This window comes from Pseudosulfitobacter sp. DSM 107133, assembly GCF_022788695.1.
Taxonomy (GTDB): domain Bacteria; phylum Pseudomonadota; class Alphaproteobacteria; order Rhodobacterales; family Rhodobacteraceae; genus Pseudosulfitobacter.
This window is the reverse complement of sequence record NZ_CP085154.1, coordinates 1,759,849-1,814,453: the sequence shown is the minus strand read 5'-3', so window position 1 is coordinate 1,814,453 and position 54,605 is coordinate 1,759,849. Positions and strand designations below refer to the sequence as shown.

At 61.8% G+C, this 54,605-nt stretch carries 59 protein-coding genes and 1 tRNA gene (1 of these 60 running past the window's edge); 30 read left to right on the top strand and 30 right to left on the bottom strand.

Annotated elements, in window-relative coordinates:
- Positions 1 to 2 precede the first annotated feature (2 nt).
- Positions 3 to 845 carry a peptide chain release factor N(5)-glutamine methyltransferase gene (gene prmC / locus DSM107133_RS08915; RefSeq protein WP_114295626.1) on the bottom strand — a complete coding sequence of 281 codons (843 nt, stop codon included), beginning with the start codon at positions 843 to 845 and terminating at the stop codon, positions 3 to 5.
- Complete coding sequence (gene prfA / locus DSM107133_RS08910; RefSeq protein ID WP_114295627.1) at positions 842 to 1,891, bottom strand: peptide chain release factor 1; 1,050 nt, start codon at positions 1,889 to 1,891, stop codon at positions 842 to 844. The genes prmC and prfA overlap by 4 nt, the downstream gene beginning before the upstream one ends.
- A gap of 62 nt (positions 1,892 to 1,953) precedes the next feature.
- Between prfA and DSM107133_RS08905 the strand changes: the two genes are divergently transcribed.
- Positions 1,954 to 2,241: a hypothetical protein gene (locus tag DSM107133_RS08905; protein WP_114295628.1), complete on the top strand. Its 288-nt coding sequence runs from the start codon at positions 1,954 to 1,956 to the stop codon at positions 2,239 to 2,241.
- On the opposite strand, the gene DSM107133_RS08900 is transcribed toward DSM107133_RS08905, so the two are convergent.
- From DSM107133_RS08900 to DSM107133_RS08890, 3 genes are read right to left on the bottom strand one after another with little or no spacing between them, the layout of a single operon-like run.
- Entirely contained in the window at positions 2,182 to 2,589 is a 408-nt protein-coding gene (locus tag DSM107133_RS08900) for a DUF1499 domain-containing protein (RefSeq protein ID WP_114295629.1), read from the bottom strand. The genes DSM107133_RS08905 and DSM107133_RS08900 overlap by 60 nt on opposite strands.
- A 57-nt stretch (positions 2,590 to 2,646) precedes the next feature.
- A complete protein-coding gene (gene speB, locus DSM107133_RS08895) occupies positions 2,647 to 3,594 on the bottom strand; it encodes an agmatinase (RefSeq protein ID WP_114295630.1) in 948 nt (315 codons plus the stop codon).
- 3 nt (positions 3,595 to 3,597) lie between these two features.
- On the bottom strand, positions 3,598 to 4,767 hold the full coding sequence (locus DSM107133_RS08890; protein ID WP_114295631.1) for a M20 aminoacylase family protein: 1,170 nt from the start codon (positions 4,765 to 4,767) through the stop codon (positions 3,598 to 3,600).
- Positions 4,768 to 4,842: 75 nt separating this feature from the next.
- Between DSM107133_RS08890 and mazG the strand changes: the two genes are divergently transcribed.
- Positions 4,843 to 5,667 (top strand): nucleoside triphosphate pyrophosphohydrolase, encoded by an 825-nt coding sequence (gene mazG, locus DSM107133_RS08885; RefSeq protein ID WP_114295744.1) that lies wholly within the window; start codon positions 4,843 to 4,845, stop codon positions 5,665 to 5,667.
- A gap of 11 nt (positions 5,668 to 5,678) precedes the next feature.
- Here the strand turns inward: mazG and DSM107133_RS08880 are convergent, their stop codons facing one another.
- Positions 5,679 to 6,563 carry a hypothetical protein gene (locus DSM107133_RS08880; protein ID WP_114295632.1) on the bottom strand — a complete coding sequence of 295 codons (885 nt, stop codon included), beginning with the start codon at positions 6,561 to 6,563 and terminating at the stop codon, positions 5,679 to 5,681.
- Between the two features lie 127 nt (positions 6,564 to 6,690).
- On the opposite strand from DSM107133_RS08880, the gene DSM107133_RS08875 reads away from it, so the two are divergent.
- Genes DSM107133_RS08875 through DSM107133_RS08865 form a run of 3 tightly spaced genes read left to right on the top strand, consistent with a single transcriptional unit; the run spans position 6,691 to position 9,542 of the window.
- Positions 6,691 to 7,632: a nucleoside hydrolase gene (locus tag DSM107133_RS08875; protein WP_114295633.1), complete on the top strand. Its 942-nt coding sequence runs from the start codon at positions 6,691 to 6,693 to the stop codon at positions 7,630 to 7,632.
- On the top strand, positions 7,629 to 8,078 hold the full coding sequence (locus DSM107133_RS08870; RefSeq protein ID WP_114295634.1) for a GNAT family N-acetyltransferase: 450 nt from the start codon (positions 7,629 to 7,631) through the stop codon (positions 8,076 to 8,078). The genes DSM107133_RS08875 and DSM107133_RS08870 overlap by 4 nt, the downstream gene beginning before the upstream one ends.
- Before the next feature lie 45 nt (positions 8,079 to 8,123).
- The gene (locus DSM107133_RS08865) at positions 8,124 to 9,542 is read left to right on the top strand and encodes a protein adenylyltransferase SelO (protein WP_114295635.1); all 1,419 of its coding nucleotides are present in this window, start codon (positions 8,124 to 8,126) and stop codon (positions 9,540 to 9,542) included.
- 77 nt (positions 9,543 to 9,619) lie between these two features.
- Here the strand turns inward: DSM107133_RS08865 and DSM107133_RS08860 are convergent, their stop codons facing one another.
- From DSM107133_RS08860 to DSM107133_RS08840, 5 genes are all read right to left on the bottom strand, one after another.
- Positions 9,620 to 10,495 carry a DMT family transporter gene (locus DSM107133_RS08860; protein WP_114295636.1) on the bottom strand — a complete coding sequence of 292 codons (876 nt, stop codon included), beginning with the start codon at positions 10,493 to 10,495 and terminating at the stop codon, positions 9,620 to 9,622.
- Between the two features lie 66 nt (positions 10,496 to 10,561).
- A complete protein-coding gene (locus tag DSM107133_RS08855; RefSeq protein WP_114295637.1) occupies positions 10,562 to 11,470 on the bottom strand; it encodes a hypothetical protein in 909 nt (302 codons plus the stop codon).
- A 196-nt stretch (positions 11,471 to 11,666) separates the two neighbouring features.
- A complete protein-coding gene (locus DSM107133_RS08850; protein WP_114295638.1) occupies positions 11,667 to 12,275 on the bottom strand; it encodes a LysE family translocator in 609 nt (202 codons plus the stop codon).
- Positions 12,276 to 12,490: 215 nt separating this feature from the next.
- Positions 12,491 to 12,697, bottom strand: a complete 207-nt coding sequence (locus DSM107133_RS08845; RefSeq protein ID WP_114295639.1) for a hypothetical protein — start codon at positions 12,695 to 12,697, stop codon at positions 12,491 to 12,493.
- Positions 12,698 to 12,858: 161 nt separating this feature from the next.
- Positions 12,859 to 14,175, bottom strand: a complete 1,317-nt coding sequence (locus DSM107133_RS08840) for a DEAD/DEAH box helicase (RefSeq protein ID WP_114295745.1) — start codon at positions 14,173 to 14,175, stop codon at positions 12,859 to 12,861.
- Between the two features lie 365 nt (positions 14,176 to 14,540).
- Here DSM107133_RS08840 and DSM107133_RS08835 point away from each other — a divergent pair, with 365 nt between their 5' ends.
- Positions 14,541 to 14,951 carry a Fur family transcriptional regulator gene (locus DSM107133_RS08835; RefSeq protein ID WP_114295640.1) on the top strand — a complete coding sequence of 137 codons (411 nt, stop codon included), beginning with the start codon at positions 14,541 to 14,543 and terminating at the stop codon, positions 14,949 to 14,951.
- 80 nt (positions 14,952 to 15,031) lie between these two features.
- Positions 15,032 to 15,733, top strand: a complete 702-nt coding sequence (locus tag DSM107133_RS08830; protein ID WP_114295641.1) for an NYN domain-containing protein — start codon at positions 15,032 to 15,034, stop codon at positions 15,731 to 15,733.
- Positions 15,734 to 15,736: 3 nt separating this feature from the next.
- Here DSM107133_RS08830 and DSM107133_RS08825 read toward each other — a convergent pair whose 3' ends face one another.
- Positions 15,737 to 17,089: a potassium transporter TrkG gene (locus DSM107133_RS08825; protein WP_240310703.1), complete on the bottom strand. Its 1,353-nt coding sequence runs from the start codon at positions 17,087 to 17,089 to the stop codon at positions 15,737 to 15,739.
- 136 nt (positions 17,090 to 17,225) lie between these two features.
- Between DSM107133_RS08825 and DSM107133_RS08820 the strand changes: the two genes are divergently transcribed.
- The 3 genes from DSM107133_RS08820 to DSM107133_RS08810 are packed head-to-tail and all read left to right on the top strand — an operon-like array spanning position 17,226 to position 19,963.
- Positions 17,226 to 18,179: a DMT family transporter gene (locus tag DSM107133_RS08820; RefSeq protein ID WP_114295642.1), complete on the top strand. Its 954-nt coding sequence runs from the start codon at positions 17,226 to 17,228 to the stop codon at positions 18,177 to 18,179.
- Positions 18,176 to 19,450 carry a phosphopyruvate hydratase gene (gene eno / locus DSM107133_RS08815; RefSeq protein ID WP_114295643.1) on the top strand — a complete coding sequence of 425 codons (1,275 nt, stop codon included), beginning with the start codon at positions 18,176 to 18,178 and terminating at the stop codon, positions 19,448 to 19,450. Before DSM107133_RS08820 ends, eno begins: the two co-directional genes overlap by 4 nt.
- Positions 19,451 to 19,963, top strand: coding sequence for a GNAT family N-acetyltransferase (locus DSM107133_RS08810; protein WP_114295644.1), 513 nt, complete (start codon positions 19,451 to 19,453; stop codon positions 19,961 to 19,963).
- Between the two features lie 9 nt (positions 19,964 to 19,972).
- On the opposite strand, the gene DSM107133_RS08805 is transcribed toward DSM107133_RS08810, so the two are convergent.
- Positions 19,973 to 21,670, bottom strand: a complete 1,698-nt coding sequence (locus DSM107133_RS08805; protein ID WP_240310714.1) for a histidine kinase N-terminal 7TM domain-containing protein — start codon at positions 21,668 to 21,670, stop codon at positions 19,973 to 19,975.
- Between the two features lie 329 nt (positions 21,671 to 21,999).
- On the bottom strand, positions 22,000 to 23,091 hold the full coding sequence (locus DSM107133_RS08800; protein WP_114295646.1) for an FAD-dependent oxidoreductase: 1,092 nt from the start codon (positions 23,089 to 23,091) through the stop codon (positions 22,000 to 22,002).
- Between the two features lie 45 nt (positions 23,092 to 23,136).
- On the opposite strand from DSM107133_RS08800, the gene DSM107133_RS08795 reads away from it, so the two are divergent.
- Positions 23,137 to 23,559, top strand: a complete 423-nt coding sequence (locus DSM107133_RS08795; protein WP_114295647.1) for a cupin domain-containing protein — start codon at positions 23,137 to 23,139, stop codon at positions 23,557 to 23,559.
- Here the strand turns inward: DSM107133_RS08795 and DSM107133_RS08790 are convergent.
- A complete protein-coding gene (locus tag DSM107133_RS08790) occupies positions 23,556 to 24,662 on the bottom strand; it encodes an anhydro-N-acetylmuramic acid kinase (protein ID WP_114295648.1) in 1,107 nt (368 codons plus the stop codon). The two genes, DSM107133_RS08795 and DSM107133_RS08790, sit on opposite strands and share 4 nt — an antisense overlap.
- A 66-nt stretch (positions 24,663 to 24,728) precedes the next feature.
- Here DSM107133_RS08790 and tyrS point away from each other — a divergent pair, with 66 nt between their 5' ends.
- The gene (gene tyrS / locus DSM107133_RS08785; protein ID WP_114295649.1) at positions 24,729 to 25,982 is read left to right on the top strand and encodes a tyrosine--tRNA ligase; all 1,254 of its coding nucleotides are present in this window, start codon (positions 24,729 to 24,731) and stop codon (positions 25,980 to 25,982) included.
- Here the strand turns inward: tyrS and DSM107133_RS24985 are convergent.
- Positions 25,979 to 26,110, bottom strand: a complete 132-nt coding sequence (locus DSM107133_RS24985; RefSeq protein WP_275890980.1) for a hypothetical protein — start codon at positions 26,108 to 26,110, stop codon at positions 25,979 to 25,981. The two genes, tyrS and DSM107133_RS24985, sit on opposite strands and share 4 nt — an antisense overlap.
- A gap of 84 nt (positions 26,111 to 26,194) precedes the next feature.
- Between DSM107133_RS24985 and DSM107133_RS08780 the strand changes: the two genes are divergently transcribed.
- Positions 26,195 to 27,037: a GNAT family N-acetyltransferase gene (locus tag DSM107133_RS08780; RefSeq protein ID WP_240310704.1), complete on the top strand. Its 843-nt coding sequence runs from the start codon at positions 26,195 to 26,197 to the stop codon at positions 27,035 to 27,037.
- 96 nt (positions 27,038 to 27,133) lie between these two features.
- Here the strand turns inward: DSM107133_RS08780 and DSM107133_RS08775 are convergent, their stop codons facing one another.
- From DSM107133_RS08775 to DSM107133_RS08765, 3 genes are all read right to left on the bottom strand, one after another.
- On the bottom strand, positions 27,134 to 28,951 hold the full coding sequence (locus DSM107133_RS08775; RefSeq protein WP_114295747.1) for an ATP-binding cassette domain-containing protein: 1,818 nt from the start codon (positions 28,949 to 28,951) through the stop codon (positions 27,134 to 27,136).
- A 205-nt stretch (positions 28,952 to 29,156) separates the two neighbouring features.
- The gene (locus DSM107133_RS08770) at positions 29,157 to 29,879 is read right to left on the bottom strand and encodes a GNAT family N-acetyltransferase (RefSeq protein WP_114295651.1); all 723 of its coding nucleotides are present in this window, start codon (positions 29,877 to 29,879) and stop codon (positions 29,157 to 29,159) included.
- A 35-nt stretch (positions 29,880 to 29,914) separates the two neighbouring features.
- The gene (locus tag DSM107133_RS08765; RefSeq protein ID WP_114295652.1) at positions 29,915 to 30,367 is read right to left on the bottom strand and encodes an outer membrane protein assembly factor BamE; all 453 of its coding nucleotides are present in this window, start codon (positions 30,365 to 30,367) and stop codon (positions 29,915 to 29,917) included.
- 91 nt (positions 30,368 to 30,458) lie between these two features.
- Between DSM107133_RS08765 and DSM107133_RS08760 the strand changes: the two genes are divergently transcribed.
- The 8 genes from DSM107133_RS08760 to DSM107133_RS08725 all read left to right on the top strand — a co-directional run bounded on the left by DSM107133_RS08760 (position 30,459) and on the right by DSM107133_RS08725 (position 36,707).
- Complete coding sequence (locus DSM107133_RS08760; protein WP_114295653.1) at positions 30,459 to 31,058, top strand: DUF177 domain-containing protein; 600 nt, start codon at positions 30,459 to 30,461, stop codon at positions 31,056 to 31,058.
- A 176-nt stretch (positions 31,059 to 31,234) separates the two neighbouring features.
- Positions 31,235 to 31,441: a 50S ribosomal protein L32 gene (rpmF, locus tag DSM107133_RS08755; RefSeq protein WP_028956368.1), complete on the top strand. Its 207-nt coding sequence runs from the start codon at positions 31,235 to 31,237 to the stop codon at positions 31,439 to 31,441.
- A gap of 27 nt (positions 31,442 to 31,468) precedes the next feature.
- Positions 31,469 to 32,560 carry a phosphate acyltransferase PlsX gene (plsX, locus tag DSM107133_RS08750; protein ID WP_114295654.1) on the top strand — a complete coding sequence of 364 codons (1,092 nt, stop codon included), beginning with the start codon at positions 31,469 to 31,471 and terminating at the stop codon, positions 32,558 to 32,560.
- Positions 32,557 to 33,528 (top strand): beta-ketoacyl-ACP synthase III, encoded by a 972-nt coding sequence (locus DSM107133_RS08745; protein ID WP_114295655.1) that lies wholly within the window; start codon positions 32,557 to 32,559, stop codon positions 33,526 to 33,528. Before plsX ends, DSM107133_RS08745 begins: the two co-directional genes overlap by 4 nt.
- A 109-nt stretch (positions 33,529 to 33,637) precedes the next feature.
- Positions 33,638 to 33,940 (top strand): integration host factor subunit alpha, encoded by a 303-nt coding sequence (gene ihfA / locus DSM107133_RS08740; RefSeq protein ID WP_114295656.1) that lies wholly within the window; start codon positions 33,638 to 33,640, stop codon positions 33,938 to 33,940.
- Positions 33,941 to 33,943: 3 nt separating this feature from the next.
- Complete coding sequence (locus tag DSM107133_RS08735) at positions 33,944 to 35,428, top strand: MerR family transcriptional regulator (protein WP_240310705.1); 1,485 nt, start codon at positions 33,944 to 33,946, stop codon at positions 35,426 to 35,428.
- Positions 35,429 to 35,491: 63 nt separating this feature from the next.
- Positions 35,492 to 35,568, top strand: a tRNA-Pro gene (locus DSM107133_RS08730).
- Positions 35,569 to 35,630: 62 nt separating this feature from the next.
- Positions 35,631 to 36,707, top strand: a complete 1,077-nt coding sequence (locus tag DSM107133_RS08725) for a 2'-deoxycytidine 5'-triphosphate deaminase (protein ID WP_114295657.1) — start codon at positions 35,631 to 35,633, stop codon at positions 36,705 to 36,707.
- A gap of 10 nt (positions 36,708 to 36,717) precedes the next feature.
- On the opposite strand, the gene DSM107133_RS08720 is transcribed toward DSM107133_RS08725, so the two are convergent.
- The 7 genes from DSM107133_RS08720 to DSM107133_RS08690 all read right to left on the bottom strand — a co-directional run bounded on the left by DSM107133_RS08720 (position 36,718) and on the right by DSM107133_RS08690 (position 43,607).
- The gene (locus DSM107133_RS08720; protein ID WP_114295658.1) at positions 36,718 to 36,987 is read right to left on the bottom strand and encodes a hypothetical protein; all 270 of its coding nucleotides are present in this window, start codon (positions 36,985 to 36,987) and stop codon (positions 36,718 to 36,720) included.
- A 68-nt stretch (positions 36,988 to 37,055) separates the two neighbouring features.
- Positions 37,056 to 37,706: an SMC-Scp complex subunit ScpB gene (scpB, locus tag DSM107133_RS08715; RefSeq protein ID WP_240310706.1), complete on the bottom strand. Its 651-nt coding sequence runs from the start codon at positions 37,704 to 37,706 to the stop codon at positions 37,056 to 37,058.
- A gap of 4 nt (positions 37,707 to 37,710) precedes the next feature.
- On the bottom strand, positions 37,711 to 38,493 hold the full coding sequence (locus DSM107133_RS08710; protein ID WP_114295659.1) for a ScpA family protein: 783 nt from the start codon (positions 38,491 to 38,493) through the stop codon (positions 37,711 to 37,713).
- A 23-nt stretch (positions 38,494 to 38,516) separates the two neighbouring features.
- Positions 38,517 to 39,506: a beta-N-acetylhexosaminidase gene (gene nagZ, locus DSM107133_RS08705; RefSeq protein WP_114295660.1), complete on the bottom strand. Its 990-nt coding sequence runs from the start codon at positions 39,504 to 39,506 to the stop codon at positions 38,517 to 38,519.
- On the bottom strand, positions 39,503 to 40,498 hold the full coding sequence (locus tag DSM107133_RS08700) for an SPOR domain-containing protein (RefSeq protein ID WP_240310707.1): 996 nt from the start codon (positions 40,496 to 40,498) through the stop codon (positions 39,503 to 39,505). Before DSM107133_RS08700 ends, nagZ begins: the two co-directional genes overlap by 4 nt.
- Before the next feature lie 81 nt (positions 40,499 to 40,579).
- On the bottom strand, positions 40,580 to 42,313 hold the full coding sequence (argS, locus tag DSM107133_RS08695; protein ID WP_114295661.1) for an arginine--tRNA ligase: 1,734 nt from the start codon (positions 42,311 to 42,313) through the stop codon (positions 40,580 to 40,582).
- Positions 42,314 to 42,467: 154 nt separating this feature from the next.
- A complete protein-coding gene (locus tag DSM107133_RS08690; RefSeq protein ID WP_114295662.1) occupies positions 42,468 to 43,607 on the bottom strand; it encodes a deoxyguanosinetriphosphate triphosphohydrolase in 1,140 nt (379 codons plus the stop codon).
- 104 nt (positions 43,608 to 43,711) lie between these two features.
- Between DSM107133_RS08690 and DSM107133_RS08685 the strand changes: the two genes are divergently transcribed.
- Together DSM107133_RS08685 and xth are read left to right on the top strand one after the other, a co-directional pair.
- Positions 43,712 to 44,035 (top strand): iron-sulfur cluster assembly accessory protein, encoded by a 324-nt coding sequence (locus tag DSM107133_RS08685; RefSeq protein ID WP_114295663.1) that lies wholly within the window; start codon positions 43,712 to 43,714, stop codon positions 44,033 to 44,035.
- A 68-nt stretch (positions 44,036 to 44,103) separates the two neighbouring features.
- Complete coding sequence (gene xth, locus DSM107133_RS08680) at positions 44,104 to 44,886, top strand: exodeoxyribonuclease III (RefSeq protein WP_114295664.1); 783 nt, start codon at positions 44,104 to 44,106, stop codon at positions 44,884 to 44,886.
- 59 nt (positions 44,887 to 44,945) lie between these two features.
- On the opposite strand, the gene DSM107133_RS08675 is transcribed toward xth, so the two are convergent.
- The gene (locus DSM107133_RS08675) at positions 44,946 to 46,100 is read right to left on the bottom strand and encodes an FAD-dependent monooxygenase (RefSeq protein ID WP_114295665.1); all 1,155 of its coding nucleotides are present in this window, start codon (positions 46,098 to 46,100) and stop codon (positions 44,946 to 44,948) included.
- Positions 46,100 to 46,522: an RNA polymerase-binding protein DksA gene (gene dksA / locus DSM107133_RS08670; protein WP_114295666.1), complete on the bottom strand. Its 423-nt coding sequence runs from the start codon at positions 46,520 to 46,522 to the stop codon at positions 46,100 to 46,102. The genes DSM107133_RS08675 and dksA overlap by 1 nt, the downstream gene beginning before the upstream one ends.
- Positions 46,523 to 46,693: 171 nt before the next feature.
- On the opposite strand from dksA, the gene DSM107133_RS08665 reads away from it, so the two are divergent.
- From DSM107133_RS08665 to DSM107133_RS08635, 7 genes are all read left to right on the top strand, one after another.
- Positions 46,694 to 47,536, top strand: coding sequence for a MoxR family ATPase (locus tag DSM107133_RS08665; RefSeq protein WP_114295667.1), 843 nt, complete (start codon positions 46,694 to 46,696; stop codon positions 47,534 to 47,536).
- Between the two features lie 234 nt (positions 47,537 to 47,770).
- Positions 47,771 to 48,226, top strand: a complete 456-nt coding sequence (locus DSM107133_RS08660; protein WP_114295750.1) for a GNAT family N-acetyltransferase — start codon at positions 47,771 to 47,773, stop codon at positions 48,224 to 48,226.
- Positions 48,226 to 49,581 carry a DUF2927 domain-containing protein gene (locus DSM107133_RS08655; RefSeq protein WP_114295668.1) on the top strand — a complete coding sequence of 452 codons (1,356 nt, stop codon included), beginning with the start codon at positions 48,226 to 48,228 and terminating at the stop codon, positions 49,579 to 49,581. Before DSM107133_RS08660 ends, DSM107133_RS08655 begins: the two co-directional genes overlap by 1 nt.
- Before the next feature lie 13 nt (positions 49,582 to 49,594).
- Entirely contained in the window at positions 49,595 to 49,762 is a 168-nt protein-coding gene (locus tag DSM107133_RS08650; RefSeq protein WP_114295669.1) for an apolipoprotein acyltransferase, read from the top strand.
- Positions 49,762 to 50,949 carry a VWA domain-containing protein gene (locus DSM107133_RS08645; RefSeq protein ID WP_114295670.1) on the top strand — a complete coding sequence of 396 codons (1,188 nt, stop codon included), beginning with the start codon at positions 49,762 to 49,764 and terminating at the stop codon, positions 50,947 to 50,949. Before DSM107133_RS08650 ends, DSM107133_RS08645 begins: the two co-directional genes overlap by 1 nt.
- 169 nt (positions 50,950 to 51,118) lie before the next feature.
- Entirely contained in the window at positions 51,119 to 52,273 is a 1,155-nt protein-coding gene (locus DSM107133_RS08640; RefSeq protein WP_114295671.1) for a cytochrome P450, read from the top strand.
- 38 nt (positions 52,274 to 52,311) lie between these two features.
- Positions 52,312 to 52,998 (top strand): M48 family metalloprotease, encoded by a 687-nt coding sequence (locus DSM107133_RS08635; RefSeq protein ID WP_114295672.1) that lies wholly within the window; start codon positions 52,312 to 52,314, stop codon positions 52,996 to 52,998.
- Here the strand turns inward: DSM107133_RS08635 and DSM107133_RS08630 are convergent.
- Together DSM107133_RS08630 and DSM107133_RS08625 are read right to left on the bottom strand one after the other, a co-directional pair.
- Positions 52,995 to 53,534 carry a PIN domain-containing protein gene (locus DSM107133_RS08630; RefSeq protein ID WP_114295673.1) on the bottom strand — a complete coding sequence of 180 codons (540 nt, stop codon included), beginning with the start codon at positions 53,532 to 53,534 and terminating at the stop codon, positions 52,995 to 52,997. The two genes, DSM107133_RS08635 and DSM107133_RS08630, sit on opposite strands and share 4 nt — an antisense overlap.
- Positions 53,535 to 53,544: 10 nt before the next feature.
- Positions 53,545 to 54,605, bottom strand: partial view of a class I SAM-dependent rRNA methyltransferase gene (locus tag DSM107133_RS08625; protein WP_114295751.1) — the 3' portion only. The gene runs 172 nt beyond the window's last position; the window shows 1,061 of its 1,233 coding nt (coding positions 173–1,233); the start codon falls outside the window, past its right edge — the gene reads right to left on this strand; its stop codon occupies positions 53,545 to 53,547.

Sequence of the window (54,605 nt, the reverse complement as noted above, 5' to 3'; positions counted from 1 at the left end):
CTTCACGCCTGCTTTGGCGGTATTCTGGCGCAAATAACACGGTCGCGCCCGTCCAGATCGGGCATACAGATCACCTGTTGCCAGCCCGCTGTATAGAATATCTCGACCACGTCGGCGGCCTGTGTCCAGCCAATTTCGCAGATCAGCCGCCCGCCAGACGCCAGATGCGCAGGCCCCATCGCCGCCAGAACGCGATAGGCTGTCAGCCCGTCGGCCTCGTCGGTCAGAGCCATGCGCGGTTCATGATCCCGCAATTCAGGAGCCACATCATCCATTTCCTCGGCCGCCAGATAGGGCGGGTTCGACACGATCAGATCATAGTGCCCCCGCACATTGCCAAACCAGTCCGACTGGATCACCTCGGCCCGCGCATTGACCTCGTGCAGCACCGCATTGGCGCTGGCCTGCAAACAGGCGGCTTCGCTCAGGTCGGTGCCGGTGCCAACAGCTGTCGTGCGCTCGGCCAGCAGGGTCACCAGAATACAGCCCGAGCCTGTGCCAATGTCCAAAACGCTGGCAAAGGGCTCGGCCAGCGCCGCCTCGATCAGGGTTTCGGTCTCGGGGCGCGGATCCAGAACATCGCTGCTGACCTTGAAACGGCGGCCATAGAAGGCACGTTCTCCGATCAGATGGCTGACCGGAACCCGCACCGCGCGCAGGCTGACCAGCGCCTCATAGCGTTCGGCGATTTCGGGGGCGATGTCTTCGGGGGCAATCAGGGTGACGCGGGCCGCATCCACCTGTGCTGCATGGGCCAGCAACAGCCGCGCATCGCGCGCGGGGTCAGGCACCCCGGCCGCGCGCAGCCGCGCAGTTGCCGCCGCCATCGCCTGAGCGGCGGTCATTGTCCCATCTCGGCCAGCAAACGGGCCTGATCGTCGGCCCGCAGCGCGTCGATCACCTCATCCAGGTCGCCCTGCATCACCGCGTCCAGCTTGTACAGCGTCAGGTTGATCCGGTGGTCGGTCATACGTCCCTGCGGGAAGTTATAAGTGCGAATACGTTCCGAGCGGTCACCTCCGCCTACCTGCGCCGCACGGTCGGCACTGCGTTCGCTGTCGATCCGGTTGCGTTCCATGTCATACAGCCGTGCGCGCAGCACCTGCATGGCCTTGTCGCGGTTGCGGTGTTGCGATTTTTCGGAACTGGTCACGACGATTCCGGTGGGAATATGGGTGATACGCACGGCAGAGTCGGTGGTGTTGACGTGCTGCCCGCCTGCCCCGGACGAGCGCATGGTGTCGATGCGGATGTCGTTCTGGTCGATGTGAATATCCACATCTTCCGCCTCGGGCAGCACCGCCACGGTCGCCGCCGAAGTGTGAATCCGCCCGCCGCTTTCCGTTGTCGGCACCCGCTGGACGCGGTGCACGCCGCTTTCGTATTTCATCCGCGCAAAGACGTTGTCGCCCTTGATGTGAGCTACAACTTCCTTGATCCCGCCCAGCTCGGTTGCCTGTTCCTCGATAATGTCAAAGCCCCAGCCCCGCGCCTCGGCATAGCGCATGTACATCCGCAACAGATCGCCCGCGAACAGCGCGGCCTCGTCACCGCCCGTACCGGGGCGGATTTCCAGCATCGCAGGTTTCGCATCTGCCGCATCACGCGGCAACAGCGCCAGTTGCAACGCAGCCTCTGCATCGGGCAGCGCCGCCTTCAGGCGCGGCAGCTCCTCGCGCGCCAGATCGGCCATTTCGGGATCATCCAGCATCTCGCGGGCATCATTCATGTCGCTATGCAACTGGCGATACAGCGCAATCTGTTCGACCACAGGGCGCAAATCGGAATATTCCTTGGCCAGCGCCGCAATATCGCCACCCCCCGCAGACATCGCGGCTTCGAGGTATTCAAACCGCTCGGTGATTTGCTGGAGACGTTCTGAGGGGATCATGGGTATTCCATCTGATATTGAATGGCTTTGGTCAAGACCAAGGACTGTGCTAGGCTGGCATTATGATACGTGCAACCGCAGTTGTCCTGCTTATTGCAGCACCTGCCTTTGGAGATGTCAAAACTCCGGGGGGCAAGGTGATTGACTGCTTTTGCACCGACACCTCCGGTACGCGGATCGAGCTGGGCGATACCATCTGCCTGCAGGTCGACGGGCGCATGTTCATGGCACAGTGCCAGATGTCGCTGAACGTGCCGATGTGGCGCGAGGTGCAAAAAGGCTGCCTTAGCTCATCCTTGAACAGTGGCCAGCAACCCCTTCAATCTTTTGGCATTTACCCCCATATCTGACGACCCGAACCGCGACCGCGCCAGTATGCGCACCTGTCCGTCGACCTGTTCGATCGTGGTGTAATCGGGAAAGCCCACCGTGGGCGTGCGCGTCACATAGGTGATGCGCCCCTCGGCCACCGATCCGGCCAGAACTGCGGTGCGCGGCAGCGCCCGCATCGCCGCATCCAGCCGCGCCAGCAGTCCGTCGGTGGCGGGCATCACCCGCACGGCGCCGTTGCCGAAATCCTTGTCCTCGGTCGCCGAAACCGGCTGATTCCACCGTGCCGCATCAGAGGGCGCCAGCCGCACATAGGCCACCGCAGCCCCCGCCAGCACGACCACAAGGGCCACTATCCAGAATAACATGCGCACCCATCCTCTTCTCTGGTTCAAAATATATCCCCCGCGGAGCGTCCCCAAGGCTCAACGATACGCAACGCCCGGCAGGACGCACAACAGCTCGAACAGAATATTCGCCCCGGTCAGCGCCGTATTGCCGGAGGTGTCATAGGGCGGGCTGACCTCGACCAGATCACAGCCCACTATGTTCAGGCCCTTTAACGCACGGATCAGCTGCATCGCCTGTGGTGTGGTCAGCCCGCCAATTTCGGGCGTGCCGGTGCCGGGGGCATAGGCCGGGTCAAGGCTGTCGATGTCATAGGTGACATAAACCGGCGCGTCGCCGATGTCGCGCCGTATTTCCGCACCCAGCGTGTCCAGCGGGCGGTGCCACAGCTCGGACGCCTGCCATTGCTGAAAGCCCCAGCCCTGCGCCTCGGTAAAATCGGTGGCCGCATAGCCGGTGCCGCGCAGGCCGACCTGATAGACCTTTTGCGGAATAATCAGCCCTTCCTCGTAGGCGCGGCGGAACACGGTGCCATGGGTCTCGCGCTCGCCAAACATCTCATCGTTGACATCGGCATGGGCATCCACATGCACCAGCGCCACGGGACCGTGGCGTTTGGCAATCGCGCGCAGGATCGGCAGGGTGATCGAATGATCACCGCCAATGGCCATGGGCATCACATCATACCTGAGAAGTGCGTCGTAACTCTCTGCAATAATACGCAAACTGTCCGACAGGGAAAAGGTGTTGATTGCCAGGTCGCCAATATCCGCGACTTGCAGACTGTCAAAGGGCGCGGCACCTGTTTGCACGTTATAGGGCCGGATCATCGCGCTTTCTGCACGCACCTGTTTGGGACCAAACCGCGTGCCCGACCGCCACGAAGTGCCAATGTCCATCGGCACGCCCAGCACGCAGACATCCAGCCCCTTGAGGTCATTGACCGAGGGCAGACGCATAAAGGTGTTCGGGCCGGAAAAACGGGCCAGATCATTGCCGCTGACGGGTTGGTTTCTGGGGGTCATAGGTTACGCCCCCTTCACTGGCTGCGCCGTCTCGACCAGACGCGCAAAAAACGATGCGCCCACCGGCGCGGCTGCGTCGTTGAAATTGTACTCGGGGTGGTGCAGCCCCGCACCCTCACCAATGCCCATAAAGAAATAGGCGCCGGGGCGGGCCTCCAGCATATAGGCAAAGTCTTCGGCGCCCATGTTGGCGGGGCTGTCCACGTCCACCGCCGCGTCACCCGACACATCGCGCGCGGCACGGGCCGCAACTTCGACACCACGCGCGTGGTTGACCGTGGGGGGATAGCCGCGCACATAATCGACCTTGGCACTCAGCCCGAAACTGGCTGCCTGCCCTGCGACAATCTCGTTCATCCGCCGCTCTGCCAGATCGCGCATTTCGGGCGTGAAGGTGCGCACCGTGCCGTTCAGATAGGCAGTTTCGGGGATCACGTTATCAACCGTACCGGTGTGGATCTGTGTGACCGACACCACAAGCTGTTGCCCAGCCTCGATATTCCGGCTGACGATGGTTTGCAGCGCCTGCGTGATCGACGCCGCACAGACCACCGGATCAACCGAATCTTGCGGCTGCGCCCCGTGGCCACCGCGCCCCGTCAGGTGAATGTGAAACGTGTCCGCCGCCGCCAGCAGCGGGCCGGATCGGGCGTGAAACGTGCCCTCGTCAAAGCCGGGGACGTTGTGGATGCCATAGACCTCGCCGATGTCGAAAGTGTCCATGATCCCCTCTTGCACCATCGCCTCGGCGCCGCCGGTCGCTTCTTCGTCGGGCTGGAAGATCAGCGCCACGCGGCCCGCGAAATTGCGCGTCTCGCACAGATATTTCGCGGCCCCCAGCAGCATGGTGGTGTGGCCATCGTGACCACAGGCGTGCATGCGCCCCGCGTGGGTGCTGGCATAGGGCAGCCCCGTCGCCTCGGTGATCGGCAAGCCGTCCATATCGGCGCGCAGACCAATGGTCGGCCCCGCGCCCTGCCCGTTGATGATCGCCACGATACCTGTTTCGGCAAATCCTTCGTGAATCTCGTCGACACCGAATTCACGCAGCCGCTCGGCCACAAAAGCCGCCGTCTTGTGACAGGCGCGGCCCAGTTCGGGAATGCTGTGCAAATGCTGCCGCCACTGCGCCATTTGCGGTGCGAAATCGGCGATACGGTTGACGACGGCCATTGGGTGGACTCCTTGGGAAATTTGCGGCTTGGTGCATCTGACACCGAAGTGCTGCGGGCTGCAATGGGGGCTGAAATGACCAACGACCTGATCCACGACGAAACAGCGGGGATCGAACGTTTGTTAGAGATCATGCGCCGTCTGCGCGATCCCGAAACCGGCTGCCCGTGGGATATCGAGCAGGATTTCGACAGTATCGCGCCCTATACCATCGAAGAAGCTTACGAGGTCGCCGATGCCATAGAACGCCGCGACTGGTCCGAGTTGGAGGGCGAATTGGGCGATCTGCTGCTGCAATCGGTCTATCACACCGCCATGGGCGAGGAAGCGGGGCATTTCACCTTTCAATCGGTGGTGCGCAACATCAGCAACAAGATGGTGACGCGGCACCCGCATGTGTTCGGTGAAGAAAGCCGCGACAAATCCGCCGAACAGCAAACGGTGGATTGGGAGGCGATCAAGGCGCGCGAGCGCGCGGGCAAGGCACAGCGCGGCACGCTGGACGGGGTGGCCATTGGCCTGCCTGCCCTGATGCGGGCGGTCAAGCTGCAAAAGCGGGCGGCGCGTGTGGGCTTTGACTGGCCCGACACAGGTCAGGTGATCGACAAGATCACCGAAGAGGCCGGCGAACTGGTCGAGGCCCGCGAGACGTTGAGCCACGCCGAGGTCACCGAAGAATACGGCGATCTGTTGTTTGTCATGGCAAATCTGGGCCGCCATCTGGGTGTCGACCCCGAAGAAGCGCTGCGTGCGGCCAATGCCAAGTTTACACGGCGGTTTGAAGGGGTCGAACGGCGTCTGGCGGATATGGGCAAAACGCCGGATCAAAGCGATCTGGCCGAAATGGATTCGCTGTGGGATGCAGAGAAGGCTGCCGAGAAGGCGCAGAAGCCTCAGTAACCAAAACTCTGTTAAGCCAGCGTAACGCCCGCCATTGCATCAATCCGTGCCAGATCATCCGCATAGCGTTGGGTCAGCACTGCCACCTCGGCATCCGAAAACGCCGCAAACCCGTGATCGGTCCGGTCATTGGCATGGTCTGCTATCACTGCCTTCCATTGCGCGCGCGTCAATTCCGCACCCGCACGATACCGTGCCTGCAACGCCAGCAGTGCCGCATCGGTCGCGCTCAGGTTCACCACCTGCTGCGGTTCGACCAGCGGCAGCCCTGCCACCCCCGACACCAACATCTGCAACGCGTCAACGCTGCTGCCGCGCCGCGCGTAGGGCACCACCAGAAACCGGTCGGGTTGCAGGATATCGCGCATGGCCGCAACAATCTCGGGCCAGCCGCGATCCATCGCCATAAACATGGGCCGCAAGGCGTTGAAATCATCCACCTTGTTGTCTTCCGCCCGCTTGCGAAAGCCCGAGACATACAACTGGTCATAGGGCCGCAGCACGAACAAGACCCGCGCAACCCGCCCCCGCAGCCCCGCCTTTAGCGCCATCAACCGCGCCGCACAGGCAGGATAAAAGCGTCCTTGCGAAAAATGCATCATGCGCCCGGGAATATTCTCCTCTGACAGGATCAGCGGGCGCGCAGGATCGGGGCTGTGCGCAGTCACGGCCTCGGCCACACGGTCGGCAAAGCGCTGGGTGCTGCCCGTACCATGTCGCGGAGCGGGCAACCGCAACCCCAGCGTTCCGGTCGGAATGCCGTCGCGCCCCGGATAGGCCAGATCGTAGCCTGCCCCGTGCAGCGCATCCCGATTGTCGTGCAGGCACATCTGGAACGACGACGTGCCCGTCCGGTGGGCGCCCGCATGGAGGAAAAAGGGTTTCTCGTCAGCCATCTCACAGCGATACGCGGCGCAGGCGTCTTTACGCAAGGCTCCGCCGGCCCCTCTGGACATCGCGCCCCCCAATTGCGACTGTCGCGCAACGCCAAAGGGCGGATATTTTCAAGACCAAGGACCCGCCATGCCCCCCCGCAAAATCATCATCGACACCGACCCCGGACAGGACGACGCCGTGGCGATCCTGCTGGCACTCGGCAGCCCTGACGAGATCGACGTGCTGGGCATCACGGCTGTTGCCGGCAACGTGCCGCTGGCGCTGACCGAAAAGAACGCGCGTATCATTTGCGAACTGGCCGGACGGCCCGACCTTCCCGTCTATGCCGGTTGCGACCGCCCGCTGGGCCGTCCACTGGTGACGGCAGAGCACGTGCATGGCAAGACCGGACTGGATGGCCCGTCGCTGCCTGATCCAACCATGCCCCTGCAAGAGCAGCACGCGGTGGATTACATCATCGACACGATCCGCGCCCATGAGGCGGGCACCGTTACCCTGTGCCCGCTGGGGCCGCTGACCAACATCGCCACGGCCCTGCAACGCGCGCCGGATATTGCCGAAAAGATCCAGCAGATCGTGTTGATGGGCGGTGCCTATTTCGAGGTGGGCAACATCACCCCGGCGGCTGAATTCAACATTTACGTTGACCCGCAAGCCGCTGATATTGTGTTTAACTCTGGTATCGACATCGTGGTGATGCCACTGGATGTGACGCACAAGGCACTGGTCACAGCCGAACGCAACGACGCATTCCGTGCCCTTGGCACGCCGGTGGGCATCGCCGTGGCGCAAATGACCGAATTCTTTGAACGGTTCGACAAGGAAAAATACGGCAGCGCCGGTGCGCCCCTGCACGACCCTTGTGTCACCGCCTATCTGATCCGCCCCGACCTGTTCTCGGGGCGTCACGTCAACGTGCAGGTCGAGACCACCTCCGAGCTGACCATGGGCATGACCGTCGCCGACTGGTGGCGCGTCACCGATCGTGCGCCCAATGCCACCTTTATCGGGGATCTGGACGCCGATGGCTTCTTTGCCCTGCTGACAGAACGGATCGCACGACTATGAGCGCCGCACTCACCCTGGCCACCTCGGACCATCTGGATGCTCTGCTGGCGCTGGTTGAACGCTTCCACGACGAGGAAGGTATCGACAGCACGCCCGACAGCCGCCACGCAGGCGTCGCCCCGTTGCTGGACGGCATCCCGCACGGGGCCGCCTATCTGATCGGCCCGCCGCGTGCGCCCATTGGTTATATCATCATCTGTTTCGGCTGGTCGGTCGAATTTGCGGGCATGGACGGGTTTGTTGATGAACTCTACATCCGCCCCGGTGTGCGCGGGCGCGGTGTGGCGACCGAGGTGCTGATGGCCCTGCCCCGTGCGCTGGCCCAGGGTGGCCTGAAAGCACTGCATCTGGAAGTGGATACCACCAACGACACAGCGCGACGCCTGTACAAACGGGCCGGATTCAAAATGCGCGACGGCTATCACCTGATGACACAGATGCTTTAGAAGCCTGCCTCTGGCATCCCGACCGATCCGTCATATGTAAGGGGTATGACTTTGCACATTCCATTCGACAACACCTATGCCGCCCTGCCATCGGGCTTTTACACCGCACAAGCGCCCACAGCGGTCAAGGCGCCCGAGCTTCTGGCCTTTAACGCGCCGCTTGCCGACGAGCTTGGCATCGACGCGCCCGATGCGGCTGAAATCGCGGCCGTCTTTGCCGGCAACACCGTTCCAGATGGCGCGGCCCCGCTGGCGCAGCTTTATGCAGGCCACCAGTTCGGCAGCTTCAACCCGCAACTGGGCGACGGGCGCGCGCTGTTGCTGGGCGAGGTGATCGACCAGAGCGGCACCCGCCGAGACATCCAGCTCAAGGGGGCCGGTCCCACGCCCTATTCGCGCATGGGCGACGGACGCGCCTGGCTGGGGCCGGTGCTGCGTGAATATGTGGTCTCCGAGGCGATGCACGCGCTGGGCATCCCCACCACCCGCGCGCTGGCCGCCGTTGCCACGGGCGAGCCGATCTGGCGCGAGCAAGGCGCGTTGCCGGGTGCCGTACTGACCCGTGTGGCCGCCAGCCACCTGCGCGTCGGCACCTTTCAGGTCTTTGCCCATCGCGGACAGATTGACGAACTGAAAACCCTGACCGACTATGCGATTGCCCGCCATTACCCGCAGGCCGATGGCCCCATGGGTCTGCTTTCCGCCGTCTGTGCCGCTCAGGCCGAGCTGATCGCGGCGTGGATGTCCGTAGGGTTCATCCACGGCGTGATGAACACAGACAACTGCGCCATTTCGGGCGAAACCATAGACTATGGCCCCTGTGCCTTCATGGATGCCTATGACGAGGCGCGCGTGTTCTCCTCGATCGACCAGCAGGGCCGCTATGCCTTTGGCAACCAGCCGCGCATCGCCGTGTGGAACTGCGCGCAACTGGCCACGGCGCTGATCCGCCAGATGGAGGACATGGACGCCGCCGTCGAGACAGCCACAACAATCGTGCACGCCATGCCCGGCCAGCTGCAAGCCGCCTGGCTCAAACGGTTCGGCGCAAAGCTGGGGCTTGAAAACCCCACGCCCGAGGATCAACCGCTGATCGAAGACCTTCTGACCCTCATGCAATCAAACGGCGCGGATTTCACCAACACATTCGCCGCCCTCGGCACTGCAACGGCCCAGGACCAGTTCAGCGACCGCGCCGCCTTCGAAGCATGGAACACCCGATGGCAGACCCGCAAGGCCTCCGAAACCGATGCAAATGGCCTTATGGCCCGCGCCAATCCCCGCATCATCCCGCGCAATCACCGGATGGAACAGATGATCGAAGCGGCCGTTGCAGGCGATATGACCCCGTTCCAGAACGAACTCACCGCACTGGCCACGCCCTTTGATCCCGCCACGAACCCCGACCTGATGCGCCCGCCAACACAACGGGAAATCGTGCCCGCAACCTTCTGCGGCACCTGACCCTTTCTTTTGGCGTCAAATATCCCGGGGGACGGCCAAAGGCCGGGGGGGCAGCGCCCCCGCCCCGACCGCAGAGCCTATTTCCGGTTGATCAGGTAGATCCCCGCAGCCACCAGCAACAAGGCAGCCCAAATCGTCCAGCCCGCATGTTCACCCAGCAGCAACCAGCCCAGAATCACCGCAAACACCGGCGACAGAAAGCTGAACGAAGCCACCGAGGATGCAGGATAAACAGTCAACAACCAGAACCACGACAGATAGCCGAAGCTGGCCACGGCAAAAATCTGGAACGTCAGCCCCCACATATGGATCGGCAGCACATCACGCATCAAGTCGCCAAAGAAAGGCGCCGCAAGCAACAACACTGGTGCCGAGATGATCAGTTGCCACAGCAATTGCTGTTCGGGCGGCACGCGGGTCAACGGCGTTACGCGTACACACAGCGCAATCCCGGCCCAACACAACGCAGCCGCCAGCGCCAGCAGATCACCCACCAGAGATGCCTGCCCGTTGCTGCGGTCCAGCAGCGCCAGCGCCACACCCGCCATCGCCAGCACCATCCCGATCACGCGCACAACACTCAGCCGTTCCGCTGGCAGCAACACATGCGCCGCCAGTGCCAGCCACACCGGCATGGAATAGAAAATGATCGACACGCGCCCCACGGTGGTCAGGTCAAGAGCGATAAAAAGACATAGGAATTCAACGGAAAACAGCACCCCTGAGGCGATACCGCCCGCTATGCTGCTGCGCGGCAGCGCAAACGACACGCCCCGCGCCTTCATCCAGACCAGCAGCACAACCGCGCCACCCACCGAACGCAAAGCGGCCAGAAAAACGGGGCCAAAGCCGCCATTGGACACTTTGATAACAACCTGGTTGAAGCCGAGATTCAGCGCAAACAGGATCAGCGCAACGGCGCCGAAAGTATCTATATGCGTCTTGCGATCCATAGCAGCCAGCAAGCGGTGCGCCTGCCCCAAAGTCAATCGTGCCGCTACGGCGCTTTGCCGGACTTCTTATGATCCGCCGGGGCTGTTCAGGAATATACTGATCTGCCGCACGATCTGCGCGTGGATATGCGCGCGCGTTTCGGGGGCAGTTGCGCACAAAGCAGGATCGCCCCCGTCTTCGGCCAGAATTGTCGCACCCGCCGGCGTACAGACCGCAAAAGCATCAGAAACCTGCGCCCCGGCAAGCAGGGTTTCTTTTACGCGCGGGTTTTCAAGTGGCAGCAAATACGGATCACCCAGCGACACCAGCAGTGTCGGGATGGAAATTGATTCGGCATCGGGTAACAACGCTGTGGCGTATTCGGTGCTGATCGCGACGGCGGATGAGATACGCGCATCGCGCGCGGGCTGGGCAAACGCCTCATGATCGACCTGATCCAGGGCGACGTTCTGCGCGGCAAACCATGCACAATCGGGCACGTCCGCCCGTGTTTCGCTGCACGACTGAACATAACGGCCCATGTCCGGCGTCGCCCCGGCGACGGAAAGGCTTGCCGTACCGCCAAGCGCGAATCCCACGACGGAAATCTGCGCTGTGTCGATGTGTTCCGCCCATTCCGGGCTGGCCAGCATGGTGTCCAGCGCGCGGCTGATATCGCGCGGGCGTTGCCAGATCTCGTCCACCGCAACTGCCGCAGTATTGGGCCGTGGTGCACTGATTTCAACGGTGATGGCCCCCGCCCGCGCCAATGCCGCGCTGAGCCATGCGCCGGAATCGGCAGCCGAGCGCAACCCACCATGAGACACCAGCACCAGCGGGTAAATCCCCGTCGCCAACGGGCCGTCGGACACACCGCGCACGCCTGTAAAAACAGCATTGCCCGCGATTTCCGCGTCCGTGCTGCCAGCAGAGGGATACCAGACCGTCAGCGCAAGCGGGCGTTCCGGGACGGTTTTGTCCAGTATTTGCGACACGCCACGTGCCGTCTGTGCCAGACAGGGGGATGCGCATAGACCGAGAAGGACGAGAACAAGATATTTCACAACAAATCTTACCCGTATGAAGTCATTTCCATTCGGGTGCAGGAAACGCATCAATGCTCTGGTCGTAAAGCAGAAAAATGGTCGCGCCGCGCGGTTGCGACGCTCTTTCTATACTGAAGTGTCTCGTTTAGCCGGCGACAGCCAGCTTTGCGCCCAAAAGCCCGAAGGTGCCCGCAAAGCTGCGCTTGATCCATGTCATCACCGATGGTCTCTGGATCACATAGTCGCGCGCAAAGGCAGCAAAGGCGCCGTAGGCTACGAACACCACGAATGTCATCGCCATGAACACCCCTGCCAGCCCCACAAGCGCGGTGGTGGCATTGGGGGCGTCATGGGCGATGAACTGCGGCAGGAAGGCCAGGAAGAACAGCGACAGCTTGGGGTTCAGGATGTTGAGAAGCACACCCGAGGTCGCTATCCGCGCATAGCTGGCGGGTTCGGCATTCTCGGAAACATCCATGACGGATTTATCGCGCAACAGCTTCCACGCCATGTAGAACAGATAGGCCACGCCCAGATATTTGATCACCTGAAAGGCCAGCGCGCTGGTGTGCAAAAGCGCCGCCAGCCCGATGATGCTGGCCACGGCTGCGGGCACGATACCCACCGTGCACCCCACCGCCGCCGCGACACTGGCCCGAAACCCCCGCCCCAGACCGATGGCCAGCGTGTAGATGACGCCGGTTCCGGGCAGCAGGACCACGACCAGCGAGGTCAGAAAGAATTCAAGTGACATATGGTAACTCCATTTGGGAGCAGCTTTGCGGGATGACAGTGTTGGGTCAATGGTTACTTTGCCAGTGAGGGTTCTGATTGGACATGACTGCATAGTTATCAAAAGAAATTTCACCACAGAGAGGCTGACGGTGCTGCGCACCTTGTTCCGGGCTTTGGTGCTAAGCCCGCAGTTCAATGACCCGGCTACCAATGGGCGCCATGCCACTCGACGCGTCACATACCCAAAAGCTCTACGCAATTTAGCTCATAAGACAGATATGCCCAAAACGCGGCCAACAATAGGCTGGCGCCGACACAAATGATTGCAAAAACAGTTTTGCCAAATCGCCACAGGGCAAACGCTATGAGCATCCCAGAAAGCGCAATTGTCCAGCTTTCCGCGTCAAAATACGAAGCTCGCAAGCATTGGTCAAAGCTCATTCTACATACCGCTCTAGCTTTTCAAAATCCCAACTGGCCCAAGGCCATATCGTTACAGACAAATACCACCTGTTACTAACAACGTTCTTTCACACCCCCACCCTACAAAAAAGGCCCAGACCAAAAGGTCCGGGCCAATCTCATTCCATCATCCGCAGGGATCAGGCCGCTGCGCTGCCGCCCGGTTTGCCGCCGCCGCCACCGCGACGCCGCCGACGCGGGCCGCCGCCCGACGGTGCGCCGCCACCGGGGGCACCGCCGCCGGGACGTCCACCGCCGCCACCGCGACGACGACCGCCACCGGGTTTGCCACCCGGCTTGCCGCCCTTGGCGGGCAGGTCGACAGATTCCCACGCACGACCCGTGGCAATCGGGATCTTCACGCCCATGGTTTTCTGGATGTCACGCAGCTGATCAATCTCGTCCGGTGCGCAGAACGCCACGGCCGCACCGTCCTTGCCCGCGCGCGCGGTCCGGCCAATGCGGTGCACATAGCTGTCGGGCACGTTCGGCAGTTCGTAGTTATAGACGTGTTTCACGTCCGGAATATCCAGACCACGGGCCGCCACATCGGTGGCCACCAGCACCTTGATCTCGCCCGATTTGAACGCGGCGATGGCACGGTCGCGCTGTCCCTGGCTTTTGTTGCCGTGGATCGCGCCGGCGGCAAAGCCTGCCTTGTCCAGCATCCGGCTGAGTTTCTCCATCCCGTGCTTGGTGCGGCCAAAGACCAGCGCGCGCTCGTCGCGGTGCTTGTCCAGCAGTTCCATCAGGAATTTGGATTTCTCGGCCTTGGCGATAAAGTGCACCTCTTGGGTCACCTTGTCGGCGGCCTTGCCCGGAGGGTTCACTTCGATGCGGATCGGGCTGTTGAGATAGCTGTTGGCAATCTCGTTCATCAGCTTCGGCATGGTGGCCGAGAACAGCATGGTCTGGCGTTCCTTGGGCAGCACGGCCGCGATCTTGCGCAGGTCGTGGATAAAGCCCATGTCCAGCATCTGGTCGGCTTCGTCCAGCACCAGGAAAGTGGTTTCGCGCAGGTCCACGGCGCGGCGGTCCATCAGGTCCAGCAGACGGCCCGGCGTGGCGACCAGCAGGTCAACGCCACGTTCCAGACGCTTGATCTGCGGGTTGATCGACATGCCGCCCACAACCATCTGTGCCTTCAAAGGCGTGCCTTCGCAGAACCCCTTGAGGTTTTCCATGATCTGGTTGGCCAGCTCGCGGGTCGGTGCCAGCACCAGACCCCGCACGGTGCGCGGGTTCGGGCGGCCCTTCATTTCCAGCATCTGGGCGACCAGCGGCACGCCAAAGGCGGCTGTCTTGCCGGTGCCTGTCTGGGCCAGCCCCATCACGTCGCGCCCGTTCAGGGCGTGCGGGATGGCTTGGCGTTGGATCGGCGTCGGGTCTTTCAGACCCATTTCCGCCAGTTTCTTGACCAGCTGTTCAGGCAGGTCCATCATATCGAAATCGCTCATGTCATATCCTTGGCCGCACGCAATCGCGCACGGCATCACATTGAGGTGGGCGGCCGGAAAATCCGCAAGCGCAGGCCACATGCCAACGCCCCGTCCGGTCGCGTTGCCCCATGCGTGATATCGGGAACAGATGGGCGTCCGCTGGTCCTGACCTCCCCTTATCCCAAGGGTACGGTCGGCGGGTGTTTTCCCGCTCTTTCCTGTCTCTGCTCACGCGGCAGACGGTAACGCCTGTGGGGCACATGGACTTTTGCGGGGGATAAGTCAACCTTTGCCTCTGGCCCCTTTGGCCAAACAAAGTTAAACCAAGGTCCAGACTGCGCGCCCGAAGGCCGCTCAAGCGCACATCGACAAGGGATGCCCCCATGAGCCTACCGATCATCGCCCGCTGTGAGACAAAAGGCCTGCGCGTGACCGGCCAGCGCCGCGTGATTGCGCAAGTGCTGCAAGACAGCGACGACCACCCCGACGTGGAACAGCTGTATGCCCGTGCCTCGGCCATTGATGCGGGCATTTCCATTGCCACGGTGTACCGCACGGTCAAACTGTTCGAAGAGGCCGGCATTCTGGACAAACTGGAATTCGGTGACGGGCGTGCGCGCTATGAAGATGCCGAACGCGAACACCACGACCACCTGATCGACATGCAGTCGGGCGAAGTGATCGAATTTGTCGATGAAGAGATCGAAGCCCTGCAAGAGCGGATTGCCGCCAAACTGGGTTTTGAGCTGCGCGGTCACCGGCTTGAGCTTTACGGCGTGCCGTTGAAGAAATAGGGCGAAGGGGGCACTGTTGAAGTGCCATTAACTCACGGGATGGTACTGCGGTATCACCCCCTACCCGAATTGGACCCGACATGCCTGTTGATCGCGACCGCCCGCTTCTTGCCGTGTTGATTGACGCCGATAACGTGCCGGCCAAACACGCCGCCGCTATCTTGCGCGAAGTGACCACCATTGGCGAACCGGCCCTGCGCCGCGTGTATGGTGACTGGTCGACGGGGCGTCTGCGCAACTGGTCCGAACATGTTCTGTCTCTGGGGCTGGTGGCGCATCAGGAAACTGCGAACACATCGGGCAAGAACGCCAGCGACATCGGTCTGGTGATCGACGCGATGGACATCCTGCACACGCGTCGCTTTGACGGCTTTGTGCTGGTATCCTCGGACAGCGACTTTACCTCGCTTGCGAACCGTCTGCGCGAGGACGGGCTGACCGTGATCGGCATTGGCGAGAAAAAGACGCCCGAGGCGCTGCGCAACGTGTGCAACCGGTTCATCTTTATCGAAAACCTTGGTCCCAGCGACGAGGGCCCTGCCCCCGCCATGCGCGAAAAGTCACGCGATGCCTTGCCCCTGATCGAGGCTGCGATGGAAAAGATCGAACGCGAGGACGAATGGTATTCGCTGGGCCAGATCGGGCAGACCATCCAGTCGTCGCACCCCGATTTCGATACGCGCACCTATGGGCATTCCAAGCTGAGCGCGCTGGTGCGCGACATCACCGAAATCGAGACTCGCAGGGACGGCAACCAGCTGATGATCCGCCTGCAAGCCTGAGGCTCAGAGCACCAGATTGTCATCCTGCTCTTCGGCGCGGCTTTCGTCATGGGCGGCCAGCGCAATGCCGAAGGTCAGGATGCCAACACGTCCTGCGGTCATCAGCACAATAATGATCAACTTGCCCAGGTCTGTCAGATCGCCGGTGATTCCCGTGCTCAGCCCCACCGTGCCCATGGCCGACACCGCCTCGAACAGCAGCGATTCAAAACTGTGGCCGCTTTCGGTCAGCAACAGCAAGAACAACGCCACTCCGCACATGCCCGAATAATAGGCCAGCGAGGCCGTGGCCATATTCAGCTTTTCATCCGACACGCGGCGCTTGAAAAACCGCACGGCCTCGCGGTTCTTCAGCGTTGAACGGACCAGCCCCAGCAAGGCGGCAAACGACGTGGTTTTCAGCCCGCCCCCGGTGCCTGCGGGCGACGCCCCCACCACCATCAGCCCCATCAGGATCATCAGCACCGCCTGCGACATGCCGCTGATCGACACCGTGTTAAAGCCCACCGTGGTGCTGGCCGACATGGTTTGAAAAAACGACGCCATCAACCGTTCATCCGGCGGCAGGGCACGCAGTTCCGGTTCGGTCACGAACAGGATCAGCGTGCCCAGCGACAGCAACACCAGCGTGATGCGCACGATCACCTTTGACGTAAACCCCAACATCCGCGGCCGCCCCAGAATGGCCCGCCAGCCGTCAACAATAATCAAGAACCCCATGGCCCCGAACAGGCTGAGGATCGAGATCGCCAGATTGATACCCACGTGGTCGTGAAACTGCGTCAGCGAGTCGCCAAACAGGCTGAACCCCGCCGTGCAAAACGCTGAAATACTGTGAAAAACTGCCATCCACATGGCATCGGGAACCCCGGCCTGATGAAACATCAGATATAAGGCAGCCGCGCCGATCCCCTCGCAGATCAGGGTGAACCAGACCACGGAACGCAGGAACATCACCGGCGAAATGCCTTCGGGCAGGTTGAACGCCTGTCGCACGGTGTGGGTGCGCACGCGCCCCAGCCGGTGATAGACCGACAACACCGCGAAGGATCCGATGGTCATATAGCCCAGGCCGCCCGCCTGGATCAGCAGCAGCATCACCAGTTCACCGAACCGGCTGAAGCTGCCACCTATGGCCACTGTCGCCAGCCCCGTCGTTGACACCGCCGACACCGAGGTGAACAGCGTATCTATCGCCCCGACCGGCTGAACCTGTGATACCGGCATCGACAAGAATGCCCAGCCTGCCAACATGTAAGAGACATAGCCAAACAGCAAAAGCCGTGCGGGAGCTGCCTGCATCAGACCGATCCGACCGCGCAAGGCCAGCCGGATCACATTTCGTTTGATACCCACCACAGATGCCTTTTTGCGGTTTCCATCCAGAACGCTGCGTGGCGACGGCAGGTTCAGCTGATCCTGTCTGTTTTGCGCCTTGCAACTGCAACCGATTATCCCCATCCCCACGACAACACAAGAATGGGGTCGGACGTTGGACAATTTACGCGGTGCGTTGATCATGGTTCTGGCCATGCTGGGCTTTGCCATCGAAGACAGTTTTATCAAGCTTTTGTCGCTCGATATACCCGTGGGACAGATACTTGGCCTGCTGGGAATCGGCGGCGCGGCGATCTTTGCCGTCATGGTGCGCGCGCAGGATCAGGCGCTGTTTCCACGCACTGCATTGTCCGGCACGGTGCTGTTGCGCAACGCCGGAGAGCTGTTCGGCACGCTGGGTTTCGTTACCGCAATCGCGCTGATTCCCCTGTCCACGGCCTCGGCCATCTTGCAGGCCACGCCGCTGGTGGTCACGTTGGGGGCCGCCCTGTTTCTGGGGGATCCGGTGGGCTGGCGGCGCTGGACCGCGATCCTTGTCGGCTTTGCCGGCGTACTGTTGGTGATCCGCCCGGGTTTTGACGGCTTTGACATCCTGTCGCTGTTTGCCTTGCAGGGGGTCATAGGTCTGGCCATCCGCGATCTGGCGACACGGCGTGTGCCTGCAACAACTTCGTCCATGCAGTTGAGTTTTCTGGCCTTTCTTACGCTGGTGCCCACCGGGGCCGTTCTGTTGGTGGTCAGCGGCACGCCCCTGGTCCGCCCCGAACCGATGCACTGGTTGTTAATGGGGGGCGCCGTGGCCTTTGGCGTGGTGTCCTATTACGGGATCGTCGCGGCCATGCGCATCGGCGAGATCAGCTTTGTCACCCCGTTCCGCTATTCGCGGCTGGTGTTCGCGCTGTTCATCAGCCTGTTGGCATTTAACGAAAGCGTTGATTTGCTGACCTATGTGGGGGCTGCGATCATCGTGGCCTCGGGTGTTTATACGGTCTGGCGCGAACGCCGCATGGGCCGCAAAACCGCTGCGGGGCCGATCACACCCCTTCCCCTGCGCATCGACCCAAGTTATGAGGCTGGCGAGCCCAGCACAAAGGACATTTCCCAATGAGCACCATCATAGACATTCACGCCCGCGAAATCCTCGACAGCCGTGGCAACCCCACCGTCGAAGTCGATGTGATCCTGGAAGACGGCACAATGGGGCGCGCAGCCGTGCCATCGGGTGCCTCGACAGGCGCCTATGAAGCGGTCGAAAAGCGCGATGGTGACAAAGCCCGTTACATGGGCAAGGGCGTGCTGGAAGCCTGCGCGGCCGTCAACGGCGAGATCGCCGAGGCGCTGGTGGGCATTGATGCCACCGAGCAGGTCGAGATCGACGAGATCATGATCGAACTGGACGGCACCGAAAACAAAAGCCGTCTGGGCGCGAATGCCATTCTGGGCGTGTCACTGGCCGCTGCCAAAGCGGCTGCCGATTATTGTTCGCAACCGCTGTACCGCTATGTCGGCGGCACCTCGGCGCGCGTGCTGCCGGTGCCGATGATGAACATCATCAATGGCGGCGAACATGCCGACAACCCCATCGACATTCAGGAATTCATGATCATGCCGGTGTCGGCCACCAACATCCGCGAAGCGGTGCGCATGGGGTCCGAAGTGTTCCACACCCTGAAAAAAGAACTGTCCGCCGTGGGCCTGTCCACCGGCATCGGCGACGAAGGCGGCTTTGCGCCCAACATCAGCTCATCACGCGACGCGCTGGATTTTATCCTCAAGTCGATTGAAAAAGCAGGCTACAAGCCCGGCGAAGACATCTATCTGGCGCTGGATTGTGCGGCGACCGAATATTACCGCGATGGCAAATACGAACTGTCCGGCGAAGGCAAATCGCTGACCTCGGACGAAAACGTGGCCTATCTGGCAGCGCTGGTGAACGATTACCCGATCATCTCGATCGAGGACGGCATGTCCGAAGACGACTGGGACGGCTGGAAGGCCCTGACCGAAGTGCTGGGCGACAAGGTGCAGCTGGTGGGTGACGATCTGTTCGTGACCAACCCCGTGCGTCTGGCCGACGGCATCGCGCGCGGTTGCGCGAACTCGATGCTGGTCAAGGTCAACCAGATCGGCAGCCTGACCGAAACGCTGAAAGCCGTCGATATGGCGCACCGTGCGGGCTATACCAACGTGATGTCGCACCGCTCGGGCGAGACCGAGGATGCCACCATTGCCGACCTTGCTGTTGCCACCAACTGCGGCCAGATCAAGACCGGTTCGCTGGCACGGTCCGACCGGCTGGCAAAATACAACCAGCTGATCCGCATCGAGGAAGCGCTGGGCGAGACCGCCGAATTCGCGGGCCGCAGCATCCTGCGCTGAATGCCCCTGACGATCCGCCCCGCCCGGTTCCCGGACGATGCACAGGCGCTGGCGCGCCTGTGCTGGGGCTATCGCGATCTGCTGGCGGCGCGCTGTGCCGCGACGCCGGCAATTGTCGACACCTACTATTCCCATGACAGCTATGGCGCGCTGATCGACGATCTGCCGCGCATTCATGCCCGTCCTGCGGGCAACATCCTGCTGGCCGATCTGGACGGCACGGTCGTGGGCTGTGCGATGTATTACCCGCTGACCCTGCCCGCCACCTGCGAGATCAAACGTGTCTTTGTCAGCGACAGCGCGCGCGGGCATGGCGCAGGCAAGGCATTGATGCGCGCCGCAATGCAGCGCGCCCGCGCCGATGGATACGACCGCATGGTGCTGGACACGATGTATCTGCTGACCGAAGCCATTGCACTGTACGAGGCGCTGGGCTTTGCCCCCTGTGCGCCGTTCTATGACCCCGATCCCGCATTTGCGCCGATCCTGCGGTTCTACGATCACCCGCTTTAGACTGCTGCCCTAGCGCTCAGTCGCTTGGTGCGTTGGGATCGTAATCGTGAAGGTGGTGCCGACGCCCAGCTCACTGACATAATGAATGCTCCCGCCGTGACGCAGCATCAACTGCTTCGAAATGTGCATACCCAAACCGCTGCCGTAGACCTTTTTCGTATCTGTGGCGTCCACTTGGGTAAACCGGCCGAACACCATCTCCTCGGAGCCCGCCGGAATGCCCGCACCGCTGTCCTTGATCGAGACATAGGCCATGCCCGCTTCGACTGACAGGTTTACCTCGACGAAGCTGTTCGGGTTCGAGAACTTCACCGCATTGGACAAAACGTTCACGATCACTTGTTGCAAACGGTCGGCGTCGGCCTGGATGACCACCCTCTCAAGATGTTTCTGGTACAGGATCTTGATGTTCTTTTCGGGCAGAAAGGTCTCCATGCCGTCAACCGCATCCAGAATAATCCCGTTCAGATCACAGTTGTCCAGTTGCAACCGAAAATCCGAGCTTTCCAGCCGCTGTGTTTCCAGAAGGTCATTGACCAACTTGCCCAGCGTTGCCGCGTTCTTGGTTGCCAGTTCAAGCAGTCTTTCGGCCTGTTCGGGCGAGGTTTGTGTACGATTGCGCGTCAGCAGCTGCAACGATCCATTGATCACCGTCAGAGGCGTGCGCAGCTCGTGGCTGACGGTTGCGAGGAACTGGTTTTGCAACCGTTCCGAGTTGATCGCACGGTCGGCAGCGATTTTCTGGATCGTGACGTCGACAAAGGACACGGCCCACCCCAAAAGCCGTTGACCACGCCCCAGCGACATCGGATAGGCGCGCGGCACGAAATAGCGCCCGCCGTTCTCCACCTCCATCGTTTCGGGCAAGTGTTTTTGGGAGATCAATATTTCAAACACCCGGCCCATGCCGTCGATGTCGGACAAAGCCCCTTTGGCAATGCCCTGATCGTGCATCAGCTGTTTCGCTGAATGGTTTGTTTCAAGCAACGTGCCATTTGCATCCACAACGAAAATCAGCTCGCGCGAGTTGTAGTACAGCAGATCACGTGCAATCGCGGTCACATCCACCCAGCGGTTGTCGATGATCATCCAGCCGACCAGTCCGATCGAGAAGGCAAAGGAAAGCGGCGTGGGATCCATCCCGAAAACCATGACACCGAAGATGATGTAGGACAGGTTGAACACAATCGGGATCGCGGTGACAAAGAACAGCTTCTTAAAGAAGCCTTTGACAGCCGGATTGGCCGCACGCACCGCACGCGCCACAATCACGCAACTGGCCAGAATGATCGCGTACAGAAAGGCAATCGCCACAAAATACAAGGGCCCGTGGTCATAGATGACAAACGACGTATCGCCCTGAACCACCAACCGCGTTTGCGCGCCGTACAAAAGGCCATGGAACCTATTTGTCGTTGCAGCAACCAAGATGTAGAAGGGGTGGAAAATCACTCCCACGATCACGACCGCGCGACCAACTTTTCGGCTAAGCGCAAATTCGTACAAAAAGAACGACCAGGCCGTGGGCATCAATACGATGGACGGCCACGCCAGCTCCGCCCAGAGCACCTTGCACGCCTGGCTTGGAACTGAAACCTCCATCGCAATGGCAACAAGCCAGCCCAGCATGCCAATGTTGGTCAAAAGAAACCACCTGTGGCCGGGCAATCCCTTGTTCCCGCGCGCCCACAGGATGACACAGCACACCACAAAGGCGGTCGCCCCCACCAACTGTACGGCGGGAAGGCTTATATCGACACTAAAGCACTGAAAGAATTGGGTAAAAATACCGAGTTCCTAAGCCAAATTAAACTTTCACAAAAAACATAGCAAGGTCGCCAAGTCGGAAGGGTTGCCCCTGATTTTGACTAATATTCTCTCCTGGACTTCACAACCAAAAATTGTGTTATTTTAATTGAACCCTCGCTTTAGGCGAGCTTTCAGGCAGCCCGTGCGCAGCATGCTTTTTACCTGTGCAGCCATCCACGGACCAAAAACTTGAAAATCTGTACCACATCTTCTGGACGAAAATATGGCTAGGCGGGCTTTTGAAACCGCTGCGGACCATATGGCGCGATCAAATCGCTTTGGTGGTTGCTCAGCGGCTTGTCCAGCACCCCTGCCGCCACCAGTTCGCCCGCCAGCGGGGCCAGCGTGATACCCGAATGCATCACTGCCATATGCAGCCCCCCGGGGCCGCAGGGGCCCATCACCGGCAACCCGTCCTGCGGCACGGGGCGCATGGCCAGCGTCACCTGTTCCCAGCGCAGGGCCACCTCGGGCAGCAAGGCTTGCAGACGCGCCATCGCGGTATCGGCCATCAGGTCGGGGCGGTCGCTGATGCGTTCGGCGACGTCGGACTGGTGGCTGGCAGCGGTCGGCGCGATGATGCGCCCCGATGCGTCCTGACGGAACTCTTGCCCGGGTGCGGCCATCACATGCGACAGCACAGGGGCCACAGGCGCGCTGCGCAACAACAGACCGGGGCGCGACAGCATCGGCAGCGCCACACCGACCGTGGCCAGCAATTCGGTGCTGCCGGTACCACCACACACCACCACGCGATCGGCCGGAATCACCCCTTGGTCAATGCGCACGCCACAGACCACACCGCCGCGCGTCTCGATCCCCAAGGCCTGCACGCCCAGCATCAGCCGCGCCCCCGATCCAGTGGCCGCGTCAATCAACACCTGCGCCAGCGGGACGGTTTCGGCCACGCCCTCGGTGTCAAAGGCCAGAGCGCGTTCCGGCGGGTGCGCCACCTGCGGTTCGCGCGCGGAAAACCCTGCGCGGTCAATGATTTCAACGCCATAGCCCAAGGCCACAAGATCCGCCGCCTGCGCCTCCAGCGCGCCGCCCTTCTCTTCCCAGCACAGGCAGCCTGTCCAGCGCACCGGCGCCAGATCCATCTGCGCGGCCAGCCGGTGATAGGCTGCCATGCTTTCACGACGCAGCCGGAAATGCGCCGCATTCGCGTGAAAACTGGCGTTGATCCAGCCAAAGGACCGCCCCGTCGCCCCTGCGGCCACGCCTGCGCCGTCGATCACAGTCACCTGCGCCCCGCCAAGGGCCAGTTGATAGGCCACCGACGCACCGATAATCCCTGCTCCGACAACGACAACTTTCATGGATCACCTCTTGGCCCTGTTCGCGCCGCACCCTAAACTCTTGGCATGACACCGCAAGAGATCATTGCCCACCTGAACCTGTCGCCCCATCCCGAAGGCGGTCATTACCGCCAGACGTGGGTGGCCGATGGCATTGGGCGCCCCAGCGGCACCTGCATCTATTTCCTGCTGCAAGCGGGCGAGCGCAGCCATTGGCACCGCGTCGATGCGACCGAAATCTGGCTGTATCACGCCGGTGCGCCGCTGGAACTGCGCCTGTCGGCCACGGATGCAGGCCCTGCGGTGACCCATCTGCTGACCCCCGACCTGCGCGCAGGCGCGCCGCAAATCATCGTGCCACAGGATCATTGGCAATCGGCGCGCAGCACCGGCGGGCACACGCTGGTGTCCTGCACTGTCTCTCCCGGGTTTCAGTTCGAGGGGTTTACGCTGGCCCCGCCCGGTTTCGACATCCCTGACGCGAATTAATCCGGAAAGCTCAGCGTCCCGCCCGCCACCGAGGCGCGCACGCCCGTGGTGCCGGGGCAAGAGGTCGGCAACCGCCGCGCCACGCGCACGGCAAGATAGGCGAACGCCTGCGCTTCCAGCATATCACCGTCCAGCCCGACATCCTCGACAGGCCGCACGGGACAGTCCAGCGACACCGACAGCATTTGCATCAGGACAGGGTTCTTGCGCCCGCCACCGGTCACCAGAACCTCGGTCGGGGGCTGCGGAGAATGCTGCATCGCCTCGGCCACGCCGGCAGCCGCCATCGCCGTCAGCGTCGCGGCGGCATCGGCATCCGACAACTCGCCCACCAGCGCGATCATCTCGGAAAAATCATTCCGGTCCAGAGATTTGGGCGGAATGCGTGCAAAATAGGGTTCGGCCAGAAACAGCTCAAGCGCGCCGGTGGCCACATCGCCCCTGCGCGCGACCTTGCCGCCCTCGTCAAAACCGACACCAAGCCGCGCCATCATCAGATCGTTCAGCGGCGCGTTGGCGGGGCCTGTATCAAACGCCAGCAAAGCCCCCGGCACATCCGGCGCGTCAAAGCGGGGATCGACAAAGCTGATGTTGCCCACACCACCCAGATTCAAAAACGCCACCGGCGCGTCACGGTTCAGATATCTGGCACAGGCAAAGTGGAAGAACGGGGCCAGCGGTGCCCCCTCGCCGCCCATTTCGACATCGGCGCTGCGGAAATCCCAGACCACCGGCACGCCAAGCGACGCGGCCAAAGCGCCGCCATCACCCACCTGCAACGTTCCACGCATGCGCGGCGCGTGGGCCAGCGTCTGACCGTGAAAACCGACCAGATCAACGTCGGAAAATTCTGCCAAAGCCTGAACATGGGTGTCCTGAACCACCTGCGTCGCGGCTTCAACCTCGGCCCCCTCCCAGCGGCCCAAAGCCGCGCCAATCACCCGCTGTTCGTCGGCGGAATAGGGTCTGTACCCGCTCTCGCCAAAGCGCGTGATGGTCACACCATCGGTCTCGATCACCGCCGCATCGACCCCGTCCAGCGACGTGCCGCTCATCGCGCCCAGTGCCCGTATCGGCACGCCTGCCTGCCTGACCTTGTTCATCGGTCTTTTCCTTTGCCCTTTAGGCCCCTATAGAGTGCCCCGCACAGATGTCATAGGACAAGTCACATGTCGTACAAACCCCGTTCCGAATTTCTCAACGTCATGCAACAGCGCGGCTTTGTCGCCGACTGCACCGACTATCAAGGGCTGGACGAAGCCCTGATGAGCGGAACACGCGCCGCTTATATCGGGTTTGATGCGACGGCCAAGTCGTTGCACGTGGGGTCGCTGATCCAGATCATGATGCTGCGCTGGTTCCAGAAAACCGGCCACCAGCCGATCACCCTGATGGGCGGCGGCACGACCAAGGTGGGCGATCCGTCGTTTCGCGCGGACGAACGCCCGCTGCTGGGCCCCGAGCAGATCGACGAGAATATTGCAGGCATCCGCAAGGTCTTTGCCGCCTACATCGACTATGACAGTGGCGCGGACAATGCTGCCATGATGCTGAACAACGCCGAATGGCTGGACGGGTTGAATTACCTCGATTTCCTGCGCGATATCGGGCGGCACTTCTCGATCAACCGGATGCTGTCCTTCGAAAGCGTCAAGTCGCGGCTGGACCGCGAACAATCCCTGTCGTTCCTTGAATTCAACTACATGATCCTGCAAGCCTATGATTTCATGGAACTTCACCGCCGCTATGGCTGTGTGTTGCAGATGGGCGGCAGCGACCAGTGGGGCAATATCGTCAACGGCATCGACCTGACCCGCCGCGTGATTGACGGCGAGGTTTACGGGCTGACCTCGCCGCTGTTGACCACCAGCGACGGCAAGAAGATGGGTAAAACCGCAGGCGGTGCCGTCTGGTTGAACGGTGACATGCTGTCACCCTATGAATTCTGGCAATTCTGGCGCAACACCACCGACGCGGACGTAGGCCGGTTCCTGAAGCTCTACACCGAGCTGCCCGTCGACGAATGCGACCGTCTGGGCGCGTTGCAAGGGGCCGAGATCAACGCGGCCAAGGCGCTGCTGGCCACGGAGATCACCACGCTGCTGCACGGCGCGGCGGCGGCCAAGGCGGCAGCAGACACCGCCCGCGAGGTCTTTGAAAAAGGTGGCGTGGGCGATGACCTGCCCACCCTGACCCTGACGCGCGACGAGCTGGGCGATGGCATCTCCATCGTACAACTGATCGTCAAATCGGGACTGGCCGGTTCGGGCAAAGAGGCCAAGCGCCTGATTTCCGAAAACGGCGCCCGTCTGGACGATGCGCCGCTGACCGATGCGGGCCTGATGATCGACGCGGGCGCGCTGTCGTCCCCGATCAAGCTGAGCGCGGGCAAGAAACGGCATGCTCTGGTGCAACTGGGCTAGAACATAAACGCCTCCACCAGGGTCAGAATCGCAAACGTCGGGATCGACAAGCCCGTCGCCAGTAAAACGGCGGCGGAGCGTGTCATGCGCGGAGCGGTGGCGGTGATGCCGTAGACTGGTTTTTTCATACAGCCATTAACCATGGATTAAGTTTCCATGCGGTTAATGCCTGCATGTTTGATTGTACCGTTGATTGTTCACCCGCCCCCTTGATGCAAAGCGCGGGATTCGAGGCTGCCCTGCGCGCCTGTGGTGCCGCCCCCGTGCGGCTGGACTGTGGCACGTTGATGTTGCGGCGCAGGGTGGCCGGCATTCCCGTTGCCATGCTGCCCCGTGCCACGCTGGGCGATGCCGCAACCACAGTGGCACTGGCCCGCAGCGTCACCCGCGCACCGCTTCTGATCTCACCGTTTTCGCCAAGGGATCTGTCCGTGCAGGGGGCGCTGCCGCTGGTCAGCCCCGCGCGGCAGGCCGCGGTCCGGCTGCACGCCGACCCCGAAACGATGTACGCCGCTTTGCACGGAAAATGGCGTAACCGGCTGAGACACGGTGAAAAATCTGGCCTGCGCGTGCGCCATTGCGCTTTGCCGCCGCGCTCTGATCACTGGTTGCTGCGCGCGGACGCCGCCCAGCAACGCGCACGCGACTATCGGGCCTGGCCCGTGCCACTGACCTTGGGCTTTGCCGCCACCACACCGCAGGCTGCCATCTTGTTCGAGGCTTTTCAGGGGGCTGATCCTGTCGCAGCACTTCTGGTCCTGCGCCACGGCGCCACCGCCACCTATCACATTGGTCACACGACCGACACGGGCCGCTCGGCCTCGGCGCACAATCTGTTGATGTGGTCGGCAATGTGCTGGTGCGCGCAAAATGGGCACCACTGGCTGGATCTGGGGCTGATCAACACCGAAACCCACCCCGGACTGGCGCGATTCAAACTGGGCACCGGTGCCGAAGTAAAACCGCTGGGCGGCACATGGCTGCACTGGCCGCCCCTGCGCCCGCTGCGCAGACTGGCGCGGCTGGACCGCAAAAGAATGGCCCCACCCTCTTGACCCAGTCGGGCGTCGCCTCTCAAAGACAAACTTGCAGACAATACGCGAAAAAATGGCAGCTGGCGCAACTGTCGCCGGAAATCCGGCAAGGCCGCATCAGGCCTCGGCCTTTTCTTCCAGCAACAGCCACTCTTCCTCGGCTTCTTGCAGCTTTTCGTGGCGTGCCACCAAGGCATCGGTGGCTTTCTGGAACTTCACCGGCTCGCGGGTGAACAGCTCGGGATCGCTCATCAACTCTTCGAGCTTGGCAATCTCGGCCTCCAGCCGTGCGATTTCCTTGGGCAGCACGTCAAGCCGGTGCTTTTCGGTAAAGCTGAGCCCCGATTTCGCAGGGGTCGCAGCCGCCGCCGCAGTTTCGCGCGCCGCTGTCTGGCGGGATTTCACAACGCTGCCCGCGAAATCATCCTGATCCCGCTGCGCCATGTAATCCGACCAACCGCCCGCATAGACGGTCGCCTTGCCCTTGCCTTCCAGCGCGATGGTGGTCACCGCCACGCGGTCCAGAAAATCGCGGTCGTGGCTGACCAACAGCACGGTGCCGTCATATTGCCCCAACAAGTCCTGCAACAGGTCCAGCGTTTCCACGTCCAGATCATTGGTCGGTTCGTCCAGCACCAGCATGTTGCTGGGTTTGGCCATGATTTTGGCCAGCAGCAGCCGCGCCTTTTCCCCGCCCGACAGCGACCGCACCGGCGCACGCGCCTGTGCCTCATCGAACAGGAATTCCTTGAGATAGCCGATCACATGCTTTGGGTTGCCACGCACCATGACCTGATCGGCCTTGCCGCTGACGCGCATGTCGGGGTCGCCGGTCAGCGAATCCCACAGGCTCATGTCCGGGTCCAGCTGTGCGCGCGCCTGATCGAACAGGGCAATCTCCAGATTGGTGCCCAGCTTGATGGTGCCGCTGTCCGGTGTTTCCTTGCCGATCATCATGTTCAGCAACGTGGTTTTCCCCACGCCGTTGGGGCCGACCAGCGCAATCCGGTCGCCACGCATGACAGTGATGTCAAAGGGGTTCAGGATCACCTTGTCCCCGTAAACCTTTGTAATTCCTTCCGCTTCGATCACCTTGCGGCCCGATTTGGTGCCCGCATCCAGCGCCATGGCTGCCGCGCCCTGACGGTTGATCTGCGACGCCCGCTCGGCGCGCAATTCGCCCAGGGCACGCACACGGCCCTGGTTGCGCTTGCGCCGCGCGCTGATGCCTTCGACCGCCCAACGGGCCTCGGCCTTGATCTTGCGGTTCAGCTTGTGGCGCTGCATGTCCTCGTCTTCCCAGACCTTGTCGCGCCATTCCTCGAAGTGCTCAAAGCCCTTCTCCTGACGCCGTACAACGCCGCGGTCGATCCACATCGTCGCTCGCGTCAACGCACGCAGGAATGCACGGTCGTGGCTGATGATCATGAACCCGGCACGGGTCTGCTTCAGCTCGTTTTCCAGCCAGCCGATGGCCTCGATGTCCAGGTGGTTGGTCGGCTCGTCCAGCAGCATCAGCTCCGGCTCTTCCGCCATCAGCCGTGCCAGCGCCGCGCGCCGCCGTTCCCCGCCCGAAGCCGTTTCAACCGCACGCGCAGGGTCAAATTTCAACCCCTCGCCCGCGCGTTCCACCTTGTACAACTCTCCCTCGTCCAGCGTAGCCGAGGCGAAATCACCCAAGGTGGCATAGCCCGACAGGTCCGGATCCTGCTCCATATAGCCAACCGACACGCCGGGTCCGGCGATGACCTCGCCCTTGTCGGGTTCGACCAGACCGCCGGCAACCTTCATCAAGGTCGACTTGCCCGAGCCGTTGCGCCCGACCAGCGCCAGACGGTCGCCCGGCTGGACGATCATCGACAGGTTCTCGAACACCGGATCGCCTCCGAAGGTCAGAGAAATTTCATTCAGTTGCAAAAGGGGTATACGTGCCATGGCAGCCATCTATGTGCAGCCCGTGTCGCGGTCAACGGGCAGCGCGCATGGCGCAGAAAATAACTGCTCTCGCCCCTTCATCTTGCCAGATAAACTCCGGGGAGCCCGAGGGGCCGGCCCCTCGGTCTTATCAATCTGGGGGCTGGCCCCTCGGACCTATCAACTGGGGGCCACCCCCTCGGATTTATTATCTCGCGGGCCCGTCCTACCCCGCCACCGCCCGCAGCAGTTTCTTGCGCGCGGGGGGAATCGCCCCGATCTCGACGCCGGTAAAGACATGCAGCGTGTTCATCTGCCGGTCCACCACCGCATGATCGCTGACCCAACCGCCCATCAGCAGGTAGGTCTTCAACAAGGGCGGCATCCGCAGCATCGCCTTTTTCAGATCCGGCTTGCGCCGCAGCTTGGCGGCAAAGCGGAACACATCCGGCGCCTTGACCCTTGGCAGCCAGCGTTTTGGCCCCAGATGGCGCGCCTTGAGCACCGCGAAAGCATCCAGATACTGCTCGGTCTCGGTGCCTGCAAAAGACGAACATCCAAACAGCATTTCCACGCTCTCACGGTCGACATAGGCGGTCATCGCCCCCCACGCCACGCGCAGCACATCAGGGTCGCCACAATCGGGATGCACGCAAAACCGCCCCATCTCGACCATCTTGCCCTCAAACGCCGCCAGCGCACTCAGCTCGTAGTACTGCGCTGAATAGCTGCGTAAAATCTCGCTTCCGCTCAGGGGCAACATGCGAAAACAGGCCACCAGCCGGTCGGTGGCGACCTCGTGAATCAGGATATGGGTGCACAGCGGATCAAAGGCATCAACATCCTCGTCCTTGCCAAAGCACAAGGCGCGCAGCACCTGTGACTGGGCAACCGCTTCGGGGCCGGTTGCCACGCTGGCAGCATAGCGGCCACGGTGCAAAGAAATCATGCAAGCCTCCACATATCGTGGCGGCCCGCCACGGGTCAGCCGCCCAGCCCGGACGGGCCGATGCGCCCGAGGTTCCCCAGAAGCTGGCGCAGGAAGGTTTTGTTGGATACTGCGCTTTCGCTCACACGGCGGGTCAGCGGCACGACCTGCCCTTTTTCCAGACCAAAGCGTTCGATGTTGCTGACCACCCCTGCACTGTCAAAGCTGATTGCCAGCACCTGACGGTCGATTTCGGTTGGTGCCCTGAAGCCATAGCTGCGCATCCGGCTGCGCACATAAAAATAGTCGCCCCCGTTCACAACGCCGCTGGCCCCGGGAGGTCCGACCGTTTCCTCGACGCTGGCACGGGTGTCCACGCCCACAACAATCTGGTTCAAATCATCTTCGGGCGGAATGTACCCGTGATTGCGATAGCTTGCTGTACAAGCCCCCAAGGTCAGGCACAGCAGGCCGATACCTGCGATCCGTGTGATGGAACCTATTCCCATTATGTGCCCTTCTGTGGCCTTGCGGTTGCGGCTTTCGCTCTGGCTTACTAAATGAACGGCTCCGGTTCAAGAAACGAAAGCGTCTTGCGATATGTCCGCCACCCCACCATCCGCCACCGCGCTGCGTGTGTCCAGCCTGCCGCAAAACGCGCCCAAGCTGTTTGCTCTGCTGCCCAAGCCCGCAGAAATGCAGGACATTGCCGCCGAGCTTGGCCTGTTGGGGCTGCGCAAGTTGCGCTTCGAGGGCCAGATCGAGGCGATGGGCCGGGCCGACTGGCGCCTGACCGGCAAGATTGGGGCCACTGTGGTGCAGCCCTGTGTCGTGACCCTGCAACCGGTGACCACGCGCATTGATGCACCGGTTGAGCGTATTTTCCTGAAAAGCTTCACCACGCCCGAGGGCGAGGTCGAGGTCGAAATGGACGAAGACGACCGCACCGAGCCTTTGGGGGCATGGATTGATCCCGCTGCGGTGATGGTCGAAGCGCTGAGCCTGAACCTGCCGCTTTATCCGCGCGCACCGGATGCAGCGCTTGAGCAGACCGTGTTCACCGAGGACGGCCTGAAACCGATGACCGACGAAGACGCACGCCCCTTTGCCGGCCTGGCCGCCCTGCGCGGACAGCTTGACGCCAGCGCCCAGACAGAGGAAGACAGCAGCGACGAAGACGGGTCGGACAAGCCCGACTAGCCGACGAAAAGAATCAGGTTGCGCGCACCTGAATTCGCAGTATTTTGCCGCCCTCTTGGAAATTAGGGTTGGACATGGGAAGCGCCGCATTCTAAACGCTGCCAAACGCTGCATGCACCAACGTAACCGACACCCCCTGCACTGCGCAGGGCCGCACAGACAAAAAGGCCGAGCACATGGCTGTTCAACAGAACAAAGTATCGAAATCGCGTCGCAACAACCGTCGCGCGCACGATTCGCTGACGGCAGCGAACCCAAATGAATGCCCGAACTGTGGCGAGCTGAAACGCCCGCACCACATCTGCGCATCCTGTGGTCACTATGACGATCAGGAAATCGTTGCCCTGACCGACGACATCGATCTGGACGAAGACGCAGCTTAAGTCAGAAATACGGGACAGGCACGCATTATGACGGTCTCCAAAGACCAGAAGAGCTTTGCGGCCACGTCCACAATTCTGTCTGTTGACGCCATGGGTGGCGATCAGGGCCCGGCAGCTGTAGTTGCCGGGCTTAGTCTGTTTGCCAAGAAAGACCGTGACACGCAGTTCATCCTGCATGGGCCCGTTGCGGTGTTGACTGATCTCGTTGCCAAACGGCGCAATCTGGAAGGCCGCTGTACCATCATCGACGCCCAGGGTGTCGTGACAATGGACGACAAGCCCAGCCAGGTGGTGCGCCACGGCAAGGACACGTCGATGTGGTCGGCCATCGAATCGGTGCGCGACGGCACCGCGGATGTGGCCGTAAGCTGCGGCAATACCGGGGCGCTGATGGCGCTGTCGATGATCCGGCTGCGCAAGCTGCCCGGCGTGAACCGGCCCGCGATTGCGGTGCTGTGGCCGTCGCGCACCCCCCAGGGTTTCAATGTGATGCTGGACGTGGGCGCCGATATTCGCGCTGACGCCGATGATCTGCTAAGATACGCGCTGATGGGCGCCTCTTACGCGCGCAACGGCATGAACCTGCAACGCCCCCGCATCGGCTTGCTGAACGTCGGCACCGAGGATCACAAGGGCCGTCAGGAACTGAAAGACGCCAACGAACTGATCCGTGATTATCAGAACACGGCCGATTTCGACTATGTCGGCTTCGTCGAAGGCGGCGACATTCAGGGTGACATCGCGGATGTGATCGTGACCGACGGCTTTACCGGCAATGTCGCGATCAAGACCGGCGAAGGCACGGCCAAGCTGATCGGTGATCTGCTGAAAGAAGCGTTCAAATATACGATTCTGTCGCGCGTGGCCTCGTTGCTGGCGCTGACATCGCTGCGCCGTTTGCAAAAACGCATCGACCCGCGTGGCAAAAATGGCGGCGTTTTTCTGGGCTTGAACGGCACGGTTGTAAAATCGCACGGCTCCGCCGATGCTTTGGGTGTGGCAGCGGCGATCACTCTCGCAGCACAACTGTCCCAATCGCACTTCAATACAAAACTTGCCGCGCGCGTTGCTGCCGTGCTGCCGCAGGAAGACCCGAAAAATGAAGGAGACACCGCATGACCCTAAGAGCCGTGGTTACAGGTGTCGGGCATTTCCTGCCCGAGCGGGTCGTGCCGAACGCTGAATTTGAAAAGACGCTGGACACGTCGGACGAATGGATTCGCGCCCGTTCCGGCATTGAAAACCGTCATTTCGCCGGCGAAAACGATACAACCTCGTCGATGGCCGTGGCCGCCGCAAACGCCGCGTTGGCTGATGCAGGCTGCACGGCTGAAGATGTCGATGCGATCATCGTCGCCACCTCGACCGCCGATCTGACCTTTCCCTCTGCCGCCACCATGGTGCAGGCCGGTCTGGGTATGACGCGCGGTTTTGCCTTTGACGTACAGGCCGTCTGTGCCGGATTTGTCTATGCGCTGGCCAACGCCAGTGCCTTGATTGCCTCGGGTCAGGCCAAGCGCGTGCTGGTCATCGGATCGGAAACCTTCAGCCGCATCATGGACTGGACCGACCGGGGCACCTGCGTGCTGTTCGGTGACGGTGCAGGCGCGTTGCTGCTTGAGGCGCAAGAAGGCACCGGCACCAGCGCCGATCGTGGTATTCTGGCAACCGACCTGAACTCGGACGGGCGTCACAAGGATCTGCTTTATGTCGATGGCGGGTCCAGCACCGGCACCACCGGCTATCTGCGGATGCAGGGCAATCAGGTGTTCCGCCATGCGGTCGAAAAGCTCGCCTCGACCGCGCAAACCGCAATGGATCGCGCCGGCGTGACGGCCGAAGATGTCGATTGGATTGTGCCACATCAGGCCAATATCCGCATCATTCAGGGCACCGCGAAAAAGATGAACATCGGCATGGATCGTGTCGTTGTCACCGTCCAGGACCACGGCAATACCTCGGCGGCGTCGATCCCGCTGGCGCTGTCGGTGGGCAAGCAACGCGGCCAGATCAAACAGGGCGACCTGTTGGTCACCGAAGCCATTGGCGGCGGTCTGGCCTGGGGCGCTGTCGTCCTGCGCTGGTAAAGTCCTCGAATCCTTGCGATTCTCCGCTTGGGAACGGGACAGAACAAGTCATTGATATTGACTCGGAAATTCCATGCCCCCTATTGTTGGTCAAAACATGGGGGACGACATGTCTGACAAAACTTTGACGCGGATGGACCTGAGCGAGGCCGTTTTCCGCGAAGTAGGCCTTTCGCGCAACGAAAGTGCGCAACTGGTTGAAAGCGTGCTTGAACATATGTCCGATGCGCTGGTGGCCGGTGAACAGGTCAAGATTTCATCCTTTGGCACCTTCTCTGTGCGCAGCAAATCGGCGCGCGTGGGCCGCAACCCCAAGACCGGCGAAGAGGTTCCGATCAACCCGCGCCGCGTTCTGACGTTCCGTCCGTCACATCTGATGAAAGACCGCGTCGCTTCGGGCAACAAGTCGTAAACCATGTCAAAGTCGCCTGACGCGTTCCGCACCATCTCGGAAGTGGCCGATTGGCTGGGCGTGCAGGCACATGTGCTGCGGTTCTGGGAAAGCAAGTTTTCGCAGGTCAAACCGGTCAAGCGCGCAGGCGGGCGGCGTTATTACCGTCCCGCCGACATGCTGCTGCTGGGCGGCATCCGCAAGCTGTTGCACGATGACGGCCTGACGATCAAAGGCGTCCAGAAGATCTTGCGCGAACAGGGCATGGCCTATGTGTCCGACCTGTCGCTGCCGCTTGACGACGAGACGATGGAGGCCATCGACGCCGCCACACCACCGACGGCAGCGCCCCCCTTCTTCGACCCGCCGCCCCCCATGCCCGAGCCCAAGGCGGGCGAGGTTGTCGAATTCCCGCCCGTCACACCACCAGAAGCGTCGGACATGCAACCCGAAGCAGCACCAGAGCCTATGGCCGAAGCTCCGGCGCTTGAGATGCCGGAGGCCGCTGATGCTACAGAAATGACATCAGACGAGGCGTCGGACAGCCAGCCACCTCAGGACAAACCCGAAGCATTTGATGCGGCCCTTGCTCCGGCAACGCCGGATGACGTTGCTGACCCCGCAGACGCAGAAGACCCACAGCCATCCGGGAATGAAGCCCTTGATGCTGCCCCGCCTCCGCTGACACCGGATGACGTGGCTGAACATGAAGAAACGGCAACCGTCGAATCCGATGACTCGCAACCATCAGAAAATGAAGCCCTTGCTGCCGCTCCGTCTCCGGTAACGCCGGATGACGTGGCTGAACGTGAAGAATCGGCAACCGTCGAATCCGATGACTCGCAACCATCAGAAGATGAAACCCTTGCTGCCGCCCCGCCTCCGGTAACGCCGGAGGACGTGGCTGAACGTGAAGATTCGACAACCGTTGAATCCCATGACACGCCCCCCTCAGAAGGCGAAGCCCTTGATGCGGCACCCGCATCTGCAACGCCACCGGACGCACTGACAGAACCACAGCAAGAGGCGCAAGACAAAGTCTTTGACGACGCCGCCCCGATACACAGCATTGATTCGCAAGAAAATTCCGAATCTGCGACGGAAACCGGTGAGGCCGAGAGAGAATCCCCAGAGGTCGCCGCAGCCGAGGACGTCATGCCAGCACAGGACGATGCGCCTGTCGAAGCAGGCACAGACCCTGAAACACAAGATGAACCCGACGATGAGCCCGCCGACGATCAAGCCGTGCCTGCCTTCCTCAGCACGTCCAAAATGGCAGAAGACACGCCAATCCAGGACAAACCCGAGGCTCCGGCCCCCAAACCGCGTGTCATAGATGCGCCCGATCCTCCGGCCGAGGACCAGATTGACGCGCAGGCCAGCACGCTCAGCGCGCTTGCCCGTGTCAAACGCCTTGCCCCCGAACAGCAAGAATCGCTGCGCCCGCTGCTGGCGCAACTGACGGCTTTGCGCGACCGGATGGCCGCCGGACCCAAACCGCGAAGTTAAGAGTGACTCTTTGCCAATTTACCCTTGCAGCACCCGTCAAATCGGGTATGAACCCCATCAAGTCGGGCTATGGCGCAGCCTGGTAGCGCGTCCGTCTGGGGGACGGAAGGTCGCAGGTTCGAGTCCTGCTAGCCCGACCAACAACACACCGCCCGGCCCTGCATGGGGTTCGGGCGGTTTGTGCATCTGAAGGGCGAATATTATGACCGGCGTGATTCCCAACCAGCAGATTGAACAGATGATTGCGCAGGGTGCCCTGTCGGGCGATCCCGCGATCATTCCCGCCCAAATCCAGCCTGCCAGCCTTGACCTGCGTCTTGGCACTGTCGCCTACCGCGTGCGGGCCTCTTTCCTTGCGGGCCACGGCGCAAAGGTTTCCGACCGGCTGGGCGAATTCGAGATGCATCGCGTTGACCTGTCGAACGGCGCGGTTCTGGAAAAGGGCGCGGTTTATGTCGTCCCCCTGATGGAATCACTGGCCCTGCCCGACGGCATTCAGGCCGTGGCCAATGCAAAATCCTCCACGGGCCGTCTGGACCTGCTGACCCGTCTTATCACCGATGGCGGCACCGAATTCGACCGCATCGCGCCCGGCTACACCGGCCCGCTTTACGCCGAGATTTGCCCGCGTTCGTTCTCTGTCCTCGTCCGCCCCGGTATGCGGCTGAACCAGATCCGGTTCCGCGACGGTCAGGCCGTGCTGAACGACGACGCCCTGCGCGCCCTGCACGCCGATCAGGTGCTGGTGGACGGCGAAGCAATGATCGACGACGGTCTGGGCTTTTCCGTCGATCTGCGCCCTGCAAGCGGCACGCTGGTGGGCTATCGTGCCAAACCGCACACCGGCGTGATTGATCTGGACAAGATCGGCCACTACGACCCCGCCGAATATTGGGAAGAGGTGCACAGCGCCACCGGCCAGATCATTCTGGACCCCGGCGCGTTCTACATTCTGGTCAGCCGCGAAGCGGTGCACATCCCGCCTGATTGCGCCGCCGAAATGGCCCCCTATCTGGCGATGGTGGGTGAATTCCGTGTGCACTACGCGGGTTTCTTCGATCCCGGCTTTGGCCATGACGCCGCAGGCGGCGCCGGTTCGCGCGGCGTGCTCGAAGTGCGCTGTCACGAAGCGCCCTTTGTGCTGGAACACGCGCAGATCGTCGGGCGACTGGTCTATGAGAAAATGGCCGAAGTGCCTACGCAGCTTTACGGTGCGGGCATTGCGTCAAACTATCAGGGTCAGGGTCTGAAGCTGTCGAAACATTTCAAAACGCCCTGATCCCAACGGCTTACATCTTGCCCAGACGCTTTGCCACACGCGCCGCTTGCCGCGCCTGACGGACCTGTTGTTTGGTCATGCCGTTACCTTGGCCGTTGCCACCTTGACGTGGACGTCCGTCCTGCCCAGTGGGCTGACCATATTCATCCACCTCGGCGTCACCCTGCTTGTGCCGCCCGCCCATCTTGCTGGCCCCCTTGATGCCCGCATCAATGCCTTTGTTGATGGCTTTGCGCATGACCAGTTTGATGATCATGTTGAGTATCTGATTGACGTTCATTGCCGTCTCTCCTGCTGCTTTACACCCTATATAGCAGTGAATGCGGCGAATTTCAGGTTTGTCTCGCCTCAGTCCTCGAAAAGTTCGCTTTGACCCTCGGTGCTTTCGTCCTCGTCATCGTCACGCAGCACGTCGCCACCGGGCGGCGGGCGGTTTTCCAACAGGCCCGCAGCACGCAGTTCTTTCAGCCCCGGCAGATCGCGCGCGCTTTCCAATCCAAAGTGGTCCAGGAAATTCTGCGTCACCACGAATGTCACGGGCCGCCCCGGTGTCATCTTGCGACGCCCGAAACGAATCCATTCCAGTTCCAGCAATTGATCCACCGTGCCACGGCTGACGCTGACACCGCGGATTTCCTCGATCTCGGCGCGGGTGACGGGCTGGTGATAGGCGATGATCGCAAGGGTTTCGATGGCGGCACGGCTCAGCTTGCGGGTTTCGACGGTTTCCTTTTGCATCAGAAAGCCCAGATCGGGGGCCGTGCGTATGGCCCAGGCGTCGCCCACCCGCGTCACGCTGACCCCGCGCCCCTCGTAGCGTTTGCGCAAATGCACCAGCGCCTCGGCAGGGTCGCAGCCGTGGGGCAGTCGCGCCTCAAGCTCGCGCACGGTGATCGGCTCGGTGGTGGCAAACAGGATCGCTTCAACCATGCGTTCCTGTTCACCCATGGGGGGTGCTTCGAACAGGCTTTCTTCTTTCTGGTCAATATCTTCCGACAAAAACTTAATCCTTCTTGCGCAACTGGATCGGCGCGAACATTTCCGATTGCCGGATCTCCAGATGCCCTTCCTTGACCAGTTCAAGCGAGGCCGCAAAAGTCGCCGCCGTGGCCGAGCGTCGGCGCACCGGATCCCCGTCCCAGCCGTCCGGCAGATAAGAGGAAATCTCGGTCCAGTCGCCCGCATAGCCGATCAGCCCACGCATCCGCTCCAGCGCCTGCTCCATCGTGAAAACCGAGTCGCGGTCCATCACAAAGGGGCGGAAATCGTCGCGGGTGCGGATACGGGCATAGCCCTGCATCAGGTCCAGCAGCGTGGCCGAATAGGTGACCTTGCGCACGCGCGTCACCATTTCCGACTGCCCCCGCGCAAAGAAATCGCGGCCCAGCTGGTCGCGCGCCATCAACCGTGCGGCGGCATCGCGCATGGCCTGCAACCGCTCCAGCTGAAACGCCAGGTGTGCGGCCAGTTCCTCGCCCGATGGCCCCTCTTCGGTGGGATCGGGCGGCAACAGCAAACGGGATTTCAGAAAGGCCAGCCAGGCGGCCATCACCAGATAGTCGGCAGCCAGTTCCAGCCGCAGCGCCTTGGCCTTTTCCACAAAGGCCAGATACTGGCGGGCCAGCTGCAACACGCTGACCTTGCGCAGATCGACCTTTTGCGTACGGCTGAGTGTCAGCAAGAGGTCCAGCGGCCCTTCAAAGCCGTCGACATCCACAATCAGCGCCTCGGCTGCAAGCCGTTCGCTGACGCTGACCTTGTCTTCTTCGAACAGATTTTCAGCCATGCGCAATCGCGCCCGTCAGCGCCCTATTTTAACAGGCTCTCAAGTTCGGCGTCAGCGGCGGAAATGTCAATGTCATCGGGCGTATGGCGTGCCGCCAATGCCGCTTCTGCGCGGCGTTGCGCCTCTGCGCCCATTTCGCCCGCAGCGGCGGCGACCTCCATGCGTTCGGCCAAAGTGCCGTTGCAATGCAGGATCACGTCACAGCCCGCATCCAGCGCACCACGCGACAGATCGGCCAACGATCCGCTGAGCGCCTTCATCGAAATATCATCGGTCATGATCAACCCGTCGAACCCGATGTCGGTGCGGATCACATCCATCACCTTGGGCGACAGGGTCGCGGGGGCGGCATCAATGGCATCATAGACCAGATGCGCGGTCATCCCCATCGGCAGATCGTTCAACGCCTTGAAGGGCGCAAAATCCTGTGCATCCAGATCGGCACGCGGCGCGGCGACGGTGGGCAGGTCGAAATGGCTGTCCTGAGTGGCGCGACCATGGCCGGGAATGTGTTTGACCACCGGCAGCACGCCGCCGTCCAGCATCCCCTGCGCGTGGGCACGGCCCAGCGTGGCCACTGTGCCCGCGTCCGTGCCATAGCAACGGTTGCGCAGGAACGGGTGGCTGTTGTCACAGGCCACATCGACCATCGGCGCACAGTTGCTGTCGACGCCAATCGCGCGCAGCTCATGGGCAATCACACGGCCGCGCAGGTACATCGCCCGCTCGGCCTGATCACCTGCTGCGGTGACAAAATCCAGCGGCGGCAACCATTCCCGCCACTGCGGCGCACGCAAACGCTGTACGCGCCCGCCCTCTTGGTCAATCGTGATCGGGCATTCAAACCCCACCGCGTTGCGCATGTCGGCGCACAGGGCGCGCACCTGATCGGGATTGTCGATATTGCGCGCGAACAGGATGAACCCAAAGGGCAGCACATCACGGAAAAACGCGATCTCGTCCGAGGTCAGCCGCAGCCCGTCCGCATCCAGGATGGTCGCGCCAAAGTTCATCGTGTGACGACCGGAATACAGTCTGCCCCCTCTGCCACAAGGGCCGAGCAGAACCGCCGCGCATCCGACAGGTCGTCAAAGCCATGGGCGCGCAAACGATAGAAGGTGCGCCCGCCACTTTGCGCCTTTTGCACGATGCGCGATTTGCCGTTCAGATAGTCACCAAAGCGCCCCTCGATGCGGGTCCATTGTTCGCGGGCCACCTCGGGGCTGTCAAAGGCCCCCAATTGCACCAGACGCGTGCCTGTGGCCAGGCTCGCCGCGTCGATTTCTTCCGTAGGCGTATCCGCAACAACAGCGGCGCGCACCGGAATCACCATATCAGGGGCAGATGCAGGGCGGACCTTGGGACGCAGGGACAACTGCGGCCCCGGACCAGTCAACACGGCCTGAACCGGTTCGGGCTGCGCAATCTGCTCGTTTGTCGTTTCGGCAAAATCGGCCTCGCCGTCTTCGTCAATACGGTCGACACCTGCGGTCAACTGGCTGACAAGTTCGTCAACCGCCCCCGTTTGCAGGGCGGCTGCCACGTCTGGCGGCTGTGTGCTGTCGTCTGTCTGTTCTGCAAGGTCGGACTGTGACCCAGAAGCCACCCCCGGCACCACCATCGACGCCAGCATCGGTGTATCGTCGTCATTCAGGGCCATCGGACGTGGTGCCAGAACCAATCGGTCGGCAGGTGCCTGCGCCACGCCATCGGCGGCCACGGCGTTCACCGAAAGCCCCTGGTTCAGGGCCAGCTGGCCGCCCGGTTCCTCGGGACGCACCCGCATGTCACCCTCGGCGGCGCGCACCACCGGAATGCCGCTGACATCACGCACCATCAGCTTGTAGCCCCAGATGCCAACACCCGTAATCAACGCCAAAGACACCACGGCCCCGGCGATATTTGTCATATTGGTCAGAGACTTGGCGGTTTCATGCCCTGCTGCACCATATTGCGCAACATAGCTGTCTTCGCCCAAGCCTTGGGTGTCGTAAACGTCTGCCATTTCTGCCTCACTGCCCGCACGATACGTCGCCGCGCCGGTCTGCTGTCACATTGCCTGCTCATAGGCTGCGGCGCTGTTTTTTCAGCGCATCTCGTCAGCCGGTGTGACACCAAGAATACCAAGACCCGCCGCAATTACAATCGCCACGGCACGCGCCAGCGCGATTTTTGCCACACTGGCCGCGTGGTTGTCATCCTGGATGAACCGCAGGCCCGTCTCATCGTTGCCCTTGTTCCACAATCCGTGGAAATCGCCCGCCAGTTCATACAGATAGAACGCCACGCGATGCGGCTCGTTGGTGCGTGCCGCCGTCTCGACCAGACGCGGCCATTCGGCCAGCTTGCCCGCCAGCGCCAGTTCCGCCGGATGGTCCAGCAACGCCAGATCGGGCGTGGCACCGGTGTCGATCCCCGCCTCGGCTGCCTTGCGCAGCACCGAGTTCACCCGTGCATGGGCATATTGCACATAGAACACCGGGTTCTCGCGGCTTTGCTCCACCGCCTTGTCGAAATCAAAGTCCAGCGGCGCGTCATTCTTGCGGGTCAGCATGACGAAACGGGTCACATCGGGGCCCACCTGTTCGACCACATCGCGCAGGGTCACAAATGTCCCTGCCCGCTTGGACATCTTGAACGGCTCGCCATTCTTGTACAGTTTCACCAACTGGCACAGCTTGATGTCCAGCGGCACAGTGCCACCGGACAGCGCCGAAACCGCCGCCTTCATCCGTTTGACATAGCCGCCGTGATCGGCCCCGAACACGTCGATCAAGGCATCGAACCCGCGCTGCACCTTGTCGTAATGGTACGCGATATCCGGCGCGAAATAGGTCCAGGCACCATCCGATTTCATCACCGGACGGTCCACATCGTCGCCGTGCTCGGTCGAACGGAACAGGGTCTGCTCGCGCGCTTCCCAGTCCTCGGGCTTTTTGCCTTTGGGCGGCTCCAGCACACCTTCATAGATCAGACCCTTGTTCTTCAGATCCTCGATCGCGGCTTCGATACGGCCGGTGCCATACAACGACTTTTCGCTGTAAAACACGTCCATTTCGACGCCCAGCGACTTCAGATCGGCACGGATCAGGTCCATCATCGCATCGGTCGAGAAATTGCGGATCTCTTCCAGCCACACGTCCTCGTCCTGCCCGACATAGGCGTCGCCCACCTTGTCCTTCAGCGCCTGGCCCACGTCGATCAGATAGTCACCGGGATATGTGCCATCGGGAAAGGCCACCTCCTGCCCGTGCGCCTCAAGATACCGCAGGTAGACAGACCGCGCCAACACATCGACCTGCGCGCCGCCGTCGTTGATGTAATATTCACGCGTGACCTCATGGCCTGCAAAATCCAGCAAGGACGCCAGCGCATCGCCAAAGACCGCGCCCCGCGTGTGTCCCACATGCAGCGGGCCGGTGGGGTTGGCGCTGACGTATTCCACGTTCACCTTGCGGCCCTGCCCCATGTCCGAGCGGCCAAAATCCGTGCCCTGCGCCAGAACGGCACCGACAACGCCCTGCCAGACCACGGGCGCCAGCCGCAGGTTCAAAAAGCCCGGTCCCGCCACATCGGCACTGACCACACGATCATCCGCCACCAACCTGGCCGCCAGCGCCTCGGCGATGTCCCGCGGCTTCAGCCCCGCGGGTTTCGCCAGCACCATGGCGGCATTGGTCGCCATGTCCCCATGTGCCGCATCGCGCGGCGGCTCGACCGTGACGTTCCCCATATCCAGACCACCGGGCAAAGCGCCCTCGGACTGCATAGCTTCGAGGTTTTTCAGCACAAGCGCGCGGATTTCGGCAAAAAGGTTCATCGGTCAGGTCCATGTCTTAGGTTTGCGCGGGTGTAGCACCTTTGCGCATGTGGTCAATCTCTGTGCGCACTCAAGGCCATTGCCAGCTTCTTTTGGCCACAAATATCCCGGGGGGCCAGGGGGCAGCGCCCCCAAAACCCGTCCGCAGACCGCGCTAACGCCCGATCAGCCGCGCATGTTCTTGCAGGGCAAAACGATCTGTCATCCCTGAAATATAGTCGCTGACGATCCGGGCCAATGCGGTTTCACTTTCCACCTCTTCCACATCCTTGCGCCATTGCTTTGGCAAATGGTCGGTGTGGGCCATGAAATAGGGAAACAGTTCCTCCACCACTTGCGTGACCTCGGCGCGCATCTTCACAACCGATGGCGCGCGGTACATGCGGTCGAACAGGAATGCGCGGATCACCTTCAGGTCCTGAAACACAGGATCCGAAAAGCGGATCACCGTCTGCCCCGCCATGCGCACGTCCGTCACCGACTGCGGGTCGATCTCGGCCAGACGGGTGCGCGCGAAATTGATGACATCCTCGACCAGCACGCCAAAGAACCGGCGCAGCGCCTCGTGGCGGCGGCGGTAATAGTTCAGGTCGGGGTACAGCGCATCGACGGCGGCAAAGTTGTCGCGCAGGATCGGCAGTTCCGCCAGTTCGTCGGTCGAAAACAGCTCGGCGCGCAGCCCGTCGTGCAGGTCGTGGTGGTTATAGGCCACGTCGTCCGCAATCGCCGCCACCTGCGCCTCGGCGCTGGCATAGGTGTGCAGTTCCAGATCGTGATGGCGGTTGTACGCCTCCAGCGCCCAGGGAATGTCACCGGTGACGGGGCCGTTGTGTTTGGCAATGCCTTCCAGCGTTTCCCAGGTCAGGTTCAGCCCGTCGAAATCGGCATAGTGGCGTTCCAGATGGGTAACGATGCGAATGGCCTGCGCGTTGTGATCGAACCCGCCATAGGGTGCCATCAACGCCGACAGCGCATCCTCTCCCGTGTGCCCGAACGGGGTGTGCCCCAGATCATGCGCCAGCGCCACGGCCTCGGTCAGCTCGGCGTTCAGCCCCAGCGCGCCCGAGATCGTGCGCGCCACCTGCGCCACCTCGATGGAATGGGTCAGACGGGTGCGATAATAATCGCCCTCGTGTTCGATGAACACCTGCGTCTTGTGCTTCAGCCGCCGAAAGGCGCTGGCGTGAATGATCCGGTCGCGGTCCCGCTGAAAGCAGGAGCGGAATGTGCTTTCCTCTTCCGGCACACGCCGTCCCCGGGCGCGGGCGGGATCAGAGGCAAAGGGTGCGCGCATATGGCTGGTCCTTGTGGCCTGTCCTTGGCGTATCTATATTGGTTTGCAGCGAACATGACACCCCCTGCAACAGCGGGAAACCTTGCGAAATACAGGATAATCCTATGAATTTGCCACCAAAAGTCACCCCCCGCGCCTTTGCCCGCCTTGCCGAGATCGGCGCCGCCGGTCAGGGTCAGGCGCTGCGTGTCGCGGTCGAGGGCGGCGGATGTTCGGGATTCCAGTACGAAATCGCGCTGGATGCCCCCAAAGACGACGATCTGGTGCTGGAAGGTTCCGGCCAGAAGGTCGTGGTCGATTCCGTGTCGCTGCCGTTCCTGGCGAACGCGGTCATCGACTTTTCCGAGGAACTGATCGGCGCACGCTTTGTCATCGACAACCCCAACGCCACCAGCGCCTGCGGCTGCGGCACCTCGTTCTCGATGTGATCCACCGGCTTGCCCCGCGCGCCCCGATGGGCGATAGCTGAGGCTCCAGCAGTGCAAGGGGCAAGCCGATGAAAATCGCCACATTCAACATCAACGGCATCAAGGCGCGGGCGCAGGCCCTGCCCGACTGGCTGGACGACTTCCAGCCCGATGTGGTGCTGCTGCAAGAGATCAAATCCGTCGACGAAGGCTTTCCCCGCGAGTTGTTCGAGGAACGCGGCTATAACGTCGAGGTGCACGGGCAGAAATCGTTCAATGGCGTCGGCATCCTGTCGAAACTGCCGCTTGAGGACGTCACCCGTGGGTTACCCGGAGATGATACGGACGAACAGGCCCGCTGGATCGAAGCAACCGTTGTGGGTGACCACGAGGCCGTGCGCCTGTGCGGGCTGTACCTGCCCAACGGCAATCCTGTGCCGGGGCCGAAGTATGAGTACAAGCTGGCGTGGATGGCGCGTATGCAGGCCCGCGCCGAGGCTTTGCTGGCCGAGGAAATGCCGTTCCTGATGGCGGGCGATTACAACATCATCCCCCAGGCCGAAGACGCTGCCCGCCCTGACGCATGGCGCGAGGACGCGCTGTTTCGTCTGGAATCGCGCGAGGCTTACCGGCGGATCCTGAACCTGGGCCTGACCGAAGCCTTCCGCACCCGCGACCCGCGCCCCGGCCAGTATTCGTTCTGGGATTATCAGGCGGGTGCGTGGAACCGCAACGATGGCATCCGTATCGACCATTTCCTGATGTCGCCCGCCGTGGCGGACATGATGGTTGATGCGGGCATTGATCGTGATGTGCGCGGGCGCGAAAAACCCTCGGATCACGTGCCGGTCTGGGTCGAACTGGCGGCATAGGGTTTGGGGGCATGATTTGGGGGCTCTGCCCCCGCGCTGCGCGCTCCCCCGGGATATTTTCAGCCAAAAGAAGCGGTGACGTCGTGGTCATACAGCCAGCTTAGACGTTTGAGGAAGGCGTTGGGGGCGAGCGTGCCCAGTGTGCGCAGGCCCGCATGGGCGATGCGCCGTTGCAGGCCGTCCAGGTGGTAGTTGCGGGCATTGGCATTGGCGGCGGCAATGGCACGGGTGACGCGTTGGGCGCGTTTGGCTTGATAGGCGGGCAATGCTTCGGCCATGGGGGCAGCGGCGCAGCATGACGCGAGGGTCCATGCGTCCTCGAGCGCCAGATTGGCGCCTTGCGCCAGAAACGGCAGTGTCGGGTGGGCGGCATCTCCGAGGATGGCAAGCCGGTCGCGGTGCCAGTGTGGTGCGACCGGATGGCGGAACAGGCCCCAGAGTTTGGGCGTTTGGACCTGCGCGATCAAGGACTTGAGCTCTGCGCAAGTGTCGGCAAAGGCCGCTTGCAGGTTCGCGGGGGCATCATCGTGGTGCCAGCCTTCGGCGGCCCAATCGGTGCGTTCCCGCACCGCGACCACGTTCAGCAGGTCACCTTTCAGCGGATAGGTCACCACATGTTTGTATGGCGCCATCCAGATGTTGGCGACGGACGGCATGTCCGTTGCCGCGACGATGCCGCGCCATGCGACCTGACCGGTGAAAAACGGCGCGCCCTGCCCGTTGAGCAGGCTGCGGGCCTGCGAATGCAGCCCATCTGCACCGACCACCAGATCGTGCTGACACAGCCCCTGATCGCTGGTTACGGTGCCGTCTGTCACAGAGGTATTGATGCGGGTGCCCAGAAGGATTTCGACACCGGCCTGACGACATGCACCGCCCAGCAGGTCGATCAAAGCGGCACGGTGGAAAAAGCGATAGGGCGGCGTTTGGGGGCTGAGGTCAAAGCGGGTGATGGCCCGCCCTGTCAGCGCGTCGCGCGGCTGCACCGCCTGTGCGCGCAGGCTGTAAGCGTCCAGTTGACCGGACAGCCCCATTGCGGCCAGAACGCGGCCGCCGTTGGGCGTAATCTGGATGCCCGCACCGACTTCGGTCAGTTCTTCAGCCTGCTCATAGACCGTCACGCCCGCGCCAAAACGCGAAAAGGCCAGCGCAGCCGCCAGCCCTCCGATGCCGCCGCCAATGACGGCGACGGATGCGTTTTCAAGATGCGACATCAGTCGTCGCGATGCACTTTCTCGCGGCGCTCGTGGCGCTCCTGCGCCTCAAGGCTCATGGTGGCGATGGGACGTGCATCCAGACGTTTCAGCGAAATCGGCTCGCCGGTGACCGAGCAATAGCCATATTCCCCTTCGTCGATGCGGCGCAGGGCTGCGTCGATCTTGCTGACCAGCTTGCGCTGGCGGTCCCGCGTGCGCAACTCAAGCGCGCGGTCGGTTTCTTCGGAAGCGCGATCTGCGACATCGGGGATGTTGCGCGTGCCGTCTTGCAGCCCCTCGATGGTGTCACGGCTGCCTGCCTGAAGTTCGATTTTCCAGTTCAGCAGCTTGCGCCGGAAGTATTCAACCTGCCGATCATTCATGAACGGCTCATCTTCTGCCGGACGATAATCCTTTGGCAGAAACATTTCCTGTTTCATAGATTTCCCCTCAACTTGGCCGACGCTGTTCATGTAAATCTCTACCATAATAATTTGTGCATGGGCCCCCTGCCGCAGCGTCTAATACAGGCGCGGTTGAATGTCACTACACAATGCGGCATGGCTGGGGCAAATTCAGCGAAACTGCGTTTCGAAATGAGGGTATTCCAGATGAAATTCACCGGCACAGAAAGCTATGTGGCAACCGACGATCTGACAATTGCGGTGAACGCCGCCGTAACACTGGAGCGCCCGCTGCTGGTCAAGGGCGAGCCAGGCACCGGCAAGACGGAACTGGCCAAACAGGTGGCCAATTCGCTGGGCCTGCGGCTGATCGAATGGAACATCAAATCGACCACCCGCGCCCAGCAGGGCCTGTATGAATACGATGCCGTCAGCCGTCTGCGCGACAGCCAGTTGGGAGAGGAAAAGGTGCATGACGTCTCGAACTATATCCGCAAGGGCAAGCTGTGGGAGGCGTTCGAGGCCAATGAAAAGGTCGTCCTGCTGATCGACGAGATCGACAAGGCAGACATCGAATTCCCGAACGACTTACTGCAAGAAATTGATAAGATGGAGTTTTTTGTCTACGAGACCGGCGAGACCATTCGTGCCGAAAACCGGCCCATCGTCATCATCACGTCGAACAACGAAAAGGAATTGCCCGATGCGTTCCTGCGCCGTTGTTTCTTTCACTACATCCAGTTCCCCGACATGGACACGCTGCGCACCATCGTCGAAGTGCACCATCCTGGCATCAAGGAACAGTTGCTGACCACCGCACTGACGCAATTCTTTGAAATCCGCGAACAGGCGGGTCTGAAAAAGAAACCGTCGACATCGGAAGTTCTGGACTGGCTCAAGCTGTTGCTGGCCGAAGATATGAGCGCCGAGGACTTGAAATCAGATGGCAAATCGGCCCTGCCCAAACTGCACGGCGCCTTGTTGAAGAACGAACAGGACGTGCATCTGTTCGAGCGGCTGGCCTTTATGGCGCGGGGTCAGCAACGCTGATCGCGCCCGCAGCATACCGCTGGTAAATCAGGCAAACCGCGCTTTTGACCGGCGCGGTTTTGTGCTCTCAAAAGGACACGATTGTGCCGCTTTGCCACCTGCCGCGGACGCAGAACGCCCGATGATCTGCGCGCCATCACAATTGTCTCGAATTCACCGTAATTTTCCCTTATCGTGATCATGATGAGGGGCGACAAGATCCCGAACCAGGCAAAATATCAGGCAGGCAGGCCCATGACAGATAAAACCGCAGTGCAGGTGCGCCCTCTTGAGGTCGCGGATCGTTCCCGTTGGGGCGAATTGTGGACCGGTTATCTGGACTATTACGAAACCAGCCTGCCCGCAGAAACCTACGACATCTATTTCAACCGTCTGCTGGGCGACGATCCGCGTGATTACAGCTGTCTGGTGGCCGAACTGGACGGCAGGCTGGTGGGGTTGACCCACTATCTGTTCCACCGCCACGGCTGGAAGGTCGAAGACACCTGTTACCTGCAAGACCTGTTTGCCGATCCCGATGTGCGGGGCATGGGCATCGGGCGGGCGCTGATCGAAGGCGTCTACGCTGCCGCAGACGCCGCAGGCGCGCCGTCGGTGTATTGGCTGACACAGGATTTCAACGCAACCGCGCGCAAGCTGTACGACCGTATCGGCACCAAGACTCCCTTTATCAAATACGCGAGAAGCTGATGCGCAAGCTGCTGTTTCCCGTCGCGTTGGTGTTGAACGCCTGTATGCCCGTCGCACACAACGATACCGCCACGCGGGGAATTGCACCCGCATCGGCCCTGCCCGCGATGAAAGTCTTTGCTGCGCCGCACCCGATCCAGACCGTCAAATCGAACCGCGACCTTGTACAGGATTTCATCGCGCTGAGTTTCGAGCTGGAATCGGGGCGCGCATTGCCCCGATTCACCCGTTTCGAAGGTCCGATCACCGTGCGCGTCACCGGCGCGCCGCCAGCGTCGCTGGGGCCGGATCTGGACCGGCTGATCGCGCGGTTGCGCACCGAGGCCGGCATCGACATTACCCGCACCAGCGGCCCGCAGGCCAGTATCACGGTTCAGGCCGTAACGCGCGATGACATCCGCAACACATTGCCCGATGCGGCCTGTTTCGTGGTGCCCAATGTCACATCGCTGGACGAATACCGGAACCTGCGCCGGTCGCCACGCACCAGCTGGGTGTCGTTGAACACCCGCGAAAAGCTCGCTATTTTCCTGCCCAATGACGCCAGCCCGCAAGAGGCGCGCGATTGCCTGCATGAAGAGCTGGCCCAGGCCATCGGCCCGCTGAACGATCTGTATCGTCTGCCCGACTCGGTGTTCAATGACGACAATGTTCACACGGTCCTGACCGGTTTTGATATGATGATGCTGCGGGCCTATTACGCGCCGGAACTGCGCTCGGGCATGTCGCGTGCGCAGGTCGCAGCGCACCTGCCGGCAATTTTTGCACGCATCAACCCCGCCGGACAAAACCGCCCTGCCCACCCGATCTCGCGCACGCCACGGGCCTGGTCGGATGCAGTGCAAACCGCGCTTGGTCCCGGAGCAAGCCCCAGACAACGCCGCATCGCCGCGGCGCAAGCGCTGGATATCGCCACGCAGATGGGATGGAGCGACCACCGCCGCGCCTTTGCCCATTATGCAAACGGGCGCTTGCTGTTAAGCACTGACCCGAACGCGGCGCACATGCATTTCCTACAGGCCGATCGCTATTATGCAGCCACGCCGGGGGCCGACCTGCACCGCGCCTATGTGGCCACGCAACTGGCCGCCCATGCCATCACCCAGGGTGACGGCACACAGGCGCTTGCCCTGATCGCGCCGCATCTGGACATGGCCGCGCGCAACGAGAATGCGGCGCTGTTGGCGACCCTGCTGATGTTGCAGGCCGAAGCGCTTGACCTGACGGGCGACAGAGCAAAGGCACGCACCGTCAGGGTGGACAGCCTTGGATGGGCGCGATACGGCTTTGGCTCGGATTGGGCTGTGCGGGCCAAAGAACGCGAAATTGCGTCCCTGAACCCGCTGAACGGATAGACGGGTACACAATATGATCGTAATCGCAACGGCTCTGATCGGGGCCATCACCGGCGGGCTGACCGCACGTCGCCGCAAGGGCAACCGTCTGGACATCGCCCAATACGCCGCCGGATATGCCATCGCCTTTGCCCTTGTCGGGCTGGTTGTCACAGTGTTGATCGACCGGGCCGCCGTCTGATGTTCCTGCGGTTCTTCGATCAGTTGCGCAAGGCCGGTGTGCCGGTGTCGCTGCGCGAATTCCTGGCCTTTCTCGAAGGCATGAAGGCAGGTCTTGCGACCTATGACGTCGAGGCGTTCTACTATCTGGCCCGTGTGTCGATGGTGAAGGACGAGCGCAACATCGACAAATTCGACCGCGCCTTTGCCGCCACCTTTGACGGGCTGGAAGAAATCAGCATCGAACAGGTGATGGAAGCCGTGGACATCCCCGCCGACTGGCTGGAAAAGCTGGCTGAAAAGCATCTGAGCGCCGAGGAAATGGCCGAGATCGAAGCCGCCGGCGGGTTTGAAAAGCTGATGGAAACGCTGAAAAAGCGGCTCGAAGAGCAAAAGGAACGCCATCAGGGCGGATCGAAATGGATCGGCACGGCGGGCACCTCGCCTTTTGGCGCCTATGGCTACAACCCCGAAGGGGTGCGCATCGGTCAGGACAAGTCGCGCCACCAGCGCGCGGTCAAGGTCTGGGACAAACGCGAATTTCGCAATCTGGACGACACGGTCGAACTGGGCACGCGCAACATCAAGGTGGCGCTGAAACGCCTGCGCCGCTGGGCGCGCGACGGTGCGCAGGAAGAGCTGGACCTGAACGGCACCATCCGCGCCACCGCCGAACACGGGTATCTAGATGTCAAAACCCGCCCCGAGCGGCGCAATGCGGTCAAGGTGTTGTTGTTTCTGGATATTGGCGGGTCGATGGACCCCCACGTCAAAGTCATGGAAGAGCTGTTTTCGGCCGCCAAGTCCGAATTCAAGCACATGGAACATTTCTATTTCCACAACTGCCTGTACGAAGGCGTGTGGCGCGACAACCGCCGCCGCTGGGACGCGCAGACGCCCACGCACGAGGTGCTGCGCACCTATGGGCCGGACTACAAATGTATCTTTGTGGGTGATGCGTCGATGTCGCCCTATGAAATCGCCTATGCCGGCGGGGCCAACGAACATTGGAACCCCGAAAGCGGGCAGGTCTGGCTGGAACGGGTGCGCGCGCAGTGGAACAGCACGCTGTGGATCAATCCGGTCCCCGAGAAATACTGGGACTATACCCAGTCGATCAAGATGATCCGCGACATCATGGGCACCGATGCGATGGTGCCGATGACGCTGGAAGGATTGTCGCGCGGCATGAAGGCGTTGACGCGCTAGGGCAATAGGCTCGCAGAAATGGAAAACTTCTGCCCACACCGGCCACCAAGCCCGGAACAAGGTACGCGCTGCCCGCTGAGACGGGTAACACAAAGGCCGAATTCCGCAGCTTTTCCCCTGCCGTGCAATTTCACTTGGCGAAGAACACATCCCGCCGTACCGTGCCGGAATGTCTGACGCACCTGAAACACATATCAACCTCGCCGACTTCACCGCCGATCCCTATCCGGCGCTGGCAAGGATGCGTGCGAAGACACCTGTGACCTACGTCCCCGAACTGGGTGCCACGCTGATCACCCGCCGCGACGACATCCACACGCAGGAAAAGCGGATCGAGGTGTTCTCCTCGCGCCAGCCAGACGGGCTGATGACGCGCCTGATGGGCGAGAACATGATGCGCAAGGACGGCGAAGCGCATATGGCCGAACGCCGCGCGCTGTTCCCCGCCCTCAGCCCGCGCACGGTGCAGGAGCATTGGAAACCGATCTTTCAGGCCGCCGCCCGCGAACAGATCAAGCGGCTGATCCCGCGCGGGTCGTGCAATCTGGTGACCGATTTTGCCATGCCGGTGTCGGCCATGGCGCTCAAGGCGATCACCGGGCTTGAGGCGATGACCAACACCGAAATGGACGGCGTCAGCCAGTCGATGATCGACGGCTGCGCCAACTATGCGGGCGACAAGGGGATCGAAAGCCGCTGCAAGCGTGCGACACGGTTCATCGACGATCACATCACCGATGCGTCGCAATCGCCCCCGGATCGCTCAGCCCTGCAAGTGATGACCGACGCAGGCCTGCCCGAGGACAGCATCCGCGCCAATATCAAGCTGATCATCTCGGGCGGCCAGAACGAGCCGCGCGATGCGATTGCCGGCACCATCTGGGCGCTGTTGACCCATCCGTCGCAGCTGGAAATGATCCGCGACGGGCGGGCCACTTGGGCCGACGCCTTTGCCGAATATGCCCGCTGGATTTCCCCTATCGGCATGTCGCCCCGCCGTGTGGACCGCGCCGACACCGTGCTGGGCGTGACCTTTGAACCCGAGGACCGCGTGTTCCTGATGTACGGCTCGGCCAACCGGGACGAGGCGCATTTCGCCGCGCCGGATAATTTCGACATCACCCGCAACACCCAGCCTGCCATCAGTTTCGGCGCAGGCCCGCATTTCTGCGCAGGGGCCGCCGCCGCGCGCTGTCTGATCACCGAGGTGGCGCTGCCGCTGGCGTTCACCCACCTGAAGAACCTGCGGCTGGCGGGCGATGTGCCGTTCACCGGCTGGGCCTTTCGTGGTCCGGTGAAAATGCCGGTCAAATGGGACAGCTGAGTGTTGCCCTGCCCCTGCGCACGCCCCATATCTGATATATGTTGAAGTTCACCCCGATCCTGTTGGCGGTTCTCTACGCGCTTGTGATGTACCGGTTTTCGGTCTGGCGGCTGAAGGGCGAGCTGGACCAGAAATCCACTGAACTGGCCGACCCGATGCTGCGCACGCTGTGCGACCGGATGGCCGCTGCGCTGGACCTGCCGCGCATCCGTGTTCACATCTACGAAGTGGCCCCGATCAACGGGCTGGCCGCGCCCGACGGGCGTATCTTTATCACACGCGGGTTCTACAACGCATTCCGCGAGGGCAAGGTGTCGGCGGACGAACTGGCATCGGTCATCGCGCATGAGCTGGGGCATGTGGCCCTGGGACATTCGCGCCGCCGGATGATCGACTTTTCGGGACAGAACGCCCTGCGCACGGCCATGGCGATGGTGCTGTCGCGGTTCCTGCCCGGCATCGGCGTGTTGATCGCCAACGGGTTGACCAGCCTGCTGGCGGCACGGCTGTCGCGGTCGGATGAATACGAGGCGGACGCCTATGCCGCTGCCCTGCTGACCAAGGCGGGCATCGGCATCGCGCCGCAGATCAGCCTGTTTGAAAAGCTTGAGGCGCTGACGCAAAGCAATTCCGGCGCGGCCCCTGCGTGGTTGATGAGCCACCCCAAAACCACCGAACGCATCGCTGCATTGCGCAGCTTGGATGCGAAATGGGCGCGGGATTAATCCAGCGCCTTGCCGATGCGTGGCAGGCGTGCCTTTTTCATCAGGGCGCGCATGGTCCAGTCGGTGCCAGACATCGCCCGCGCCTGTTTCAGTACATATTCGCCCACATCCTGTACAACTTCGGGCTGGTTCTGCCAGACCTGATGCAGGTAGCCATCGGGGTCGATGCGGCTCAGCCCCTCTTCGGCCAGGATGTTGCGGGGGAAATCCTTGGCGTTCAGGGTCATGATGACGTCGGACGATCCGGCAATCGCAGCACCCAGAACGTGAATGTCGTTCGCATCCGGCAGCCACAGTCGTTGCAACAACCCCGCCTGCGGGGTGATACTGGCGCGGGGCCATACGGCTTGCAACATCGCAATCTCGCCGCGCGCCTGCGCTTCACCCTCGGGGCCCAGCCGTGCGGCGGCGCGGGCCCATTCTTCCAACAGGCGCGGCGACCATTGCGGTTCGAACACGCCTGCGGACGCGACGCCCAGCACCATTTCCCGCATCACGGTGGGATAAAGCACACAGGCGTCGATCAGGATCTTCACGAAGGGCCGCTTACAGCCGGAAGACCAAGGCTTTGAGATAACCGCTTTCGGCCAGTGCCGGCAGCAGCGGGTGGTCGGGTCCGGCAAAGCCGGTGTGGATCAGCGCCGCGTGGCGTCCTGCCCGCCCGATGCCCCGCACACAGGCCGAGCGGAACTGCGTCAGGTCGGCGGCGTGCGAACAGGAACACAGCACCAGAATGCCGTTCTCGGCCACCAGCGGTGCCGCCAGACGTGCCACACGTTCATAGGCACGCAAGCCCGGCTCAAGTGCCTTGCGCGAGGGGGCAAAGGCGGGCGGGTCACAGACCACAACCTCGAACGGGTCAACCTGCCCTTCCAGATCGGCCAGCACCTCGAAGGCGTCGCCCTGGCGGGTGTCAAATTTGTCCGACACGCCCATGGCGTCCGCACCGGCACGCGCCAGTTCCAGCGCCGGGGCCGAGCCATCGACCGCCAGCACATGTTCCGCACCGCCCGCCAAAGCGGCAAGGCCGAAGCCGCCGACATGGCTGAACACATCCAGCACCCGCGCGCCCTTGGACAGGCGTTTGGTAAAGGCATGGTTGGGGCGCTGGTCGAAGAACAGACCGGTTTTCTGACCCGTGGCCAGATCGGCCATATAGGTCGCGCCGTTCATCGACACCGCGACGGGACCATCGGGCTGGGTGCCCAAAAGCACTTCGTTCACGTCGTTCAGCCCCTCAAGGCTGCGTGTCCGTCCGCCGGCGTTTTTCAGGATGTTGGTGCAACCTGTCACTTCGGCCACGGCAGATGCCAGATCGGCCAGCATCATTTCGGCCCAAGCGGCGTTGGGCTGGATCACGCAGGTGTCGCCGAAACGGTCGATGATCACACCGGGCAGCCCGTCGGCTTCGGCGTGGATCAGACGGTAGAAGGGTTCGTCGAACAGTTGCGCGCGCAGGATCTGGGCGCGGGCCAGATGTTTGACCAGCCATTCGCGGTTGATCTGCGCGGCCGGATCACTGTCCAGCATCCGCGCAATGATCTTGCTGTCGGGGTTGACGGTGACCACGCCCATGGGCGTGCGGTTCTCGTCCACCAGTTCGGCAA

Excerpts from the sequence above, each read along its gene's own strand:
- prmC (WP_114295626.1), bottom strand. The coding sequence starts at position 845 with ATGACCGCCGCTCAGGCGATGGCGGCGGCAACTGCGCGGCTGCGCGCG.
- prfA (WP_114295627.1), bottom strand. The coding sequence starts at position 1,891 with ATGATCCCCTCAGAACGTCTCCAGCAAATCACCGAGCGGTTTGAATAC.
- DSM107133_RS08905 (WP_114295628.1), top strand. The coding sequence starts at position 1,954 with ATGATACGTGCAACCGCAGTTGTCCTGCTTATTGCAGCACCTGCCTTT.
- DSM107133_RS08900 (WP_114295629.1), bottom strand. The coding sequence starts at position 2,589 with ATGTTATTCTGGATAGTGGCCCTTGTGGTCGTGCTGGCGGGGGCTGCG.
- speB (WP_114295630.1), bottom strand. The coding sequence starts at position 3,594 with ATGACCCCCAGAAACCAACCCGTCAGCGGCAATGATCTGGCCCGTTTT.
- DSM107133_RS08890 (WP_114295631.1), bottom strand. The coding sequence starts at position 4,767 with ATGGCCGTCGTCAACCGTATCGCCGATTTCGCACCGCAAATGGCGCAG.
- mazG (WP_114295744.1), top strand. The coding sequence starts at position 4,843 with ATGACCAACGACCTGATCCACGACGAAACAGCGGGGATCGAACGTTTG.
- DSM107133_RS08880 (WP_114295632.1), bottom strand. The coding sequence starts at position 6,563 with ATGGCTGACGAGAAACCCTTTTTCCTCCATGCGGGCGCCCACCGGACG.
- DSM107133_RS08875 (WP_114295633.1), top strand. The coding sequence starts at position 6,691 with ATGCCCCCCCGCAAAATCATCATCGACACCGACCCCGGACAGGACGAC.
- DSM107133_RS08870 (WP_114295634.1), top strand. The coding sequence starts at position 7,629 with ATGAGCGCCGCACTCACCCTGGCCACCTCGGACCATCTGGATGCTCTG.
- DSM107133_RS08865 (WP_114295635.1), top strand. The coding sequence starts at position 8,124 with ATGACTTTGCACATTCCATTCGACAACACCTATGCCGCCCTGCCATCG.
- DSM107133_RS08860 (WP_114295636.1), bottom strand. The coding sequence starts at position 10,495 with ATGGATCGCAAGACGCATATAGATACTTTCGGCGCCGTTGCGCTGATC.
- DSM107133_RS08850 (WP_114295638.1), bottom strand. The coding sequence starts at position 12,275 with ATGTCACTTGAATTCTTTCTGACCTCGCTGGTCGTGGTCCTGCTGCCC.
- DSM107133_RS08845 (WP_114295639.1), bottom strand. The coding sequence starts at position 12,697 with ATGAGCTTTGACCAATGCTTGCGAGCTTCGTATTTTGACGCGGAAAGC.
- DSM107133_RS08840 (WP_114295745.1), bottom strand. The coding sequence starts at position 14,175 with ATGAGCGATTTCGATATGATGGACCTGCCTGAACAGCTGGTCAAGAAA.
- DSM107133_RS08835 (WP_114295640.1), top strand. The coding sequence starts at position 14,541 with ATGAGCCTACCGATCATCGCCCGCTGTGAGACAAAAGGCCTGCGCGTG.
- DSM107133_RS08830 (WP_114295641.1), top strand. The coding sequence starts at position 15,032 with ATGCCTGTTGATCGCGACCGCCCGCTTCTTGCCGTGTTGATTGACGCC.
- eno (WP_114295643.1), top strand. The coding sequence starts at position 18,176 with ATGAGCACCATCATAGACATTCACGCCCGCGAAATCCTCGACAGCCGT.
- DSM107133_RS08810 (WP_114295644.1), top strand. The coding sequence starts at position 19,451 with ATGCCCCTGACGATCCGCCCCGCCCGGTTCCCGGACGATGCACAGGCG.
- DSM107133_RS08800 (WP_114295646.1), bottom strand. The coding sequence starts at position 23,091 with ATGAAAGTTGTCGTTGTCGGAGCAGGGATTATCGGTGCGTCGGTGGCC.
- DSM107133_RS08795 (WP_114295647.1), top strand. The coding sequence starts at position 23,137 with ATGACACCGCAAGAGATCATTGCCCACCTGAACCTGTCGCCCCATCCC.
- DSM107133_RS08790 (WP_114295648.1), bottom strand. The coding sequence starts at position 24,662 with ATGAACAAGGTCAGGCAGGCAGGCGTGCCGATACGGGCACTGGGCGCG.
- tyrS (WP_114295649.1), top strand. The coding sequence starts at position 24,729 with ATGTCGTACAAACCCCGTTCCGAATTTCTCAACGTCATGCAACAGCGC.
- DSM107133_RS24985 (WP_275890980.1), bottom strand. The coding sequence starts at position 26,110 with ATGAAAAAACCAGTCTACGGCATCACCGCCACCGCTCCGCGCATGACA.
- DSM107133_RS08780 (WP_240310704.1), top strand. The coding sequence starts at position 26,195 with ATGCAAAGCGCGGGATTCGAGGCTGCCCTGCGCGCCTGTGGTGCCGCC.
- DSM107133_RS08775 (WP_114295747.1), bottom strand. The coding sequence starts at position 28,951 with ATGGCACGTATACCCCTTTTGCAACTGAATGAAATTTCTCTGACCTTC.
- DSM107133_RS08770 (WP_114295651.1), bottom strand. The coding sequence starts at position 29,879 with ATGATTTCTTTGCACCGTGGCCGCTATGCTGCCAGCGTGGCAACCGGC.
- DSM107133_RS08765 (WP_114295652.1), bottom strand. The coding sequence starts at position 30,367 with ATGGGAATAGGTTCCATCACACGGATCGCAGGTATCGGCCTGCTGTGC.
- DSM107133_RS08760 (WP_114295653.1), top strand. The coding sequence starts at position 30,459 with ATGTCCGCCACCCCACCATCCGCCACCGCGCTGCGTGTGTCCAGCCTG.
- rpmF (WP_028956368.1), top strand. The coding sequence starts at position 31,235 with ATGGCTGTTCAACAGAACAAAGTATCGAAATCGCGTCGCAACAACCGT.
- plsX (WP_114295654.1), top strand. The coding sequence starts at position 31,469 with ATGACGGTCTCCAAAGACCAGAAGAGCTTTGCGGCCACGTCCACAATT.
- DSM107133_RS08745 (WP_114295655.1), top strand. The coding sequence starts at position 32,557 with ATGACCCTAAGAGCCGTGGTTACAGGTGTCGGGCATTTCCTGCCCGAG.
- ihfA (WP_114295656.1), top strand. The coding sequence starts at position 33,638 with ATGTCTGACAAAACTTTGACGCGGATGGACCTGAGCGAGGCCGTTTTC.
- DSM107133_RS08735 (WP_240310705.1), top strand. The coding sequence starts at position 33,944 with ATGTCAAAGTCGCCTGACGCGTTCCGCACCATCTCGGAAGTGGCCGAT.
- DSM107133_RS08725 (WP_114295657.1), top strand. The coding sequence starts at position 35,631 with ATGACCGGCGTGATTCCCAACCAGCAGATTGAACAGATGATTGCGCAG.
- DSM107133_RS08720 (WP_114295658.1), bottom strand. The coding sequence starts at position 36,987 with ATGAACGTCAATCAGATACTCAACATGATCATCAAACTGGTCATGCGC.
- DSM107133_RS08710 (WP_114295659.1), bottom strand. The coding sequence starts at position 38,493 with ATGGCTGAAAATCTGTTCGAAGAAGACAAGGTCAGCGTCAGCGAACGG.
- nagZ (WP_114295660.1), bottom strand. The coding sequence starts at position 39,506 with ATGAACTTTGGCGCGACCATCCTGGATGCGGACGGGCTGCGGCTGACC.
- DSM107133_RS08700 (WP_240310707.1), bottom strand. The coding sequence starts at position 40,498 with ATGGCAGACGTTTACGACACCCAAGGCTTGGGCGAAGACAGCTATGTT.
- argS (WP_114295661.1), bottom strand. The coding sequence starts at position 42,313 with ATGAACCTTTTTGCCGAAATCCGCGCGCTTGTGCTGAAAAACCTCGAA.
- DSM107133_RS08690 (WP_114295662.1), bottom strand. The coding sequence starts at position 43,607 with ATGCGCGCACCCTTTGCCTCTGATCCCGCCCGCGCCCGGGGACGGCGT.
- DSM107133_RS08685 (WP_114295663.1), top strand. The coding sequence starts at position 43,712 with ATGAATTTGCCACCAAAAGTCACCCCCCGCGCCTTTGCCCGCCTTGCC.
- xth (WP_114295664.1), top strand. The coding sequence starts at position 44,104 with ATGAAAATCGCCACATTCAACATCAACGGCATCAAGGCGCGGGCGCAG.
- DSM107133_RS08675 (WP_114295665.1), bottom strand. The coding sequence starts at position 46,100 with ATGTCGCATCTTGAAAACGCATCCGTCGCCGTCATTGGCGGCGGCATC.
- dksA (WP_114295666.1), bottom strand. The coding sequence starts at position 46,522 with ATGAAACAGGAAATGTTTCTGCCAAAGGATTATCGTCCGGCAGAAGAT.
- DSM107133_RS08665 (WP_114295667.1), top strand. The coding sequence starts at position 46,694 with ATGAAATTCACCGGCACAGAAAGCTATGTGGCAACCGACGATCTGACA.
- DSM107133_RS08660 (WP_114295750.1), top strand. The coding sequence starts at position 47,771 with ATGACAGATAAAACCGCAGTGCAGGTGCGCCCTCTTGAGGTCGCGGAT.
- DSM107133_RS08655 (WP_114295668.1), top strand. The coding sequence starts at position 48,226 with ATGCGCAAGCTGCTGTTTCCCGTCGCGTTGGTGTTGAACGCCTGTATG.
- DSM107133_RS08650 (WP_114295669.1), top strand. The coding sequence starts at position 49,595 with ATGATCGTAATCGCAACGGCTCTGATCGGGGCCATCACCGGCGGGCTG.
- DSM107133_RS08645 (WP_114295670.1), top strand. The coding sequence starts at position 49,762 with ATGTTCCTGCGGTTCTTCGATCAGTTGCGCAAGGCCGGTGTGCCGGTG.
- DSM107133_RS08640 (WP_114295671.1), top strand. The coding sequence starts at position 51,119 with ATGTCTGACGCACCTGAAACACATATCAACCTCGCCGACTTCACCGCC.
- DSM107133_RS08635 (WP_114295672.1), top strand. The coding sequence starts at position 52,312 with ATGTTGAAGTTCACCCCGATCCTGTTGGCGGTTCTCTACGCGCTTGTG.